The sequence below is a fragment of the Mesorhizobium sp. M0088 genome, from assembly GCF_040322895.1.
Lineage (GTDB): Bacteria > Pseudomonadota > Alphaproteobacteria > Rhizobiales > Rhizobiaceae > Mesorhizobium.
The window spans coordinates 115,344-173,014 of the sequence record NZ_JAMYUI010000011.1 but is presented as its reverse complement, the minus strand read 5'-3'; the positions used below and the strand labels follow the sequence as shown (position 1 = coordinate 173,014).

The 57,671-nt window shown below is 60.9% G+C and carries 50 protein-coding genes (1 of these 50 only partly in view); 26 read left to right on the top strand and 24 right to left on the bottom strand.

The annotated features are described in order from the left end of the window. Both mscL and NKJ67_RS15410 read left to right on the top strand, forming a co-directional pair. Nucleotides 1-91, top strand: partial view of a large conductance mechanosensitive channel protein MscL gene (gene mscL, locus NKJ67_RS15415; RefSeq protein WP_027038576.1) — the final stretch only. The gene continues 332 nt to the left of window position 1, outside the view; the window shows 91 of its 423 coding nt (coding positions 333-423); its start codon lies beyond the left edge, outside the window; its stop codon occupies nucleotides 89-91. 110 nt (nucleotides 92-201) lie between these two features. Then, nucleotides 202-1,368 carry a pyridoxal phosphate-dependent aminotransferase gene (locus tag NKJ67_RS15410; RefSeq protein WP_352581852.1) on the top strand — a complete coding sequence of 389 codons (1,167 nt, stop codon included), beginning with the start codon at nucleotides 202-204 and terminating at the stop codon, nucleotides 1,366-1,368. 335 nt (nucleotides 1,369-1,703) lie between these two features. Here the strand turns inward: NKJ67_RS15410 and hemA are convergent, their stop codons facing one another. Continuing rightward, the gene (gene hemA, locus NKJ67_RS15405; RefSeq protein ID WP_352581878.1) at nucleotides 1,704-2,981 is read right to left on the bottom strand and encodes a 5-aminolevulinate synthase; all 1,278 of its coding nucleotides are present in this window, start codon (nucleotides 2,979-2,981) and stop codon (nucleotides 1,704-1,706) included. A gap of 268 nt (nucleotides 2,982-3,249) precedes the next feature. On the opposite strand from hemA, the gene galE reads away from it, so the two are divergent. The 3 genes from galE to NKJ67_RS15390 all read left to right on the top strand — a co-directional run bounded on the left by galE (nucleotide 3,250) and on the right by NKJ67_RS15390 (nucleotide 7,430). Then, complete coding sequence (gene galE / locus NKJ67_RS15400) at nucleotides 3,250-4,245, top strand: UDP-glucose 4-epimerase GalE (RefSeq protein ID WP_127270794.1); 996 nt, start codon at nucleotides 3,250-3,252, stop codon at nucleotides 4,243-4,245. Nucleotides 4,246-4,350: 105 nt separating this feature from the next. Continuing rightward, entirely contained in the window at nucleotides 4,351-5,601 is a 1,251-nt protein-coding gene (locus NKJ67_RS15395) for a D-amino acid dehydrogenase (RefSeq protein ID WP_352581851.1), read from the top strand. A 2-nt stretch (nucleotides 5,602-5,603) separates the two neighbouring features. Then, nucleotides 5,604-7,430 (top strand): alanine racemase, encoded by a 1,827-nt coding sequence (locus NKJ67_RS15390; RefSeq protein WP_127271726.1) that lies wholly within the window; start codon nucleotides 5,604-5,606, stop codon nucleotides 7,428-7,430. On the opposite strand, the gene NKJ67_RS15385 is transcribed toward NKJ67_RS15390, so the two are convergent. The 7 genes from NKJ67_RS15385 to NKJ67_RS15355 all read right to left on the bottom strand — a co-directional run bounded on the left by NKJ67_RS15385 (nucleotide 7,431) and on the right by NKJ67_RS15355 (nucleotide 14,570). Beyond that, nucleotides 7,431-8,807, bottom strand: coding sequence for an FGGY-family carbohydrate kinase (locus NKJ67_RS15385; protein WP_352581850.1), 1,377 nt, complete (start codon nucleotides 8,805-8,807; stop codon nucleotides 7,431-7,433). Further along, nucleotides 8,804-9,121, bottom strand: a complete 318-nt coding sequence (rhaM, locus tag NKJ67_RS15380; protein WP_352581849.1) for an L-rhamnose mutarotase — start codon at nucleotides 9,119-9,121, stop codon at nucleotides 8,804-8,806. The genes NKJ67_RS15385 and rhaM overlap by 4 nt, the downstream gene beginning before the upstream one ends. Further along, entirely contained in the window at nucleotides 9,121-10,116 is a 996-nt protein-coding gene (locus tag NKJ67_RS15375) for an ABC transporter permease (RefSeq protein WP_352581848.1), read from the bottom strand. Before NKJ67_RS15375 ends, rhaM begins: the two co-directional genes overlap by 1 nt. Continuing rightward, nucleotides 10,113-11,087, bottom strand: a complete 975-nt coding sequence (locus NKJ67_RS15370) for an ABC transporter permease (RefSeq protein WP_352581847.1) — start codon at nucleotides 11,085-11,087, stop codon at nucleotides 10,113-10,115. Before NKJ67_RS15370 ends, NKJ67_RS15375 begins: the two co-directional genes overlap by 4 nt. Beyond that, a complete protein-coding gene (locus tag NKJ67_RS15365) occupies nucleotides 11,084-12,625 on the bottom strand; it encodes a sugar ABC transporter ATP-binding protein (protein ID WP_352581846.1) in 1,542 nt (513 codons plus the stop codon). Before NKJ67_RS15365 ends, NKJ67_RS15370 begins: the two co-directional genes overlap by 4 nt. An 84-nt stretch (nucleotides 12,626-12,709) precedes the next feature. Then, on the bottom strand, nucleotides 12,710-13,705 hold the full coding sequence (rhaS, locus tag NKJ67_RS15360) for a rhamnose ABC transporter substrate-binding protein (protein WP_352581845.1): 996 nt from the start codon (nucleotides 13,703-13,705) through the stop codon (nucleotides 12,710-12,712). A 55-nt stretch (nucleotides 13,706-13,760) separates the two neighbouring features. Beyond that, nucleotides 13,761-14,570 (bottom strand): DeoR/GlpR family DNA-binding transcription regulator, encoded by an 810-nt coding sequence (locus tag NKJ67_RS15355; RefSeq protein WP_023813909.1) that lies wholly within the window; start codon nucleotides 14,568-14,570, stop codon nucleotides 13,761-13,763. Nucleotides 14,571-14,754: 184 nt separating this feature from the next. Between NKJ67_RS15355 and NKJ67_RS15350 the strand changes: the two genes are divergently transcribed. From NKJ67_RS15350 to ggt, 3 genes are all read left to right on the top strand, one after another. After that, the gene (locus NKJ67_RS15350; RefSeq protein WP_352581844.1) at nucleotides 14,755-16,857 is read left to right on the top strand and encodes a bifunctional rhamnulose-1-phosphate aldolase/short-chain dehydrogenase; all 2,103 of its coding nucleotides are present in this window, start codon (nucleotides 14,755-14,757) and stop codon (nucleotides 16,855-16,857) included. Nucleotides 16,858-16,954: 97 nt separating this feature from the next. Then, the gene (gene rhaI, locus NKJ67_RS15345; RefSeq protein WP_352581843.1) at nucleotides 16,955-18,247 is read left to right on the top strand and encodes an L-rhamnose catabolism isomerase; all 1,293 of its coding nucleotides are present in this window, start codon (nucleotides 16,955-16,957) and stop codon (nucleotides 18,245-18,247) included. Nucleotides 18,248-18,487: 240 nt separating this feature from the next. Continuing rightward, the gene (gene ggt / locus NKJ67_RS15340) at nucleotides 18,488-20,227 is read left to right on the top strand and encodes a gamma-glutamyltransferase (protein ID WP_352581842.1); all 1,740 of its coding nucleotides are present in this window, start codon (nucleotides 18,488-18,490) and stop codon (nucleotides 20,225-20,227) included. 86 nt (nucleotides 20,228-20,313) lie between these two features. Here the strand turns inward: ggt and NKJ67_RS15335 are convergent, their stop codons facing one another. Both NKJ67_RS15335 and NKJ67_RS15330 read right to left on the bottom strand, forming a co-directional pair. Continuing rightward, nucleotides 20,314-20,661, bottom strand: a complete 348-nt coding sequence (locus NKJ67_RS15335; protein WP_032808338.1) for a hypothetical protein — start codon at nucleotides 20,659-20,661, stop codon at nucleotides 20,314-20,316. Nucleotides 20,662-21,094: 433 nt separating this feature from the next. Then, nucleotides 21,095-23,200 (bottom strand): TonB-dependent siderophore receptor, encoded by a 2,106-nt coding sequence (locus tag NKJ67_RS15330; RefSeq protein WP_352581841.1) that lies wholly within the window; start codon nucleotides 23,198-23,200, stop codon nucleotides 21,095-21,097. Between the two features lie 400 nt (nucleotides 23,201-23,600). Here NKJ67_RS15330 and NKJ67_RS15325 point away from each other — a divergent pair, with 400 nt between their 5' ends. From NKJ67_RS15325 to NKJ67_RS15315, 3 genes are read left to right on the top strand one after another with little or no spacing between them, the layout of a single operon-like run. Beyond that, the gene (locus tag NKJ67_RS15325; RefSeq protein ID WP_352581840.1) at nucleotides 23,601-24,398 is read left to right on the top strand and encodes an ABC transporter substrate-binding protein; all 798 of its coding nucleotides are present in this window, start codon (nucleotides 23,601-23,603) and stop codon (nucleotides 24,396-24,398) included. Continuing rightward, the gene (gene fhuB, locus NKJ67_RS15320; RefSeq protein ID WP_352581839.1) at nucleotides 24,391-26,442 is read left to right on the top strand and encodes a Fe(3+)-hydroxamate ABC transporter permease FhuB; all 2,052 of its coding nucleotides are present in this window, start codon (nucleotides 24,391-24,393) and stop codon (nucleotides 26,440-26,442) included. Before NKJ67_RS15325 ends, fhuB begins: the two co-directional genes overlap by 8 nt. 24 nt (nucleotides 26,443-26,466) lie before the next feature. Next, entirely contained in the window at nucleotides 26,467-27,381 is a 915-nt protein-coding gene (locus NKJ67_RS15315) for an alpha/beta hydrolase (RefSeq protein ID WP_352581838.1), read from the top strand. 37 nt (nucleotides 27,382-27,418) lie between these two features. On the opposite strand, the gene NKJ67_RS15310 is transcribed toward NKJ67_RS15315, so the two are convergent. The 4 genes from NKJ67_RS15310 to NKJ67_RS15295 form a co-directional block, all read right to left on the bottom strand. Beyond that, a complete protein-coding gene (locus NKJ67_RS15310; protein WP_352581837.1) occupies nucleotides 27,419-28,633 on the bottom strand; it encodes a hypothetical protein in 1,215 nt (404 codons plus the stop codon). 311 nt (nucleotides 28,634-28,944) lie between these two features. Beyond that, nucleotides 28,945-29,274 carry a hypothetical protein gene (locus tag NKJ67_RS15305; protein WP_352581836.1) on the bottom strand — a complete coding sequence of 110 codons (330 nt, stop codon included), beginning with the start codon at nucleotides 29,272-29,274 and terminating at the stop codon, nucleotides 28,945-28,947. A 386-nt stretch (nucleotides 29,275-29,660) separates the two neighbouring features. Continuing rightward, on the bottom strand, nucleotides 29,661-30,020 hold the full coding sequence (locus NKJ67_RS15300; RefSeq protein ID WP_352581835.1) for a hypothetical protein: 360 nt from the start codon (nucleotides 30,018-30,020) through the stop codon (nucleotides 29,661-29,663). 350 nt (nucleotides 30,021-30,370) lie between these two features. Continuing rightward, nucleotides 30,371-30,811, bottom strand: coding sequence for a hypothetical protein (locus NKJ67_RS15295; RefSeq protein ID WP_352581834.1), 441 nt, complete (start codon nucleotides 30,809-30,811; stop codon nucleotides 30,371-30,373). A 531-nt stretch (nucleotides 30,812-31,342) separates the two neighbouring features. Here NKJ67_RS15295 and NKJ67_RS15290 point away from each other — a divergent pair. The 4 genes from NKJ67_RS15290 (at nucleotide 31,343) to NKJ67_RS15275 (ending at nucleotide 37,413) form a co-directional block, all read left to right on the top strand. Continuing rightward, nucleotides 31,343-32,296 carry a hypothetical protein gene (locus tag NKJ67_RS15290; RefSeq protein WP_352581833.1) on the top strand — a complete coding sequence of 318 codons (954 nt, stop codon included), beginning with the start codon at nucleotides 31,343-31,345 and terminating at the stop codon, nucleotides 32,294-32,296. A 693-nt stretch (nucleotides 32,297-32,989) separates the two neighbouring features. Next, on the top strand, nucleotides 32,990-33,565 hold the full coding sequence (locus NKJ67_RS15285) for a hypothetical protein (protein WP_352581832.1): 576 nt from the start codon (nucleotides 32,990-32,992) through the stop codon (nucleotides 33,563-33,565). A 576-nt stretch (nucleotides 33,566-34,141) separates the two neighbouring features. Beyond that, nucleotides 34,142-37,078 (top strand): hypothetical protein, encoded by a 2,937-nt coding sequence (locus NKJ67_RS15280; RefSeq protein WP_352581831.1) that lies wholly within the window; start codon nucleotides 34,142-34,144, stop codon nucleotides 37,076-37,078. 89 nt (nucleotides 37,079-37,167) lie between these two features. Beyond that, the gene (locus NKJ67_RS15275; RefSeq protein ID WP_352581830.1) at nucleotides 37,168-37,413 is read left to right on the top strand and encodes a hypothetical protein; all 246 of its coding nucleotides are present in this window, start codon (nucleotides 37,168-37,170) and stop codon (nucleotides 37,411-37,413) included. A 176-nt stretch (nucleotides 37,414-37,589) separates the two neighbouring features. On the opposite strand, the gene NKJ67_RS15270 is transcribed toward NKJ67_RS15275, so the two are convergent. The 4 genes from NKJ67_RS15270 to NKJ67_RS15255 form a co-directional block, all read right to left on the bottom strand. Then, complete coding sequence (locus NKJ67_RS15270; RefSeq protein ID WP_352581829.1) at nucleotides 37,590-38,279, bottom strand: AbiU2 domain-containing protein; 690 nt, start codon at nucleotides 38,277-38,279, stop codon at nucleotides 37,590-37,592. 12 nt (nucleotides 38,280-38,291) lie between these two features. Next, the gene (locus tag NKJ67_RS15265; protein ID WP_352581828.1) at nucleotides 38,292-38,582 is read right to left on the bottom strand and encodes a hypothetical protein; all 291 of its coding nucleotides are present in this window, start codon (nucleotides 38,580-38,582) and stop codon (nucleotides 38,292-38,294) included. 92 nt (nucleotides 38,583-38,674) lie between these two features. Next, a complete protein-coding gene (locus tag NKJ67_RS15260; protein ID WP_352581827.1) occupies nucleotides 38,675-38,869 on the bottom strand; it encodes a hypothetical protein in 195 nt (64 codons plus the stop codon). Nucleotides 38,870-39,278: 409 nt separating this feature from the next. After that, complete coding sequence (locus NKJ67_RS15255) at nucleotides 39,279-39,554, bottom strand: transcriptional regulator (protein WP_352581826.1); 276 nt, start codon at nucleotides 39,552-39,554, stop codon at nucleotides 39,279-39,281. An 83-nt stretch (nucleotides 39,555-39,637) separates the two neighbouring features. Here NKJ67_RS15255 and NKJ67_RS15250 point away from each other — a divergent pair, with 83 nt between their 5' ends. The 6 genes from NKJ67_RS15250 to NKJ67_RS15225 all read left to right on the top strand — a co-directional run bounded on the left by NKJ67_RS15250 (nucleotide 39,638) and on the right by NKJ67_RS15225 (nucleotide 44,324). Further along, nucleotides 39,638-40,105: a hypothetical protein gene (locus NKJ67_RS15250; protein WP_352581825.1), complete on the top strand. Its 468-nt coding sequence runs from the start codon at nucleotides 39,638-39,640 to the stop codon at nucleotides 40,103-40,105. 145 nt (nucleotides 40,106-40,250) lie between these two features. Then, the gene (locus NKJ67_RS15245) at nucleotides 40,251-40,712 is read left to right on the top strand and encodes a hypothetical protein (RefSeq protein ID WP_352581824.1); all 462 of its coding nucleotides are present in this window, start codon (nucleotides 40,251-40,253) and stop codon (nucleotides 40,710-40,712) included. Continuing rightward, nucleotides 40,705-40,956, top strand: coding sequence for a hypothetical protein (locus NKJ67_RS15240; RefSeq protein WP_352581823.1), 252 nt, complete (start codon nucleotides 40,705-40,707; stop codon nucleotides 40,954-40,956). The genes NKJ67_RS15245 and NKJ67_RS15240 overlap by 8 nt, the downstream gene beginning before the upstream one ends. After that, nucleotides 40,953-42,875, top strand: a complete 1,923-nt coding sequence (locus tag NKJ67_RS15235; protein ID WP_352581822.1) for a prohead protease/major capsid protein fusion protein — start codon at nucleotides 40,953-40,955, stop codon at nucleotides 42,873-42,875. The genes NKJ67_RS15240 and NKJ67_RS15235 overlap by 4 nt, the downstream gene beginning before the upstream one ends. 136 nt (nucleotides 42,876-43,011) lie before the next feature. Further along, complete coding sequence (locus NKJ67_RS15230) at nucleotides 43,012-43,248, top strand: hypothetical protein (RefSeq protein ID WP_352581821.1); 237 nt, start codon at nucleotides 43,012-43,014, stop codon at nucleotides 43,246-43,248. Next, nucleotides 43,248-44,324: a tyrosine-type recombinase/integrase gene (locus NKJ67_RS15225; protein WP_352581820.1), complete on the top strand. Its 1,077-nt coding sequence runs from the start codon at nucleotides 43,248-43,250 to the stop codon at nucleotides 44,322-44,324. The genes NKJ67_RS15230 and NKJ67_RS15225 overlap by 1 nt, the downstream gene beginning before the upstream one ends. A 410-nt stretch (nucleotides 44,325-44,734) precedes the next feature. Here NKJ67_RS15225 and NKJ67_RS15220 read toward each other — a convergent pair whose 3' ends face one another. The 3 genes from NKJ67_RS15220 to NKJ67_RS15210 all read right to left on the bottom strand — a co-directional run bounded on the left by NKJ67_RS15220 (nucleotide 44,735) and on the right by NKJ67_RS15210 (nucleotide 46,484). Continuing rightward, nucleotides 44,735-45,328 (bottom strand): GIY-YIG nuclease family protein, encoded by a 594-nt coding sequence (locus tag NKJ67_RS15220; protein ID WP_352441447.1) that lies wholly within the window; start codon nucleotides 45,326-45,328, stop codon nucleotides 44,735-44,737. Between the two features lie 129 nt (nucleotides 45,329-45,457). After that, nucleotides 45,458-45,613 carry a hypothetical protein gene (locus tag NKJ67_RS15215; protein WP_352581819.1) on the bottom strand — a complete coding sequence of 52 codons (156 nt, stop codon included), beginning with the start codon at nucleotides 45,611-45,613 and terminating at the stop codon, nucleotides 45,458-45,460. Then, nucleotides 45,603-46,484 carry a hypothetical protein gene (locus NKJ67_RS15210; protein ID WP_352581818.1) on the bottom strand — a complete coding sequence of 294 codons (882 nt, stop codon included), beginning with the start codon at nucleotides 46,482-46,484 and terminating at the stop codon, nucleotides 45,603-45,605. Before NKJ67_RS15210 ends, NKJ67_RS15215 begins: the two co-directional genes overlap by 11 nt. A gap of 237 nt (nucleotides 46,485-46,721) precedes the next feature. Here NKJ67_RS15210 and NKJ67_RS15205 point away from each other — a divergent pair, with 237 nt between their 5' ends. The 5 genes from NKJ67_RS15205 to NKJ67_RS15185 all read left to right on the top strand — a co-directional run bounded on the left by NKJ67_RS15205 (nucleotide 46,722) and on the right by NKJ67_RS15185 (nucleotide 52,823). Next, nucleotides 46,722-47,381 carry a KTSC domain-containing protein gene (locus NKJ67_RS15205; protein WP_352581877.1) on the top strand — a complete coding sequence of 220 codons (660 nt, stop codon included), beginning with the start codon at nucleotides 46,722-46,724 and terminating at the stop codon, nucleotides 47,379-47,381. 52 nt (nucleotides 47,382-47,433) lie between these two features. Beyond that, nucleotides 47,434-47,823, top strand: a complete 390-nt coding sequence (locus NKJ67_RS15200; protein WP_352581817.1) for an FCD domain-containing protein — start codon at nucleotides 47,434-47,436, stop codon at nucleotides 47,821-47,823. Between the two features lie 156 nt (nucleotides 47,824-47,979). After that, the gene (locus NKJ67_RS15195; protein ID WP_352581816.1) at nucleotides 47,980-49,008 is read left to right on the top strand and encodes a hypothetical protein; all 1,029 of its coding nucleotides are present in this window, start codon (nucleotides 47,980-47,982) and stop codon (nucleotides 49,006-49,008) included. Between the two features lie 747 nt (nucleotides 49,009-49,755). Continuing rightward, the gene (locus NKJ67_RS15190) at nucleotides 49,756-52,290 is read left to right on the top strand and encodes a P-loop NTPase fold protein (protein WP_352581815.1); all 2,535 of its coding nucleotides are present in this window, start codon (nucleotides 49,756-49,758) and stop codon (nucleotides 52,288-52,290) included. A gap of 302 nt (nucleotides 52,291-52,592) precedes the next feature. Then, a complete protein-coding gene (locus NKJ67_RS15185) occupies nucleotides 52,593-52,823 on the top strand; it encodes a hypothetical protein (protein ID WP_023736267.1) in 231 nt (76 codons plus the stop codon). A 284-nt stretch (nucleotides 52,824-53,107) separates the two neighbouring features. Here NKJ67_RS15185 and NKJ67_RS15180 read toward each other — a convergent pair whose 3' ends face one another. The 3 genes from NKJ67_RS15180 to NKJ67_RS15170 form a co-directional block, all read right to left on the bottom strand. Continuing rightward, a complete protein-coding gene (locus NKJ67_RS15180) occupies nucleotides 53,108-54,421 on the bottom strand; it encodes an HlyD family type I secretion periplasmic adaptor subunit (protein ID WP_352441440.1) in 1,314 nt (437 codons plus the stop codon). After that, the gene (locus NKJ67_RS15175; RefSeq protein ID WP_352581876.1) at nucleotides 54,396-56,171 is read right to left on the bottom strand and encodes a type I secretion system permease/ATPase; all 1,776 of its coding nucleotides are present in this window, start codon (nucleotides 56,169-56,171) and stop codon (nucleotides 54,396-54,398) included. The genes NKJ67_RS15180 and NKJ67_RS15175 overlap by 26 nt, the downstream gene beginning before the upstream one ends. 369 nt (nucleotides 56,172-56,540) lie before the next feature. After that, complete coding sequence (locus tag NKJ67_RS15170; protein ID WP_023766920.1) at nucleotides 56,541-57,341, bottom strand: calcium-binding protein; 801 nt, start codon at nucleotides 57,339-57,341, stop codon at nucleotides 56,541-56,543. Nucleotides 57,342-57,671: the final 330 nt, after the last annotated feature.

Genomic DNA, 57,671 nt, shown 5'->3' with positions numbered 1-57,671 from the left:
TGAGCGCGAGAAACCCGCTGCACCGGCCGCTCCGCCGCCCGCCGACGTCGCGCTGCTCACTGAAATTCGCGATCTGCTCGCCAGGCGCTGACCACGGGCGGCATTTGCTGGACCAAAACCCCGGTCGTTCACGGCCGGGGTTTTCTGTTTTCGCATCTGGTAAGGACCGCTGACGAAAACGCAGACCAAACGGATCCGCCCATGACCCTGATCGACAGCTTGCGCACCGAGGCCCGTGCGGCACCCGAAAGCGGCATTGTCGCCGTCGTCAATTACGGCCGCCTGCGCGAAGGCATGATTCCGCTCTGGGCCGGCGAGGGCGACCTTCCGACGCCAGCCTTCATCACCGATGCCGCGTCGAAGGCGCTGGCCGGTGGCGAGACATTCTACACCTGGCAAAGGGGCATCCCCGATCTCAGGCAGGCGCTCTCCCGCTACTATGCCAGGCATTTCGGCAAGACCTTCCCGGAGGAAGAATTCATCGTCACCGGCTCCGGCATGCATGCCATCCAGCTGGCGCTCGACGCGCTCGCCGGTGCCGGCGACGAGGTTGTCTATCTGTCGCCGGCCTGGCCGAATTTCGATGCCGCGGCAGCGATAGCGGGAGCCATTCCAGTCGCGGTCACGCTCGATCATTCCGGCAATGGCTGGTCCTGCGACGTCGAGAAGCTCGCGGCTTCGATCACGCCGCGCACAAAGGCGCTGTTCATCAACACGCCGTCGAATCCGACCGGCTGGACCGCCGATCATGAGACCTTGCAGGCCATCCTCGATCTGGCGCGCGCGAAAAACCTTTGGATCATCGCGGACGAGATCTATTCTCTGTTCCACTATGGCCACGGCCGCGCGCCGTCCTTCCTCGACATCGCGTCGGCGGAAGACCGCATCCTCTATGTCAACTCCTTCTCCAAGAACTGGGCGATGACCGGCTGGCGCGTCGGCTGGATCAAGACGCATCCGAGCTTGCAGCAGGTGTTCGAGAACCTGATCCAGTATTCGAACTCCGGCGTCGCCCAGTTCATGCAGCGCGGCGCGGCCGCCGCCCTTGACGAGGGCGATGCCTTCGTTGCCGAACAGGTGGAGCGGGCGCGCAAGGCGCGCGACCTTGTCTGCGGCATTCTCGGCGCCACCGGCCGCGCCCGGTTCACGGTGCCGCAGGGCGCGTTCTATCTGTTTTTCACTGTCGACGGCATCACCGATTCACGCACCGCTGCCTTCGACATTGTCGACAAGGCCAATGTCGGCCTGGCGCCAGGCACCGCTTTCGGCCCCGGCGGCGAGGCGTTTTTGCGGTTGTGTTTCCACCGCCGCCTCGATCAGGTCGAGGAAGCGGCACACCGGCTGGCGAAGTGGATGAAGGCAGTTTGAGGATTGGGCTGGACAGGAAAGCCGCGCGTTTGAAGATTCTGGACCGCCTCACTCTTCGGCCGCAGTAACGGCATGGATCCTAGGGTCTGCGCCGCGTCGCTTCGCTCCTTGCTCCGCCCTAGGATGACGAAGAGAAAGATGCCTCGGCCAACCTCGAAGGTTGGCCATTGCTACGATGCCAGACTCCAACTCTGTGACTAGCCAGAAGCCCCCACGCTTCGTCATCCTAGGGCGTAGCAGTCGCGAAGCGACGTCGCGGAGACCCTAGGATCCATGCCGTGACGTCGGAGCGTCGCGGCGTTGGAAGCAATCGACAGGCGCAACCAGCAACGGCTTCAGCCGCCTGACTTGGGGACCAGCAGGGGAATGATGCGGTCGCTTTTGGCCACCGAAGGCCGCCCGGCGGAGCCATAGGGGATGCCGAGCGCATCCCAGGTCTCGACCAGCGCATCCTGCAATTCGGCGATCAGTGCATCGGAATGGAACGGCGTCGGCGTGATGCGCAGCCGCTCGGTGCCGCGCGGCACGGTCGGGTAGTTGATCGGCTGGATGTAGATGCCGTGCACGCCGAGCAGGCGGTCGCTGGCCATCTTGCAGGCCTCGGGATCGCCGACCAGAAGCGGCACGATGTGGGTCGGCGAGTCCATCACCGGAAGGCCGGCGGCCGACAGGATCTGCTTGGTTCGGCTCGCCTGCTGCTGCTGGGCGTCGCGCTCGGCCTGCGAGCGCTTGAGATGGCGGATCGACGCGGTCGCGGCAGCCGCGATCGCCGGCGGCAGTGCCGTGGTGAAGATGAAGCCCGGCGCATAGGAACGCACGGCGTCGATCACGGCGCTGGTGCCGGTGATGTAGCCGCCCAGCGTGCCGAACGCCTTGGCCAGCGTGCCTTCGATGATGTCGATGCGGTCGGCCAGGCCTTCGCGCTCGGTGATGCCGCCGCCGCGCGGCCCGTACATGCCGACGGCATGGACCTCGTCGATATAGGTCATGGCGTTGTAGCGCTCGGCGAGCTCGACGATCTCTCTGATCGGCGCGATGTCGCCATCCATCGAATAGACGCTTTCGAAGACGATCAGCTTGGCGCGTTCGCGCCCCGCCGTCTGCAAAAGGCTTTCCACATGCGCCACGTCGTTGTGGCGGAAGATCTTCTTCTCGGCGCCGGAACGCCGCACGCCTTCGATCATCGAGGCGTGGTTCAATTCGTCCGAGATGATCAGGCAGTTGGGCAAAAGCTTCGCTATGGTCGAGATCGAGGCCTCGTTGGAGACGAAACCGGAGGTGAAGACCAGTGCCGCTTCCTTGTCGTGCAGGTCGGCAAGCTCCACCTCGAGTTCGACCAGCGGGTTCGAGGTGCCGGAAATGTTGCGGGTGCCGCCGGCGCCCGAACCCATCTTGCCGGCGGTATTCTGGAACGCGGCGATGACGTCGGGATGCTGGCCCATGCCGAGATAGTCGTTGGAGCACCAGACGGTGATTTCCTCGGCGCGGCCATTGGAACGCCAGATGGCGCGCGGGAACTTGCCCGCGATCCGCTCCAGGTCGGCGAAAACGCGGTAGCGACGCTCGGCATGGAGCTGGTCGATCGCTTCCTCGAAGAACCGCTGATAGTTCATATAGGCTTCCCAATTTTTGCGCGGGATCATAATCATTGGCCTGTTGGTCGTCCACCTGGCCTTTTTGGTCAAAATGCCACGCCCCGGACCTGTTCCTAACGATCACGGATCGTGGCCTATTCCCTTGATGTGGATCAACTTTGTTTCAGGACGATGCCACTAGCCGGCGATGCCGGTTACCACGGGTTTCAATGGTCATGCGGCGGGCTTTCCAGTAGAGCGGGGGTTGAGACAGTTTCCGATAAATCTTGGATAAGCGAGGACGCGGATGACGGTTTTGGTTACAGGCGGCGCCGGTTACATCGGCAGCCATATGGTCTGGGAGTTGCTTGATGCCGGCGAGGGCGTGGTCGTCCTCGATCGCCTTTCCACCGGTTTCGAATGGGCGGTGGCGCCCGAGGCAAGGCTGGTCGTCGGCGACGTTGCCGACCGGGAATTGGTCGGCTCGGTCATCAGGGAGAACAAGGTCGACGCGATCATTCACTTCGCCGGCTCGATCGTGGTTCCGGAATCGGTCGCCGACCCGCTCAGTTACTACGAGAACAACACCTCGAAGACGCGCACGCTGATCGAAACCGCGGTGCGCGAAGGCGTGCCCAATTTCATCTTTTCATCGACCGCCGCCGTCTATGGCGGAGCCGGCCTGGAGCCGGTGCGCGAGGACGCCCGCCTGTCGCCGGAATCGCCCTATGGCCTGTCCAAGCTGATGAGTGAGTGGATGCTGCGCGACGCGTCGATCGCGCATGGCCTGCGCTATACGGCGCTGCGCTACTTCAACGTCGCCGGCGCCGACCCGAAGGGCCGCACCGGCCAGTCGACGCCGGGCGCAACCCATCTGATCAAGGTCGCCTGCGAGACGGCACTTGGCAAGCGGCCGTTCATGCAGGTGTTCGGCACCGATTATCCGACGCCGGACGGCACCTGCATGCGCGACTACATCCATGTCAGCGACCTGGCGGCGGCGCATCGCCTGGCCTTGCAGCGGCTGCGTGCCGGGGGACAAAGCCTCGTCGCCAATTGCGGCTACAGCCATGGCTACTCGGTGCTCGAGGTCATCGACAGCGTGCGCCGCGCCTTTGGCCGTGATTTCGAGGTGAAGATGGGCGATCGCCGTCCCGGCGACGCCGCGGCGGTGGTCGCCAATTCGGATCTCGCCCGCGCCGAGCTCGGCTGGACCCCGCAACGCGACGATCTCGACCAGATCGTCGCCGACGCGCTCGCCTGGGAACGCATCCTGACCGGCAAGAACTCCGCGCGCGGCTGAGCCGGGTTCTCCCAAGGGCTCGCAAGGCGGGCAGCGAAGCGCTATTGAAGACGTTCGCGGCAAGGTGCGGAGGCGCCGCGCCGCGAGGAGCTCTTGGGGGATGGCATGAAAATAACGGTGCTCGGGGCCGGTGTCGTCGGTACGGCGGCCGCCTATTATCTGGCCAGCGACGGCCATGAGGTGACAGTGATCGAGCGCCATCCGGCGGCGGCACAAGGCACCAGCCAGTCCAATGCCGGCCTGGTGTCACCGGGTGACGCCACCGCCTGGGCCTCGCCGGCGGCTTTGAAGACTTTCCTGCGCGGGCTCTACAACCATGATCTCGGCATCAAGGTCAGGCTGCGCCTCGATCCCTATTTCCTCGCCTGGAGCCTGCGTTTCCTGCGCCAGTGCACGGTGGCGCGCCTGCGCGCCAACACCGACATCAAGCTCAGGCTCGCGCTCTATTCGCGTGACTGCATCAATGCGCTTTCGGAAGCGACCGGCATCCACTACGACGAACGCAAGAAGGGCATTCTCTACTTCTTCCGCTCGCAAAAGAGCCTCGACACCGGCACCGACAATTACCGTTATCTTGCCAGGCACGGCCTGCCGATCGAAATCGTCGGCCGCGACCGGCTGGTCGAGCTGGAACCAGGCCTTGCCGGCGTCAAGGACAAGATTGCCGGAGGCGTCTATTCACCAACCGACCAGACCGGAGATTCCAAGCACTTTGTCGACAGGCTGGCCGCCTATGCTGCCGAGAAGCTCGGCGTCAAATTCCTGTTCGGCACGACAGTCGAAGGCCTCGACATCGAGGGCGATCATGTGCGCGCGGTGATGACGTCGGCCGGCCCGGTCGCCGGCGATGCCGTGGTCATCTCGATGGGACCGGAGAGCGGCCTGCTCGGGCGCCGTTACGGCATCGACCTGCCTGTCTATCCGGTAAAGGGCTATACCGCGACGATTCCCCTGGAGGACGAAAGCAAGGGACCGACCATGGGCGGCGCCGACGAGGACCGGCTGATCGGCTATTCCAGGCTGGGCAACCGCTTGCGAATGTCCTCGACGGCCGAATTCACCGGCTTCGATCGAACTTTCAAGCCCGCCGATTTCAAGACGATCATCAGCACCGGCAAGGATCTTTTTCCGGGTGCCTTCGACGAGAAGAAGGCTGTGTTCTGGGCCGGTCTGCGGCCGATGATGCCGAACTCGGTGCCGGTCATCGGCCAGGCGCGCTACAAGAATCTCTATCTCGACACCGGCCACGGCCATGTCGGCTGGACCATGGCCTGCGGCTCGGGGAAATTCCTTGCCGACCTCGTCGCCGGCCGCAAGCCGGAGATCGACCCGCAGGGGCTGGTCTACGGGGGGTAGCCGTGTCGGGACCGCAAGTCGCTATCGACCTTGGCCGCATCGAGCGCAATGCGCGCACGATCGTCGAGCGTTGCGCGCTGTCGGGCATAAAAGTGTTCGGCGTCACCAAGGGCACTTGCGGCATGCCGCAAGTGGCGCGCGCCATGTTGCGCGGCGGTGTCGCCGGCATCGCCGAATCGCGTTTCGAGAACATCCGCCGGCTGCGCGACAGCGGCATCAACGCGCCGATCATGCTGTTGCGCAGCCCGCCGATGGCGCGTGTCGAGGAGGTGGTGCGCACCGTCGACATCAGTCTGCAGTCGGAACTCGCCACCATCCGCGAGATATCGCGCATCGCCGAGCGCATGGGCCGCATCCACGACATCATGCTGATGATCGATCTCGGAGATCTGCGCGAAGGCATCTGGCCGAACGACTTGATCCCGACCGTCGAGCAGATACTGCAGTTCAAGGGCGTTCGCATTGCCGGCATCGGCACCAATCTCGGCTGCTTCGGCGCCATCATGCCGACGCCGGAAAATCTCGGCCAGCTCGTTGCCCACGCCTACAAGACCGAGCGCCTGTCCGGCAGAAGCCTCGACGTGATCTCCGGCGGCGCCTCGTCGTCGCTGCCGCTGCTGCTCGAAGGCAGGTTGCCGGCCGGCATCAACAACCTGCGGGTCGGCGAGGCGATCCTGCAGGGTGGTGTCGAGACCTTCCGCGACACGCCGTGGGCGGAGCTCGAACCCGATGCCTGCCGGCTGACAAGCGACATCATCGAGGTCAAGCTCAAGCCGTCACGGCCGATCGGCCAATCGGGTTACGACGCCTTCGGCAACCAGCCGGTCTTCCCCGACGAAGGCGACAGGCTGCGCGCCATCGCCAATATCGGCCGTGAGGATGTGCTGGTCGAGGGACTGACGCCGATCGCCAGGGGGATAAGGGTGCTCGGCGCCTCCAGCGATCATCTGCTTTTGGATGTCGCCGATGCCGACCCGAGGCCCTCCGTCGGCGACCGCGTCGCCTTCCGCATGAGCTATGGCGCCATGCTTTTGGCGATGACCTCGGAATATGTCGAGAAGGCCCCGATGCACGACGTCGAGGATTTTTCCGGCCGTAAGATGGTGCAGATCACGGCCGGGCAGGGGGCCGCCGGCATCCTGGCCCGGGAAAGCACCGGCGCCCGGCTGGAAGCGATGAACTTCGACGTGGTGGAACTCGCCGATGTCGAGCGGCCGCCATCGGGGCTGGTCCGGCTGATTGCCGGCGTCGATCGTCGCATCGCCCACAAGGCGCTGACCGCGACGGCGCGCGCGACGCATTCTTTCGGCCTGATCTGGATCGATTCCATCGCCGCCCTGATGCCAGAGGACGAGGAGGGCATCGACCTGCCGGAATGTTCGGTCCTGGCGCGATCGCTCGGGCTCGATCACAAGGCCGGCGCGCTGCAGCCGCAGCTGTCGCCGGAAAATGTCGTCATCGTCGGCCTGCGCCACGCCGATCCGGCCGAGGCGCGGGTGCTGAAGGATTCGCGCGTGTCGGCCTTCACCATGACCGACATCGACGCCATGGGGATGCGCGACCTGATGCATGAAGCGATCCGCATCGCCACCTCAGGCACGCAAGGCTTTCATGTCAGCTATTCGCCGACCGCAACCGAATTCGCCGGCTGGGCTGCGGGCTCCGGCGGGCTGACCGTGCGCGAAACGCACCAGGCGATGGAGGCGATCGCGCTCTCCGGTGGCTTGCTGTCGATGGATGTTTCGGGCCTGACGGCGGATCTGGAGCCGCGGATCGGCACCGACGCGGTCAACTTCGTCATGTCGGCTTTCGGCAAACGGATTCTCTGATCAGCCCTGCACGTCCACTGCCGAGCGCCATGCGCTGACATAGTCGACCCAGGCCGGGTCTACAGGCGGTTCTATTCTTTCGCCCTTGCCGTGCGTCGCCGGCTGATCGGATGCCAGCAGCGCCGCGCCGATGCTGGTGCCGGTGGCGGCCTCGGACCCAACCACGGCGCGCGCCGTGGCTGCCGCCAGCATGCCGACAAAGAGCCGGTTGCGGGCAAAGGGGCCTTCGACCGTGGTCGGGCCGTCCGCGCCGATCAGCTCGAGACAGGTTGCCGTCATCAATGCCAGGTAGAACGAGATGGCGGCAAAGTGCTGGCCGCTGTTCAGGCCGTCGGCGTTGACCCATGCCGCGGCATGGTGCGGGAACGGCCCCGAGCCTTGCTGGGTCGACGGCAGCAGTAGCATTTTTCGCGCCAGCACGGCGCCGACATCATCCTCGGTCCACTGCTCCGGCTGATCCTTTGTCAGCACGGAGAACTCGCGGCCGCCCATGAAGCGCGCCGAGGGAACGGGATCGCCGAGTGCGTTGACATTGACCAGCGTGTCGCGCGCTGCATCCAGCGCAATCTGTTTGCCGCCGACCCCCATCGACACCACCCAGGTGCCGGTCGAGACGACGGAGAAAGGCGGTTTGTCGGAGAGAAGATGCGGCAGAAGCGAGGCGTTGGAATCATGCAGGCCGCAGAACACCGGCGTTTGCGGATCGAGTCCGGTTCGCATCGCAACGATGGGCAGGATCGGGCCGAGGCGGTCGCTGGCCGGCCGCACCGGCGCCATCAGCCCGCGCCATTCCAGCCTGTCGACCAATGATGAAAAATCCGCCGTCCAAGGGTTCCACAGATCGGTGTGGCAGCCGAGCGAAGTCACCTCGTTGGCGGCGACACCGGTCAGGCGCAACGCCCAGTATTGCGGATACATCAGCATCGCGGCGGCCCTGGCGAATTCCGCCGGGAAGCTTTTCTGCTGCCAGAAGAATTGTGCTCCGAGATTGAGGCCGAGCGGCAGGCGCGGCGTGCCGGTCTCGGCGAAAGGGGGGCGGATCGCGTCATAATCCGGTGCCAGTCTATCAGGGCCATCGAACTCATAGTCGAGCACAGGCAGCACCAGTTCACCCGCCGCGTCGACCAGCACGCCGGTCGCGCCATGGGTGGTGATCGAAATGGCGTCGATGCGCTGTTCGTGGTTGAGGCCGGCAAGGCTTTCGAGGATGAATGCCCACAAGGCCTCGACATCGTGGTGCGGGTAGGGCGCCTGTCGCACCGGCGCATTGGACATGCGGCGCAGCGCCACCTCGCTCAACGTCGCGGGGTCGACCAGCGCCACCTTGGCGTTGGTCTTGCCGATGTCGATGACGGCGATGTGGCGCATCGCACTCATGCCATGTGGAACATTGTTTCCAACGGCACGGCCACCGGCTCGTTGTCCGGCCTGGTTTCCATGATGTCGGCCATTTCAACCCACCAGCGCTGCATCACCGGATATCCGGGCAATTCGTCCATGCCGTGGTCGTCACGCCGCCACAGAACACCGAACAGGATATTGGTCTCCTCGTCGAGATGGATGGAATAATCGGAGACGCCGGCCTGCTTCAGCAGCGCGACCAGTGACGGCCAGATCTCGTCGTGGCGCTTCTTGTACTCGGCCTTCATGCCGGGCTTCAGCTTCATTTTGAACGCGTATTTCTGCGGCATCAGCGCCCTCCGCGCAATCGCCGCCAGACGATCGGCAAGGCGATGACGATGATCAGCAGCAGACCTATAAAGATCGACATGACGATGCCGGGCACATTGAGCAGGCCGAGCCCGAAGGTCACCAGTCCCATGATGAAGGCTGCGAGCACGACCCCAACAATGCTGCCGGCGCCACCGAGGATACTGACGCCGCCGAGCACCACCATGGTGATGACTTCCAGCTCGTAGCCCTGCGCGATCGATGGCCGCGTCGAGCCGAGCCGCGAGGTGATCAGCACCGAGGCGATGCCCGACATCAGCCCGGTCAGGCAAAACAGGATGAACTTGGTGCGGCCGACGCGCACGCCGGAAAACTGCGCAGCTATCGGATTGTTGCCGATGGCGAAGACGCGTCGGCCGAAACTCGTACGGTGCAGCAGGAACCAGTAGACGACGGCCGCAATGAGGAAGAGCACCAGCTCGAACGACACCACCCACCAGACATAGCCCTGGCCGAAGAAGGCGAAGCTTGAGGGATAGCCCTTGTAGGCCTGGTCGCCGAGGATGATGAAGGCGATGCCGCGAAACAGGCTCATCGTGCCGATGGTGACGACGATCGACGGCAGGCCGAGCCTTGTCACCAGCAGACCGTTGAAGGCGCCGCAGCCGAGCCCGACGACGATGCCGATCGCTACCAGCACCGGCGTGCCGGCGCCGGCCTGCACCGCCATGCCCATCATCGTCGACGCCAGCGCAATGATGGCGGCCACCGACAGATCGATCTCGCCCGAAATGATCAGCAGCGCCATGGCGAAGGCGATCAGGCCTTTCTCTGTGAAATTGAAGGTGAGATCGGACAGCGAATACGGGTCGAGGAAATAGGGCGAGGCGAAGCTGTTGATGGCGAAGATGGCGACGACCACCACGACCAGCAGCGCTTCCCAGGAAAAGATCGCCGAACGAAGCGGCTTGTCGAGCCGGTCGGGAATGTGGCGCGGAGCAGGGATGTCGGTCACGCCTCCACCTTTCTGAGGATAATGCGGCCTTGCTGGCGTTCGCCGCGCGCGTTGAGCACGACGGCCAGGATGATGGCGCTGCCCGAAATCGCCATCTGCCAGAAGGGCGAGATGTTGATGACCGGCAGGGCGTTGGAGATGATGCCCAGGAACAGTGCGCCGAGCACCGCGCCGCCGACCGAGCCGATGCCGCCGGCGATCGAGATGCCGCCGATGACGCAGGCGGCGATGATGTTGAGCTCATAGCCATTGGCGACCTCGACCGACGCGATCACATAGCGCGAGATCCAGAGATAACCTGACAGGCCGCCGATCATGCCGGAGATGCAGAAGACGATGAACTTGGTGCGGCCGACATCGATGCCGGCATAGACGGAAGCCGTCGGGTTTACGCCGATGGCATAGATCGAGCGGCCGAGCGCGGTGCGCGTCATCAAGACGAAGAACAGCGCAATGATCAGGATGGCGATCCACGACAGCACCGGAATGCCGAGGAAGGCGGCGCGCTGAAAGCCGATGAAGTCCGGGCTCATCTTGTCGGCATTGACCCAGGCGCCACCGGACAGGACGAAGGTCGCGCCACGATAGATGGTCAGCGTGCCCAGCGTCACCACGATCGAGGGGATGTTCAGGCGCCACACCAGCAGGCCGTTGATGGCGCCGAGCACAAGGCCGACCAGCAGTGCGACGACGATCAGCAGCGGGATTGGGATCGCCGGATGTGCTGCGTTCAGCATCGCCACCACCATGCCGGTGAAGCAGAGATTGGACGCCATCGACAGATCGATCGACCGGGTCAGGATGACCACCATCTGGCCGAGCGCCAGGATCATCAGGATCGAGGTGTCGTTGAACACCTGACGCAGATTGCCGGGGTCGGCAAAGGCCGGGAAGCGCGTCGAAATCAGGCCGATCAGCACGACGATGGCCGCCAACAGCCAGATTTCACGGTATTTCAGGAAAGCCTTCATGCCGCGATCCCCGCTGCCGTCCGAACCAGCGTCTCGGCGTCCAGCCCCTTGTTGTCGTAGACCGCCGCGACAAGCCCCTCGCGCATGACCACGACCCGGTCGGACATGCCGAGGATTTCGGGCAGTTCGGAGGACACCATGATCACCGACAGGCCCTGCGCCACCAACTCGGCCATGAAGCCGTGCACGGCGGCCTTCGAGCCGATGTCGATGCCCTTGGTCGGCTCGTCCAGGATGATCACCCTGGGCGACGTCGCCAGCCATTTGGCGATGACGATCTTCTGCTGGTTGCCGCCCGACAGCGTGCCGACGTCCTGGCTGAGCGAGGAGGCCCTGAGGTCGAGCCGCTCGGTGTAGGAGCGGGCCAGATCGAACTCCTCCGACATCCGCAGCAGGCCGGACTTCGATGTGCGCTTGAGTGAAGGCAGCGAGACGTTCTGGAAGATCGGCAGGCCGATCACCACGCCTTGTTTGCCGCGTTCTTCGGGCACGTAGACGATCCCGGCATCGATCGAATCCGCCGCCGATTTCGGCGCGAGCGTCTTGCCTTCCAGCGTGATCGTGCCGGCTGATGTGCGGGTGATGCCCGATATCGCCTGCATCACCTCGCTGCGGCCGGCGCCGACCAGGCCGTAGAAGCCGAGGATCTCGCCCTTGTGCAGTTCGAAGCCGATGTCGTTGAATTCGGTCGGATGCGACAGGCCGGAAACGGAGAGCACCGGCGCGCCTATCTCGGCCTTGCGCTGCGGGAAGATGTGATCGACCGCGCGGCCGACCATCAGGCGCACGATCTGGCTCTGGCCGGCATCCTTGATCAGGCCTTCGCCGACCATCTCGCCATCCCGGAACACCGTGTAGCGGTCGGCGATACGGTAGATCTCGTCGAACTTGTGGCTGATGAACAGGATCGCCTTTCCGTCGCTCTTGAGGAACTCGATCAGCAAAAAGAGCTCCTCGATCTCCTTCATCGAAAGCGCGGCGGTCGGCTCGTCCATGATGACGATCTGCGCGTCGATCGACATGGCGCGCGCAACGGCGACCAGATGCTTGTTGGCGATGCCGAGGTCCTTCAGGCGCGCATCGGCGTCGATGTGGCCGGCATGCATGGTGTCAAGCACTTCGCGCGCGTTCTTGCGCATCGTGCGCCAGTCGATGGTGCGCAATCGCGTGCGCGGCGCATGGCCGAGAAAGATGTTTTCTGCGACCGACAAATCGTCGAACAGCACGGTTTCCTGGTGGATGGCGGTGACGCCGTGCCCGAAGGCGGCATGCGCGCTCGGCATGGTGACGGCCTGGCCGTCGATGCTGATCGTACCCTCATCGGGCTGGTAGATGCCGGTCATGATCTTGACCAGCGTCGACTTGCCGGCGCCGTTTTCGCCGATCAGCGCCGTCACCTGCCCGGGGTAGAGAGACAGGCTGACATTGTGCAGCGCGCGCACGCCGGGAAAGCTCTTGGAGATGCCGGACAGCGTCAGGCGTGGAGCCGGGGCCGGAGGCCGCTCCTTCACCGCGCCGTGTTGGGCTGTCGTGTCCATAATCGTATCAAGCCCTGAAACAAGGTTCGTTTAAAGTCGCGGCGGGACGTGAGCCCCGCCGCGTCAGCTCGAGAGGACTCCAGATCAATAGATCTTGGAGAACTTTTCGATGTTCGACTTGTCGAACTGGAAGGGCGGAGCCATCGCAGCCGAGTTGGTGTCGTCGAGCGTGACCTTGCCGACGCGGCCGATCGACAGCGTGGCGCCGGGCTTCGCCTCTTCCTTCTTCACCGCCAGATCATGGGCGAGGTAGACGGCCGAGTAGCCGAGGTCGATCGGGTTCCACAGCGCAACCGCCTGGCTGGAACCGTTGTCGATGAACTTCTTGAACTCCGACGGCAGCGCGAGGCCGGTGACATTGACCTTGCCGATCAGGTTCTCGTCGGTGACGACCTGGGCGGCGGCGACGACGCCGACGGTGGTCGGCGCGATGATCGCCTTGAGGTTCGGATAGGACTTCAACAGGCCCTTGGCTTCGTCGGTGCTCTTGGCCGAATCGTCATCGCCATAGACGGTGGCGACGAGTTTGATCTTGGGGAACTTCTCCGGCAGGATTTTCTTGGCCGCGTCGATCCAGGCGTTCTGGTTGGTGGCGGTCGAGGAGGCCGACAGGATGGCGACCTCGCCGCCTTCCGGCAGGTGGTCGGCGGCAAGCTTGATGATGGTCTCACCGATCAGGCCGGTATCGGACGGGTTGAGGTGAAGCTGGCGGCCTTCCTTGGCGACGCCCGAATCCCACGAGATGACGGTGACGCCGCGTTCCATGGCCTTCTTCAGCACCGGCACCAAGGCGTCGGCGTCATTGGCCGAAATGGCGATGGCGTTGACCTTCTGCGCGATCAGCGAATTGACCACTTCGATCTGCGCTTCGGCGGTCGCCTTGGTCGGGCCGGTGTAGATGATGTCGACATCGCCGAGTTCCTTGGCCGCCTCTTCGGCGCCCTTGTTGGCGGCATCGAAGAAGCCGTTGCCGAGCGATTTCACCACCAGTGCGATCTTGACGTTTTCGGCATAGGCAGCATTCACGAACATGGCGGCTGAGAATGCAGCCGTCACCATCAATTTCTTCAAGAAGCTCATCGAATTTCCTCCCTTGAGCGTTGCATTCCATCGTCGCTGCGAGCGCGAGTTGGCCTCAGGCCTGCAGTGAAGATTCTTCCTTGTTGGTCGCGGATGTGCGGGCGACGATCAGCGTCACCCCCGCGGTCTCCAGCATCTTGGCTTCGCGATCCTCGATGCCGTCATCGGTGATGACGGTGGCGATGCGCGACAGGCCGCACAGGATCAGGCTGGAGCGTTTGCGGAATTTCGAGGAATCGACCAGCACCACCAACTCGTCGGCCTGGTCGATCAGTTTCTGCTCCGCCTGGATCAAAAGCGGATCGCCCTCCATCAGGCCGAGCGGCCCCAGACCCTGCGCGCCCATGAACATGCGGCGCGCATAGAAATTGCGCGTCACGTCATTGTCGAAGGGCGACAGGATGATGTTCTGCTCGCGATAAATGGTGCCGCCCGACAGCATCACCGTGTTCTTGGAGTGCTTGAGCAGGTGCTCGGCGATCGGGAACGAATTGGTGAAGATCGGCATGCGGCGGCCGGTCAGGAAATGCACCATCTGGAAGGTGGTGGTGCCGCCATTGATGATGATCGGTTCGCCGTCCTTGCACAGCTCGACGGCCTCACGCGCAATCGCCCGCTTCTGCGAGGCGTTGATCGTTTCGTTGACGGAGAAGGGCCGGCCGGCCAGCCCGATGAACTGCGGCGGCGAGATTGCCTCGGCGCCGCCACGCACACGGCGCAGGCGCTTTTGAACATGGAGAGCCGCGATATCGCGCCGGATCGTCGCCTCGGAGGACTCCGTCAGGTCGACCATCTCCTGCACCGTCACAACAGGCTTTTCCTGGACGGCGGACAGAATGATCCTGTGGCGCTCTTTTTCGTGCATGGTTCCTCCCTGCCTGAGCATCTAGGCACCCAAAACGCGCAGTGTCAATCATTTCCGATCATATAATTTCATTGTGCAGTGCAATATGATCGATATTGATCGTTTGTGATTGACAAGCCGGCTGCTTCCGTGGAAATTCGGACCAAATGGCCGCGCCTTTTGCGTGCCTTCGGGAGGATTTCTTATGCTCGACAAGCGCACCGGCGCGCGCCTCGCCAATCTGTGGGACGAGGCCAAGGCTCACGCGATGAGCGGGCCGGAACTTCTGGTCTACCGCTCGAACACGCTCGGTTCCGACAAGCGCGTCACCAATTATGGCGGCGGCAACACGTCGTCGAAGATCTGGCAGAAGGATCCGCTCACCGGCGAGGATGTCGAAGTGCTGTGGGTCAAGGGATCAGGCGGCGACAGCGCCTCGATCAAGCTGGACGGCTTTGCCACGCTCTACATGGACAAGCTGCGCGCGCTCAAAGGTCTCTATCGCGGCGTCGAGCACGAAGATGAAATGGTCGGCTTCCTGCCGCACTGCACCTTCAACCTCAATCCACGCGCGGCCTCTATCGACACGCCGTTGCACGCCTACGTGCCGAAGCCTTTTGTCGACCACATGCATCCCGATGCCATCATCGCCATTGCCGCCGCGAAGGATTCGAAGGCGCTGACGAAAGAAATCTTCGGCGACGCCATCGGCTGGTTGCCGTGGAAGCGTCCCGGGTTCGAGCTTGGCCTGTGGCTGGAGAAATTCTGCCTCGAACACCCCGATTCCAAGGGTGTCATCCTGGAAAGCCACGGCCTGTTCACCTGGGGCGACACCCCCAGGGAATGCTACGAGACGACGATCTCGGTGATCAACCAGGCAATCGAATGGTTCGAGCGCCGCTCCGAAGGTGTCGCTATCTTCGGCGGTGAAGTGGTCAAGGCACTCGACGCCACCGAGCGCCGTGCCATCGCGGCCAAACTGATGCCGAGGATTCGGGGCCTGATCTCGGAGAAGAGCCACAAAACAGGCCATTTCGACGATTCCGCCGCCGTGCTCGAATTCGTCAATTCCAGGGATCTGCGCCCGCTGGCGGCACTCGGCACCTCGTGCCCCGACCATTTCCTGCGCACCAAGATCCGCCCGCTGGTCATCGAATTCGATCCGGCCAAGCCCGATGTCGATGCGGTGATTGCGCGGCTTGCCGACGACATCGCAGCCTATCGCGTCGGCTACCAGGCCTACTACGACAGCTGCAAGCATCCGGACTCGCCCGCCATCCGCGATCCCAATGCCGTCGTCTACCTGATGCCCGGCGTCGGCATGTTCACCTTCGCCGGCGACAAGGCGACGGCGCGCATTTCTGGCGAATTCTATGTCAACGCCATCAACGTCATGCGCGGCGCCTCCACCGTCTCGTCCTATGTCGGCCTGCCTGCACAGGAAGCCTTCGACATCGAATACTGGCTGCTCGAGGACCTGAAGCTGCAGCGTATGCCGAAGGCGAAGTCGCTTGCCGGCCAGATCGCGCTGGTCACGGGTGGCGCCGGCGGCATCGGCCGCGCCACGGCCAACCGGCTGCTGCGCGAAGGCGCCTGCGTGGTGCTGGCCGACATCGACGAGACAGCGCTGGCCAGCGCCAATGACGAACTGGCCAAGGTCTATGGCAAGGATTTCGTCCGCCCGGTGCTGATCAACGTCACCTTGGAGGACCAGGTTATCTCCGGCTTTGCCGAGACAGCGGTCGAGTTCGGCGGCATCGACATTCTGGTGTCGAATGCTGGCCTCGCCTCCTCGGCGCCGATCGAGGAGACGACGCTGGCGCTGTGGAACAAGAACATGGACATCCTGTCGACCGGCTATTTCCTGGTCTCGCGGGAAGCGTTCCGGCTGTTCCGCGCGCAGAAGATTGGTGGCAACGTCGTCTTCGTCGCCTCCAAGAACGGCCTTGCCGCATCACCCAACGCCGCCGCCTATTGCACCGCCAAGGCCGCCGAGATCCATCTCGCCCGCTGCTTGGCGCTTGAGGGCGCGGAGGCGCAGATCAGGGTCAATGTCGTCAACCCGGACGCGGTGCTGCGCGGCTCGAAGATCTGGACCGGGGAGTGGAAGGAACAGCGCGCCGCCGCCTACAAGATGTCGACCGACGATCTGGAGGAGCATTATCGCTCGCGTTCGATGCTGAAGCGCTCGGTCTTCCCGGAAGATATCGCCGAAGCGATCTATTTCCTGGCGTCCGACATGTCGGCCAAGTCGACCGGCAACATCATCAATGTCGACGCGGGCAACGCCCAGAGCTTTACGCGCTAGCCGCTTCGCCCTTCTCCCCGTCACTATACGGGGAGAAGGTGCCGGCAGGCGGATGAGGGGCAGCGCTGCCCGAACATATTGTGGGAGGAATCAGCACTTGTCCGAATCCATCATCTCCGCCGACCTCGTCGACAAGGACAACGGCGCGCGCAAGCCCAACCTCGAGCGCGACTACGCCTCGCTCGGCGAGCGGCTCGACCGTCGCGGCATCGCCATCGACGCTATCAGAGACAAGGTCGAGAAATTCGCGGTGGCGATCCCGTCCTGGGGCGTCGGCACCGGCGGCACGCGCTTTGCCCGCTTTCCCGGCGCCGGCGAGCCGCGCGATATCTTCGACAAGATCGAGGACTGCGCCGTCATCCAGCAATTGACGCAAGCGACGCCGACCGTCTCCCTGCACATTCCGTGGGACAAGGCCGACCCGAACCGGCTGAAGCAGGCGGCTTCGCGCTTTGGCCTCGGCTTCGACGCCATGAACTCCAACACTTTTTCCGACGTGAAGGACCAGGCGCTTTCCTACAAATTCGGCTCGCTGTCGCATGCCGATGCCGGCACGCGCCGGCAAGCGGTCGAGCACAATCTCGAATGTATCGAGATCGGCAAGACGCTCGGCTCCAAGGCCCTGACGGTGTGGATCGGCGACGGTTCGAACTTCCCGGGCCAGGTCAATTTCGCCAAGGCGTTCGAGCGCTATCTCGACGCCATGAAAGAGGTTTACGCCGGACTGCCCGCCGGCTGGAAGCTGTTCAGCGAGCACAAGATGTACGAGCCGGCCTTCTATTCCACCGTCGTGCAGGACTGGGGCACCAACTACATGATCGCCAGGGAATTGGGCGACAAGGCGTTCTGTCTCGTCGACCTCGGCCACCATGCCCCCAACGTCAACATCGAGATGATCGTCTCGCGGCTGATCCAATTCAAGAAGCTCGGCGGCTTCCATTTCAACGATTCGAAATATGGCGACGATGATCTCGATGCCGGTTCGATCGACCCCTACCGGCTGTTCCTCGTCTTCAACGAACTGGTCGATGCCGAACTGTCCGGCACCGAAGGCTTCGATCCGGCGCACATGCTCGACCAGAGTCACAACGTCACCGATCCGATCGAAAGCCTGATGCTGTCGGCGGTCGAGGTGCAGCGCGCCTATGCGCAGGCGCTGCTCGTCGATCGCAAGGCGCTGGAAGGTTTTCAGGACAGTAATGACGCGCTGATGGCGACGCAGACGCTGAAAGCCGCTTACCGAACCGATGTCGAGCCGATCCTGGCCATGGCGCGGCTGAAGACTGGCGGCGCCATCGATCCGGTTGCCGCCTATCGGGCAGCGGGTTACCGCGCCAAGGTCGCGGCGGAACGCCCGGCGGTCGCCGGCGGTTCGGGCGGGATTGTCTGAGGCCGAGCCGGCCCCTCATCCGGCCGCTTTGCGGCCACCTTCTCCCCGCAGGGGAGAAGAGACTGGCGTCAGCGCTGACAACCTCCTATCCCCTAGGGGAGAGGTCGGATTGCCGCGAATTGCCCTTCGCAATTCGGTTGGCAATCCGGGTGAGGGGGCTCTTTCTCGTGCTCCCTTAATTGTTAGTGGACTCGATCAGTCCAACACGGTCTTCTAGGCGTCCCCGCCCGGAGAACCGCCATGCCTCTCAACCGTCGGACACTGATCGCCGCCAGTCTTTCCATCACCTTCGCCCTCGCGCCGTTGACGGGCGTCTTCGCCGCATCGCCGGCGCCAGCCAAGGGCGAGCACGGCATGGTGGTGACGGCCCAGCATCTGGCGTCCGAAGTCGGCATTGGCGTTTTGAAGAAGGGCGGCAATGCTGTCGATGCGGCGGTTGCCGTCGGCTATGCGCTCGCCGTCGTCTACCCCAATGCCGGCAATATCGGCGGCGGCGGCTTCATGACCATCCGCTTCAAGGATGGCAAGTCAACCTTCCTCGATTTTCGCGAGCGGGCGCCGCTGGCGGCGACAAAAACCATGTATCTCGACAAGGACGGCAACCCGGTGAAGGGGGCCAGTCTCGACGGCTATCTTGCGGTCGGCGTGCCGGGTTCGGTGGCCGGTCTGGAGATGGCCCGTGAAAAATACGGCAAATTGTCCCGCCAGGATCTGATGGCGCCGGCAATCGGCTACGCCAAGGACGGGTTCATCCTCAACCAGGGCGACGCCGCCTCGTTTGCCGGCAGTGCCGACAGGCTGGCGAAGGACCCCGCGGCCGCGGCGATATTCCTGAAACCCGACGGCAAGCCCTATGGCATCGGCGAGCGGCTGGTTCAGCCCGACCTCGCCGCCTCGCTCGTCGCCATTTCCGAAGAGGGTACGGATGCCTTCTACAAAGGCGCCATCGCCGATGCCATCGTCAAGGCGAGCGGCGCCAAGGGCGGCATTCTCGCCAAACCGGATTTCGAGCAATATGCGGTGCGCGAACTCAAGCCCGTGACCTGCACCTATCGCGGCTATGAGATCACCTCCTCGCCGCCGCCCAGCTCCGGCGGCGTCATCATCTGCGAAATCCTCAACGTTCTGGAGGGCTATCCCTTGTCCTATCTCGGTGCCGGTTCGGCCGAGACGGTCCATGTCATGGTCGAGGCGATGCGCTACGCCTATGTCGACCGCAATTCCGCGCTCGGCGATCCCGATTTCGTCGACAATCCGGTCTCGAAATTGCTTGATAAGGCCTATGCCAAGGATATCCGCGACAAGATCGACCCGTTCCGGGCCGGCGTGTCGCAGGATCTGATGCCGAAGGGCTTTGGCGAGAGCAAGGAGACGACGCATTATTCGATCATCGACGATGAAGGCAATGCGGTCGCGGTCACCTACACGCTGAATGGCTCCTTTGGAGCCGGCGTCGTCGCCGACGGCACCGGCATCCTGCTCAACAACGAAATGGACGATTTCACCCAGAAACCCGGCGTGCCCAATCTCTACGGCCTGGTCCAGGGCGAGGCCAACGCCATCCAGCCGAAGAAGACGCCGCTGTCGTCGATGAGCCCGACCGTGGTCGCCAAGGACGGCAAACCGTTCATGGTCATCGGCAGCCCGGGTGGCTCGCGCATCATCACGATCACGCTGGAAGCGATCGTCAATGTCATCGACCACGGCATGAACATCCAGGAGGCGATCGACGCGCCTCGCATCCACCATCAATGGCTGCCCGACAAGGTTTATGTCGAGCCGTTCGGCCTGTCGCCGGACACAGAAAAGCTGCTGGCCGGCATGGGATATCACCTCGATCTCGCTGACCAGACCTGGGGGCAGGCGGCCGGCATCCTGGTCGGCGGCAAGAGCCTGGCGGAAATCGAGAAGGGCGGCGGCGCGCGCTACAACGGCGCCATCGACAGCCGCGCGGCCTCTGGCGAGGCGCTCGGATACTGATAGCTCGGAGGAAAAACCTGGTGCAGCGTGGCGATTCGGGTTGATCGCCCGCTGCTCAAGTGGATCGGCTCACACCGATTTGGCCGTCACAAGACCAGCGTGAGAGTGGACGCAACCAGCATCAAGGCGGCAATGCCGACGAACAGCGCATAGATACGCGGCCGGTCGAGCAGCAGCGCGTTTCCGGATATCCAGGCGGACGTGGCGCCGCCAAGCGCGAAGAGGAAGCCGTTGCGGTGCCCGAAGACCATCGATGCGGCCATCAGCCCGCCAATGATCAGCGCACCGAACACGATGATCACGGCAACGGCATATCTCTCGAAATCATTGCCGCTTCCCATGCTCGGGCCGATTGCGTTCAAGGTTGGCAGATCGTCCGGATCGAAAGGGTTCGTCGACCCGTATTCGTCTTGACCGGCAGGCTCTCGCATCATTCATTCTCCGTATAGCGGCAACAAACCATCAAGCCTTGCCGAGCGCAACCCGATCGCACTCCCTTCAATGCGTTTGGTACGGTCTTCTACACCTTCTGGCGACGACCGCCGCCGGTTTTTTGATTCGTTGCCTTTTTCAGGCAATCCAATCCAGAGCGCGCCGCCCGGAGGCGGTCGTGGGACCATCCATCCTGGAATGCATTCGTGGAGGAAAAATGATGCGGGACGTGGATTGCGCTTCGCGGGCAGCGATTTTCGGCGAGCGGACGTCGCACGCCCACCGTGACGGTGCGAATCGTCTTGCCGCCATCCGGACGGAGGACAGGGCCGCGTCGAATCGCGGCTCTGGACGCGCGTCATCACAGGTTCGTGCGGCGCGCTTCAGATCCCGCATGCCAGATCACTGCCAGCCGAGGCAGCCGAGCGGCATGCATCAGAACTTCATGCTGAGGCTGCCCTTGATGACGCGGCCTTCGCCATAGATGCAGCTGAGGTCGGCATTGCTGCCGGCCTCATAGCAGGTCGAATAGTAGGTCTTGTCGAACAGGTTGGAGACATTGAGCGCTGCCTGCCAGCCATTCTTCTTGTAGCGCAGCGCCGCGTCGACCAGCGTGTGGCCGGGCACGTTAACCGTGTTCGTATTGTCACCGAAGCTGGCGCCGATATAGCGCACGCCGGCGCCGACGCTCAGGCCCTCGAGCACGCCGCTGCCAACCTCATAATTGGCCCACAGCGATGCCTGGTGTTCCGGCACCCTGGCCGGGCGGTTACCGACGACGGCGGCGGCATCGCTGGTTATCTCCGCGTCGAGATAGGTGTAGGCCGCCGTCATGCTGAGGCCGGAAGCCAGATCTGCGTTGGCCTCGATCTCCAGGCCGCGATGGCGGACTTCTCCGGTCTGGACCTGGTAGACGGGATTGGCTGCTGCCGTCGGCACATTGGTCTTGCGCAGGTCGAACAGCGAAGCGGTGATGAAGCCGGGGAAGAAGGTCGGCTCGTATTTCAAGCCGACTTCATACTGCTTGCCCAACGAGGGCAGCAGCGCGTCTCCGGACTGGGTCGGGCCGATGTTGGTGGTGAAGGATTCGGCATAGCTGGCGTAGGGCGTCAGGCCGTTGTCGAAGAGATAGCCGATGCCGATATTGCCGGTGAAGGCATGGTCCTTCTGATCGTAGCTGCCTGCACCGTCGAGTCGGTTGAAATTGGTGTGGTCGATCCAGGCCTGCCGGCCGCCGATTGTCAGGACCCAGTGGTCGGCGATCTTGGACTGGTTTTGTGCATAGAGGCCGACCTGGCCGATCGTCTCCACGCGATCCGTAATGATGAGGCTCGGCGGCGTGACAGGGATCGAGTAGTCCGGGTTCTGGGTGTCCAGCGGCGGACCCGCCCCGTAGCCGTTGCGCCCGTCGACCGATTGTCTGCTGTAATCCAGACCGAACAGCAGCTTGTTTTCGACCACGCCGAAGTCAGCCTTGTACTCGGCCTGGTTGTCGACGTTGAACAGCCTTGCCGTCTCATCCACGGTGAACAGCGTGCGCTGCACCGTATGTTCGTCTGCGCCGATGTATGGGCCGCCAAGCCACTCGCCAAAATAGAGCTGCCGGTAGTCGGTTTCCTGCTGCGAGTAGCGCAGGTTTTGCCGCACCGTCCAATGGTCGTCGAACTCATGGCTGAACTGGTAGCCGATCGAACCATGGTTGGCATCGAAGCGGTCGAAGTCAGGCGAGCCGGTGAAGAAATTGCGCGGCAGATTGCCATACTGCGCCGGCAGAAACTGATTCGTCGTCAGCCTGTCCCACTGGTAGTTGGCCAGGACGGTCAGCGAGGTCTGCGCATCCGGCTGCCACTTGAGCGCCGGCGCGACGAAGATGCGGTCGTTGCGGGAATAGTCGGTTTCGAGCGCGCCGTTGCGAACCAGGCCGGTCAGCCGGTAGGACCACACGCCGGCATCGTCGATCGGGCCGCTTATATCCAGCCCGGCCTCGACGGTGTTGAAGCTGCCATAGCTGAGGAAGCCGTCATAGATCGGCTTGTCAGTCGGCCGCTTGGTGACGGCATTGACCATGCCGCCAGCCTCGTTCTCGCCGTAGAGCACCGAGGATGGCCCCTTCAAGACTTCGATTCGCTCCAGCCCGTAGGGCTCGATCTTGAAGCCTGAGAAATCGATCACTTTCTGCGGCAGCCCGTCGCGATAGATCGCCGACGTGCAGAGGTCGAACCCACGAATCAGGCATTGGTCGAAGCGATCGTCGACGCCCCATGGCGAGATGGTGACGCCGGCGAGATAGGACAAGGCGTCCTCAAGCTGCCCCGGCTGGCGATCGTCGAGCTGCTTACGGGTCACCACCGAAATCGAGCGCGGAATTTCCTTCAGCGGCGTGTCGGTTTTCGAGCCGGTGGTGGTGTTTTTGGCGATGTAGCCGTCATCCGGTCCGACCGGGCTGTCGCTCTGTCCCTCGACATTGATCGGGTTGAGCTCGGTCGCGGCTTCCTGCGCAAGGACCTGGGTGCAAAGCAGGGTCGAAAGCGATGCGACCACGAGGCTCCGGGTCCGGCTTCGCCGCCGCGCCGCACGATATGCACTCAACCCCATCTTGATACCCTCACTGCCCGCAATGCGCGCAGGACCGGTCCGCCTTGCGCCAATTTAAATTTGTTGACTCGGTTAGTCATCTTCAATGTTGACTATGGAAGTCATGTTTCATAGTCAACCGACCATCGGCTGCCGGCAGCCAGATTTTGAATGCGTCGTTTTGGAGAAAACCCGTGCCTGAAATCCACGCCCAGCCGGCTTTCCGCACAGGCGCTGCGCGATGATGGCAGCCCTTGAATCCCACAGGGCCGACCGTCTCCGCGGTCGGATCACCCGGCGCGGCGCGCTGGGACTTTTCGTTCTGCCCTTTGCCGCAATTGCATCGCCATCTGCCACGGCGAAACCGTTGCGCATCGTCTGCCTGGATGACGGCCTGGCCGAGACCTTGCTCATGCTCGGTGTCAGCCCGGTTGCCATTGCCGGTCGCGACATCTGGGAGACCTGGGTGGTCGAACCGCCGCTGCCGCCTGAGATCGCCGATGTCGGAACGCTGCTCGAACCCAATCTCGAATTGCTGCAGCAACTCAGGCCCGACATCATCCTGTCCATGCCGTATCTCGACGGCATCAAGCCGCTGCTCGAACGCGTGGCGCCGGTGACGACGATCGGGCTCTATACCGAGGCCGGGCAGCCCTATCAGCGCGCGCTCGAGGCGACGCGCCAGCTTGCCGGGCTTGTCGGCAATGAAAGCGAAGGCGAGGCGCTGATCGCGGCGACAGATGCGTATTTTTCGGAAGTTCGCCGGCAACTGGCGCCGCTTTCGGCGCGGCCGATCTATGTCGTCAGCTTCATGGACCCGCGCAATGTGCGCGTCTACGGCAAGAAGAGTCTGTTTCAGGAGGTGTTCGATCGCATCGGGCTCGCCAACGCCTGGACGGCCGAGACCAATTATTGGGGGTTTTCGACCATTGGTATCGACGGGCTGGCGACATCCAGCGACGCTCGCCTCGCCTATCTCGAACCCTTGCCCGAGGGCGCCGGCGGCACGCTGACCGAAAGTCCGGTCTGGAACGCCATGCCTTTCGTGCGCAACCGCTCGATCATGCGTCTTCCCGCCGTCCATATGTTCGGCGCCCTTCCGTCCGCCACCCGTTTTGCTCGGGTCCTGGCGTCGGCGATAACCGGGGAGGCCGCCCGTGGCTGAGGATGCTGCGGCCATTGCCCAAGGGGGGAAGCCTGCGTCGGCCGGCCGGGCCTCCGCGTGGAGCTTTTTCAGCAATCAGCCGGTAGGCGCGATCCTGCTTTGCGTGGTGCTGCTCGCGGCAGCGTCAGCGGCAACCGTCTCAAACCTCACCGTGCAGCTACCATCGGCGCTCTGGCTCCAATCGCTCGCCGCCCCCGACATCGCCGACATGCGGCAGGTGCTCGTCCACTATGCCTTCCTGCCCAGGCTTGCCGTCAGCCTCTTGTGCGGTGCGGCGCTCGGGCTTGCCGGAACCGTCCTGCAGCAGGTTCTGCGCAACCCGCTTGCCTCGCCCGAAACGGTCGGCGTCTCGGCCGGTGCCTATCTGGCGCTGGCGCTGACGACGCTTCTGTCGCCGTCGCTGCTTGCCTTCGGGCGCGAATGGGTGGCGCTGGCTGGCGCATTCGTCGCCCTTGCCGCCGTTTTCGCTCTGTCCTGGCACAAAGGCCTGTCACCGCTTTCGGTCGTGCTGGCGGGGCTTGTCGTCAGCCTTTATGCCGGCGCCATCGGTGCCGCTCTCATTGTGCTGCGGCATGAATGGCTGGCCAGCCTGTTCATCTGGGGCGCCGGTTCGCTCGGCCAGCAGGACTGGTCGACGACGCTGTGGCTGTTGCCGCGCATCGGCACTGCTGCGCTTGCGATCTTCCTCATGGTGCGGCCACTGACCTTGCTTGGCCTCGACGATGAAGGCGCGCGCAGCCTTGGCGTGCCGCTCGGCGCCTATCGCTTCGCCGGACTGGCTGCCGCCGTCGCGCTGATTGCGTTTGTCGTTGCCGCTGTCGGCGTCATCGGTTTCGTCGGCCTGGCCGCGGCGACGCTCGCGCGGATCGGCGGTGCCCGGCGGCTGGGCCAGCAACTGGTGATGGCGCCGCTGATCGGCGGGGCGCTGTTGTGGGCTGCCGACCAGGCCGTGCAGATCGCCACCGGGCCGCAAGGCGACCTGCTGCCGACCGGAGCGATTACAGCACTTCTCGGCGCGCCGCTGCTTCTCTGGCTGCTGCCGCGCCTTGCTCTTGGCTCGGAAGCCCCGACCTTGATGGCCGCGCGCCTGCCGCGCGCAAGCCGGCCCGGCCTTATGCTGGCGGCGATCGGCCTGGCTCTGCTTCTGCTGCTCGGGCTGGCCCTGCTCTATGGACCGGGCCCGCATGGCTGGACCTTCGCCTTCGGCGACGAGCTGCAGCCTTTGCTGTCGTGGCGGTGGCCCCGCGTGCTTGCCGCGCTGAGCGCCGGGGCGATGCTGGCGCTTGCCGGGCTGATGATGCAGCGGCTGACCGGCAATCCGATGGCCAGCCCCGAAGTGCTTGGCATCAGCGCCGGTGCTGCGCTCGGCATGATGGTGGCGCTGTTTGCGCTCTCGGATGCCGGACGCCCGGTTCAGACGGCGGCGGCAACCATCGGCGCCTTCGCCGCTTTGCTGGTGACGCTGGCGATCGGCCGCCGTGCCGCCTATGCGCCGGAGCGGCTGCTGCTCGCCGGCGTTGCTCTGACGGCCTTGTTCGACGCGCTGATCCTGGTGCTCACCGCCACCGGCGATCCGCGTGCCATGCTGCTGCTCAACTGGCTGACCGGTTCGACCTATGGCGTCGATGTCGGTGACGCCTTGCTCACCGGTGGCATCGCCGTCTGCCTCTTCGCGCTCGCGCCTTTCTTCATGCGTTGGCTCGACATCCTGCCGCTTGGCCCCGCCGCTGTGCAGGGCCTTGGCATTGACCTGAAGAGGACGCGGCTTCTCGTGCTGCTGGTGGTCGCGGCACTCACCGCAGCCTCGACGCTGATCGTCGGTCCGCTGACCTTCATCGGCCTGATGGCGCCGCACCTTGCCCGTCGCCTTGGCCTCTCCCGTGCGCTGCCGCAGGCCGTTGGCGCGGTGCTCGCCGGCGCGCTGATCATGGTCGCCGCCGACTGGGTCGGCCGCACCGCCATCTTCCCGCGCCAGATCCCGGCCGGTCTCGTCGCCACACTGATCGGCGGCCCGGTGCTGATGTGGCTGCTGCGCCGCCGCTGACCTTTAGCCCTTGTGGAGATATCGATGTCCAAGTCGATGCCAGCCTTGATCGCCGACACCACGGTCCACGATCTTGTCCCGGCGCAGGGCGGCGCCCCCTGGCGGATATTCCTGCATGTGCCGTCCGGGCCGGTGCCCGAGGCCGGCTGGCCTGTGCTCTACATGACCGACGGCAACGCCGTCATCGGCACGGCGGTCGACGCCATGCGCGCGCAGGCCTTCTATCCAACGGGCACCAATGTCGGCTGGGGCGTCATCGTCGCCATCGGCTATCCCGTCGACGGCGCCTACGACCCGCTGCGCCGCTCATGGGATCTCGGCCCGCCGCCGGGCAAGACCTATCCGCCCTTCTACGAGGGCACGCCCGAAGTCCGGACGGGTGGGGCAGCGGAATTCCTTGCCTTCATCGAAGACGAGTTGAAGCCGTGGGTCGCCAGTCGGATCACGGTCGACGCTAGCCGCCAGGCGCTTTACGGCCATTCTTTCGGTGGTCTGTTTGCGCTCTATGCCCTGTTCACGCGGCCGTCTGCCTTCCAGACCTGGATCGCGGCGAGCCCCGCCATCTATTGGGAAGAGCGTGCCATCGACCGCTTTCTCGAAACCTTCGAGGCCGCCATCCCCGCTGGTTTGGCGGCGACCGTGATCCTGTCGGCCGGCGAGTACGAGACCGAGAAGCTGGCGCCGTTCCAGATTGGCGCCGAGGACGAGGAAAAGCGCCTGCAGCAGAAGAAGATAACACGCACCGACGAATTCGCGCGGGCAATGGCGCAGCGGCTTGATGCTCTCTCGGGCGTGCGTGCGCGCTTCGAACTGCACGCCGGCGAGAACCACATGTCGATCCTGCCGGTCACGGTCAATCGCGCGGTTCAGGCAGCGTTTGCAGTGAAAAAAAGGTGCCAACTCCCGAACTCGACTGAACGCGAAAACCTCGCGGGGTAGGGGTAGTAGCGATGGCTGCTATCTTTTGCACCCCGAGTCATCTCCGGGTAGCGTCCCTTTGCTTTCTTCCATTGCGCCTGTCCACGCCCCGCTCGCTGGGATTCAAAAGACGAGCGCGGGGGCTTCGAACAAGCCACACTGCTGCCTCTTTTTCTTTCCGGTTGTTCCTGAACTCAAGCCCGTGACCAAACACGCAGCTAACAGCATTCGCAACTGCCGATGCAAAGCCAATCATGGACGGATCGCCACGTTGATCGGGATTCCAGCCGTTGTTTCGAGAAATCTCATAGATATTGGAGGGAAAGCGCCAAGGGATTAGAAAAGCCTCAGAGGCCATCTCTAGAACTCCTTCAGAGCCGGATTCCGGTTTTGCGGGAAGGTCGGGAAATGGCATTCCAATCCCTAGGCAGAATGCTCCCCGGGCCAAGAAGGTAGTCATGTCAGCAATCGAATTCAGACCATACTGTGATTTGTACATCTCAATCAGCTTAGCGGACTCGGGTGTAATTTTTGACCAATAGTCGTGCAAAGTCGCCGGCACTTTAGGATTTGAGGTCCTCGACATTTCCATCAGATATAAGAGAAAGCCTATACGAAGCTTCCCATGGCCATCGTCAAACCGGACGGCGCAACGTCGCGTGAGTCGAGGTGTGCGTAACATTGTCTTCGTCAGATATGTAAGCTTTTCAACACCTTCGATGCATAGAACCAATGACCGAATTACGTCAGAATGGGGCACCGACCGAGACGCTGAGTTGAGGGATATCGCGAGGAAAGCAAAGTAGTCGCAGAACAGCTCAGATTTCTGTTGCTCGTTTATTTGATCCAAGGATCCAATTAGAAAACGCCCGCGGGTAGCTTGGCCATCGAATACGCCATCCTCGTTCAGCTTCACATCTATGGGGGGCCGAAAGAAGGACGCAAATTTCGGGCCGCTGCCGCTCTGGGAGGGCTCGAACATTGCATCGGCGTGATATGCGTCCGCGATCGTCTTAGCGAGAATGATGTCGTCATTCGGTTCAAGTGTCTGAAAATGGTGCCCTATTTCATGGCCTAAAACAAAGGAGTGCGCGAGATAATCGACTACTCTGCTAACTGACTTTAGACCGTCTGGGTAAAATGGTCGCCAGTACGGGTAAGGGGTCGTAATTGCCGAATTGTATGAGCGCCAGGCCTCCTCAATCCGCTCATGGATGCGTTTGGCGGCCTGTATCTCTCCCCAACTCGCGAGCAATTCTCCCGATCTGATCATAAACTCATTATAATGAAAAATAGGGTGTTCGATTTTTAGGTTCAGGTTTATGAACCAATTCAGCGAGTTTACCTGTTCGTGATCGAATACAATTATTCGTTGTTCGCCAGAAAGCCGAAATTAAGAAGAAAATTCGGTGGACGAAATTTCTAAAATGAAAAGGTCGCTTGTAAAATTCGGATATACGGCATCCATTAGTTTTAGAACGTGCGCGGTTCTTTCGAAATCTTCTTTTTTTATAGACAGAGAATCAATGCGATTGATGCGGCGGCGCAAGGATCGTTCAAGGCTGACTGAGATTTGACGGAGCTTCAATCTTTGCCACGCTTGTCGATAAAAGTGATAATTTCCTTGATGTCTGATACAGATATATTTTTGAACTTCATTTCGCCGATTTCAATCTCTCCACGCTTCGCAACCAGGTAACCCAGAACTCCGGTTATGATTGGCCCAACAGCACTAGTTAGTGGAACAAGCCATTCGGCCATTGCGCCTGCGTCAAATCTCTCAACCTCATCCGCTTGAGGTAACACGAAATCCGGAGGGATGCCCTCGGCAGCTCTGATCTCATCCCAATGGCCTGCAAAGGCTTTTGCTATGTGTTTCGGCACGCGGATTAGCACGCTGACGTCGTTTGCCACAAACCCTCCCAAAGCCATTGAATGGCGCCACGTAGAAAACATAAGTACATCGCCGCTGAAAATATTTGACCATCTTGCGTGCGGTTTCTTTCCAATCTAGCCGATCCAATAGCTCAGCGTACGACTAGCGACAAGGAGCAGGTTAACCACGCAAGCGAAGCCAATTACAAAGTGGCGATAACTTGGAGACAACAGGCATTTGCTAAATGGTGCCAACGGCGACTTCGGCCATGCCGCATCGCGTAGGTCTGGCTGCGGGCATGGCTGGTGTCAAATAATTCAACCATTGGCATGCCGATGTGAGCTCGGCGCCAGTGGAATCCAATCGGGAGGTTTGCTACCCCGCGATTTCTTATGCGGCGCGAGCAGGTCGGCGCCTCACGCCGTCATTCCTGTGAAGGGGAGGCGCTCAATCGGCGGTAGGAGACGCCGCCGAAGTTTGCCGTCACAAAATCCGGGACGGACATCTTGCGCTTGCTTCCGTCGCTGCAGGCGTAAACCGGCCAACCGGCATCGCTGCATTCGCTGGCAGCGCAGATGCGCGCCAGGCAGTTCCCGATAGTCAGCCGGAAGCCGCCCTTGCCGGCGAAGCCTTGCAACAGGCTGCCGTCCGCCGAGCGCCATGTCCGCGCACGGAATTCCGCCCGCAAAAGCAGTGGTTCGAGAGGGACCGCAAGGTTGGTTTCGCCGGCACGCCCTGCGAGCTGCAGACGGAAGCGCGCCATTGCAGTCGTGTATGCGGTCACAAGATCTGCTTGGCGAAAATAGGCGGTCGCCAGGCTGGAGCGGTCAAGCAGATGAGATATCCACTCGCCCGCCTCTACCGGCCTCACCAACGCAACAAAGGCAAGAAAGACGAAGCAAGCTCGTGACATTTTCCAGCAGCCATATCGATCTCGGCGTGCCGGCCCCCCGGTTGCCCTCCTATAACATCCCGCCAATCGGCGCCCGGCGCAAGCCGCTTGCTGAGGCAGTCCAGAAGGCCGCCGAGAAGGCGCCTGGAGCCAAGACGGTGACCCCGCATCGACGAACCTGTGCGAACGATGGCGAGGTGGAGGCGGCGTTTGCTGTCAAGACCTTCACCAGCCAGGGTTCCTTAGCCGATGCGAGCCGGCGGCAGCTCATACAGCGTGGCGCCGTTCTCCTGGCCGCGCTCGACATAGCCGATGACGCCAAACCATCTCGCGACATCCGGCCCCTGCAGCCAGCTGCGTGAGTGGATGGCGAGGTTGCCGGCGAGCGCCTGGATGTGCTTGATATGCCGCTTGCAAAAACGGACGGTCGAGGCCCGGAAGAAATCCTCCTGGGCGGCAAACAGCGTGTCGGCGGCGTCGCTGTTCTCATGCCAGGCGATGATCGCCATGGCCTTGTCCCCCTCGACAAGCGCGTGCGCCCGGCCTTCCTTCAAATTCATCATCAGATTGTCGTAGGCGATCTTGCTGTCCTTGCCAGCCGCCACGTATTCATCCGACATCCGCTTGGACAGACCGCGAAAGACATCCTCCAGATCCCCGAGCGTTGCTGCGCGTGCTCTCATTTCTCCTCCTGACGCCCCGGCAGGCAGTTTGCCCTAAGGTTGGGGGATCACCAAGCAAATCAAATCCGCTGGCGGGTCGATGAGCGCAAACTTGTTTCGGCCTATGATGTGTGTGGTGACGCGATGGAGTTGGGTTCTGCTAAGTCGACTTCGTGCAAGCGGACTGGACATCCCATCCGCTGCCAGATGCAGAAGGGCTTGCCTGCGATGGATATGGATTTCTACGCAAACGAGTATTGACTGTCTCTACGGCTGCCCATGCGCGGATAATGCGACTTCCCTCGCGAAAAAGTGACCGTCTGTACCAAGCAGATTAACCGATTGATTGTCAGCTGAAAAACGGTTCCCAGAGGCGGAGTGGATCCACCGACACGCGGGTTTTCAGCTCTTCCCAAAAGGGGGACATCAACCGAGGCGACGTTACCAATCTAACTATGTTCCTGTACTCTCTACGCCAACGTGCGCTCAGTCATATCGCTGCATCAGGGAGGATGATCTAAATGAACACTCATAGGCAAGTCGAGGGGCGTGATGAGTTCTGAAACTTCATCACCTTTTGCCGCAGCTCGCGAGGATTTTGATGATGTGATCCTAGCAGAGTACCTGCGGGGGAAGACGCAAGCCGAACTCGATGAAATGGCAGAGGCAGGACTTGGCGTCCGCAAGGAGAAGTTCAACGAGATCCTTGTGGCCGATGCAGAATTCTACCTTCTGTACCGCTGTGCGAACATCGCCGCTTCGTGGTTGAGCCTCTTGGCTGGTGCCCTTATCGAGGACTTCAATGAACTACCAAATGAGAGCAAGCCACTCGACGAGCAAGTGGCGGCACTGGCGTTCTTCTCCAGATTGGCGAACGATCTCTGGGCAATCATAGAGCTGTCGGAGATCGGGTTCGATTTGCAAGCCCGAGCGCTTACCAGGGGGTATCTTGAACACGTCGACGTGCTCATCTGCTGCATTCACGACAAGGAGGTAACTAAGCAATTTGTGAATGCTGTGGAACCTAAAGACGCGAACGCGTTCTGGCACAAGCACGTCAGCAAAAACAAGGCGAAGATCAAGGTGTCGAACCTGATTGCCAATGCGCTGGGTATGGAGAAAACATCTCTGGTCGATATGTTGCGAGAGGACGTGGAGTTCGCCGGTTCCTCACTGATTCACCCCACGATGTTGGCAGGTCTCTCAACTGCGTTTGGTGAAAAAGATGGTGACTATGACTCCTATCCGATCTTTCCGGCCCCTATCGCCGCGTCAGGCGGTATCTTTCGCGCAATCTTGAGCCATCTGCTGTGGTTGTGGTTCGCTATGGGAACACTACCCAAGACTGGATACGGTGAATGGCAAGCCATTCTTCAGAGCGATAGAATGCTGGATAATGTCGAAATTGACAAACGGTCCGCACTTTACCGCCGTACGATCGGTTTTCTTCTTGACCATCAACTCCTCATGAAAGTCGAAGAGGAAGATGTCACATTGAATGCGTGACTATTACCCGAACCGTGCGTTTTGAGTACCTTCGATTTTACCTCTAGTGCGCACCCCACATGGCTACCACTGCGACAATATACGAGACGACGAGCATTGCGTAGGCGATTTGCAGTAGGGTCATTTTTGTCATCCTTAAAATTGCGATGACCCTTCATGTATCGGACATTTTATGTCACCTGCGACAAATGTTTTGTCACGCATGACAAAAGTTTTCCGAATTCGGAAGAATCGCGGTGCGATCAGTGTACCCCCATACCGAAGAACGCGATGAGGTAGCCAACGAAGGCAATGAATGCGCCAGCGGAGAGGCAGAGATAGGCGATCTGGAGGAGGGTCATTTGGGTCATCCTTGATTCGAGAACGACCTACTAAATATTCCCAGATTTTCAGTCCCGCCACGGGAAAATTCTGTGATAATTCCCGCCACGGGAACCTGTGCATAACTGCCTTGGTGTTCCTCGCTCCGGCAGGGTTCTATGAAGGTGCGCCTAGGTGCGCGACCGCGGTCAGGAGACCCATTGACAGGGATCGTCGGGCGAAAGCCCGGAGTCTCGGGTCAAACTCAAAGGACGAACTGCCTTTAGGTGCAGCGTGGCATCTGCACGTCGCCGTCGTCATGGTGAGAGCCTAAGGCGAGCCTAAGCCATTTCGCACAAAATGACGAAAATCGAATAATCTAGCGATTTCAGCTTGAAAAAATGGTGCCCAGAGGCGGATTCGAACCACCGACACGCGGATTTTCAGTCAAACGTTGAAGATGGGAAATCAACGGCTTACGAAAAAAGACGCATCAAACCGGCGGCCGAAGATCAATCACTTAGCAGCACTTTGTCAAACCAGCCCGCTGGCAGTGCTGGCATAGACAGCCCACGCTCGCCGGCAGTCGGGGGGATGGGGGAAATCGATCTCCGGACAAGGCTTTCGCTCATCAGCGAAACTCGCCAGCTGTTCGGGCTGAATGCGGCGCGGCGGCTTTGGTCCGAGCTTGGCCTGCCGCCACCACCTGATAAAAATGGGCATCATCCGCACATCAGCGCCGTGACATCGTTTCTCCAGGTAGCCACCGAGGCCCATCAGCTGTCGGAGATCTCACTCAAAGAACTCTATGGACGTTATCTGATCTGGACTGAACAGGCGGGCTCGGCAGTCATCATCAGCCACATAGCCTTTGGCAAGTATCTGATGCGCAGCGGCTTGGTGAGCGTCCGCAAAAGCAACGGCTCGACGTTATACGGCGGCATCAGATGGAAGGTGCATCAGCAATGATGTCCAACCCTTTTCCCCACGTGGCAGCAACCGCATGGTCGGCCTGCATCTGCTCGTCCAGCACTGCCAACAGGCGCGATAGTGCCGATGTGTGGCGGCCCATCCTTCTGTCGGCACTGTCAAAAGCGTTTATGTTTCAAGATGTTGTGCAGGAAGTGCCGATAGTGCTGCATTTACGACCCTACGCATACGCGTATGGATTGAACACACTGACAAGGCGTTGCCTTCGTTCATATACGCGTCGCGTGGTTTTACTGCACTTGCTGCACTATCATTGTTCTATCGAAAGAAAGAGCAGGCGAAGCAACGACTTGCAATCTATCAAGCAAGTGCAGATCTCAAGAAACAGTGCAGATAAGGCACAAAACAGTGCCGATCCGCCTCAAACAAGCCGACTGACGCCAGAGAACGGCGCGGCAGCGCACCTAGCCCACCCCGTCACGGGTCCTTCCCGCCTCCAAACCCTATGCGGGGCGGCGGTAGCGCGAGGGTCTTCTAGTCAGACACACCGGAAAACTGGGTTAACGAAGTTAACGATGATGGTGAACGGTTTACCGTCCCAGGAAGGGAATTCCCATGGCAGAGCGTAACGCGATCAATGTCCTGATCCGCCTGCTTGGCGGCCAGGAGATGGAATCCGAGCTGAAGCAACTCGGCACGTCCGGCGAAACGGCACTCAAGAAAATCGACACCGCCGCGAAGAACGTGTCGCTGGCCAATGTTGGCGGCGCACTGCGCAACTTCGGCAGCGACCTGGTGTCGACCGTCGAGCGCGTTGCAATAGGCATCGCTGCCGTCCACGCGGCCGTCGCATCCGCCGCACCGTTCATCCTTCTCCTGGCCAAGTCCGGGGCTGATGCCGCCGAAGGCGCCGTCAAGAATGCGCAGGCGACAGGGCTGCAGGTCGATGCTTATCAGAAGCTGGTTTTCGCGGCCGGCGCGGCTGATGTCAGCCAGGAAAAATTCAACACGTCGATGGATAGCTTCAACAAGCAAATCGTCAAAGCCGCCGACGAGACGGTGAAAGGCGCCGGCAGGATCAGCACCGCGATCGGGCAGACTGGTCGCGATATCCAGCAGGGCGTCGGCTTCACCGTCGAGACCTTCAAGGATCTCAACGTCGAGGTGACACGCTTTGGCGACAAGGTGTCTGGCGCCACCGCCAAGGCGCAGAAGGGTGCCAAGGGCATCTCGACCGGCTTCGACGATCTCGGCATCAAGGTCAAGCGCGCCAATGGCACACTGAAAACCAACGAGCAGCTGCTGCTGGATGTGGCCAACGCCTTCCAGAAGATGCCGGACGGCGCGCGCAAATCGGCGATTTCACTTAAGCTGTTCGGAGAGGCAGGTGCCGAGCTGATCCCGTTCCTTAACCAGGGCTCCGCCGGCATCAAGGAATTTGAAGACAGGGCGGCCGATCTCGGCATTGTCTTCAGTCCCGACCAGATAAAAGCGGCGCAGGCGTTCAACGATTCGCTCGGCGAGCTGCAAAAGACGTTTGGCGGAGTGCTTCGCCAAGTCGGTCTCATTTTCGCGCCTGCCTTCACGGCCGGCGCCAACGCCTTTCGCGACATCATCGTGCGCAACCGCGCCGCGGTGCTCGATTTCGTCAGGAGCGGCGTCCAGGTCGCGACCGTTTTCGTCAAGGATTTCTTCGCCACGCTGGCCGGCCGGGATGCCGATGTCACCAGCAACAAATGGCTGATCTCGTGGCGCGATGCCATCGTCGGTTTCGGATCCGATTTCGCTAGCGTCGCAACCGGTGTCGTGATCCCTGCCATGCAGAAAATGCGGGCCGCCGCCGACCTGACGATCGGTGCGATCAATGGCGTCTTCGGCACCAACGTCTCCACTGGCGAAGTGCTGATCGGCGCCGCGCTCATTCGCATGGTCGGCGGTTTCAGGCTGGTCTATTCGGCGGCAATCCTGGCCGCCGAAGGCATCGCTTTCCTTAGCCGTGCCGCGCTCGCCACACCGCTCGGGAGGGCTATGGCGATCATCGCGCTGGCAGCCGAGGGCATGATCGCGGTGTTCGATCGGGAGAAGGCTAAACAGCAAGGCTGGATCAATTCGACCGACGCGCACAAGACGGCGCTGGAGCAGCTGAAAGCGGCTGTCGATGCCGTCAAGGCCGGCGTGCCTGGCGCTGACGAGGCGCTGAAACAACTGGCCAAGACCAATCTCGCCGCAGCCGAGGCGGCACAACTGGCCGCAGAAGCGCGAGTAAAACAGCAGCAGGACGTACTCGATTCGCTCAAGAGCGGCGGTTTCGAAGCTCCACTGGGAGCCGACATCGAGACACAGACCGAGGCGCTGGTCCGCGCGAATATCGCACTTGCAGGGACCGAGCGCAGACTGCAGGAGGTTCGCGACACGATTGACGGCAAGGTCGTCGGCAACATCGAGGATCTGCGCACGGCGGCCGAAGGTGGCGCGGCCGGCGTCAAGGATCTCGGAACGGCTGCTGACGCCGCTGCCACCAAGGTTCAAAACCTCGACCACCAGATCACCGTCATCCGTGGCGGCGGCGCCGGCGGTATCACCAAGGAAGTCTTCGACGTTGTCGACGGCGTCGCGCATCGAGCCGATCAGTCCAAAGCAGCGCTCGACGGTGTCGCCGACAGTGCGGAGACGGCTGCTGACCGGCTCAAGAAAGTCTCGGGCGAGATCACCAATTCGGTTCAGGCGGTGCCTGACGCCATCAAGCCGGATGCCGCCGCGTCGGCCGTCGATGGCATTGTCGCCGACGTCGGCAAAATCGCGCCAGCTGCGCAGGACGCTGCTGGCGGTGTCAACGATGCACTGAGCACGATTGACGCCGGGTCGGCCTCGCAGGCGGCCGATGCCGTCGTCACCCCGTTCGAAAGCCTGCCTGGCAAGATCAGCGCGATCATGGGCGGCCTGCAGAGCCTAATACAGGGCGGGTTCTCCAATCTGGCCTCGATCGTCAACAGCCTCGCGGGGCAGATCAACGCAGCGATTGCTCGCATCCTGTCGGCACTTCGGGAAGCGGCTGCCGCCGCATCGGCGCTGCGGGCGCAGGCGGCTTCATCGTCGTCTTCGTCATCGTCGGGTGGCGGCTCTCATGGCGGCTTCGCCGGCGGCGGTGCCGTGCGCGGTCCTGGTGGTCCTAAGTCCGACAGCATTCTGGCGTGGCTATCGAATGGTGAGTATGTGTTCACGGCCGAGACCGTGAAGCGGATCGGTGTCGATGTCCTTGATGCTTGGAACTACGGCAAGGACATCTTCGCGGGCCTGCGCGGCTTCCGGTTCGGTGGCGCCGTCGACACCTTCAACCGCTCGCTGGCCATTCCACGCTATGCAGGCGGCGGTCTGGCGACGGCTGTTGCTGGCGGCAGTTCGCCGGAAGGCCGCACGCCATTGCATCTGCATTTCGATGGCGGAGAGGTGATCTCTGACGCAACGATCGGCGATATCGGCCTTCGCCGCCTTCAGACCGTATCGCTACGCGGCGCTCGCGTCAGCGCCGGCCGAGCTCCGAGGCGCAGATGACATTTCCAAATCCCGATCTTGGACCGTTTGACGGCGAAAACGAGGCATGGCGCCGGCACATAACGAAACAGTTTGCGCATCAGGTCACAATGCCCATGCTGGCGGCACGGGAATGCTCACCAGCGCAGGCGGCGACCGCCTTCATGCACGGTTTCATCAACTGTGCTGTCGAGGATGCAATGGAACGCGGCGATGGCGCGCAGCACATTATGCCCGATCTGATCGAGAAGATCCGGCCATGGATCGAAGGGCTGAAGAATGCGGAGGGAACCGCAATCTTCACGAACCGACCGCACTCACGCCTGACCGTGCTGCCGGGCGGCAAGAAAGAATGATCGCCTGGCTCGCGTTCGCGCTGGCTTTCGGCGTTGTGCTGGCGATGGCTTGGTGGCCTTGGTAGGGCGCTTGCCGGCAGCGCGTGTACACGCTGGCGCGCGGCCCGGCGCTGTGATGGTCGGCGAGGTCAGCGGCTAGTCCGTGAGCCTGTTCTGTGGCGCGCCGCCTAGGCGCGTCACAGATCGCGGGGATAGGCTTCGATGCTGCTGAAATCACCGGCCTTTAGCCGCTTGTGCCGCTCGCCTTGCACGGCCAATCCGTCATGCAGCGTGTAAAGCAGCCATGTGGCGTCAGGCAGTGGCGTAACGATATGATCGTATGCCGTCTCACTGTCCAGCAAACGAGAAGCGATGAGGTTCAGGACTTCGGCAAGAGACGTAAGCGCGGCATCGACCTTGAGCCGGGTCGCGGGCAGGAGCGCCCTGGCGTTCGGGTTGATCCGCATGTCGAGGTTATTGTGGCCGATCCGATTGTTGCGCCAGTCTCGGCAGAAGTCCTGCGCGGTCATCGCGAGATCGACCTTCGCCCTGACAGCATCGGCCAGCGCCGCGTCGGAAATGAGAGTGGCAAGCCGCCGAACCGTGAGCGTTTGCTTGCCGGCAATCTCCGGTTTGTCGGTAAGTCTTGCGATGGCGAGGATCACCTGGTCGAATATGCAATCCTGCGCGACGCGGATGAAGGTGCCACCTGCCTTATTTAGAAGATCGACGCGCGATTGCTTAATTCCGAACAGGATCTTGTACTGACCCCAGACGACGTAAATGTTGCAGAGTTCCTGCACAAGTTCGGCATATATCGCACCGAGATCCGGACCCATGACCTGCTCATAATCGGCTCGTGATTCGGCTGCTGTCCGAGTGCTCATAAGGCTTGGCCTTCATTCGAGGTTGTGACGTGCCTTGGCGAAAAAGAGGGAAATCGTGTTACGGAATTCCATTGCAACTGGATGCGCCTCTTTTTCGATCGGACCTTGGTCGGCACGCCCGCTGATCCGCTCGAACATGCCGGAAAGATAACGGTCGGGATCGTCAGATGCCCGCGCGAGATCGCGGACGACTTCCATCAGAATATATTGGTTCGCCTGGTTGATGGCTTGAGCTTGCCCGAGTGTGTCGCCTACCTGCTTCATTGTGCTCAGTAAAACTTGCAGATCGTCGTTATCCATCATCGCACTTGTCCCGTCGTTTGAAAGGCCGCTGGCAACGTTTGGCCCTCTGCGCCAATGCGTCTAGACGCGTCAGCGCAGAGGATGGTCTCAGCCTAGTGGCTGCGTCGGTCGGCTACCTGTCGGCTGCCGACGTGCTTGCGCTCTTTCAGCACCTCGTTGATTCGGGCAGGGTTCACATGGAACTCGGCCGCGATCTGATGCTGATACCAGCCCTGGCGGCGAAGCAGCCACACTTCGATGGCTGCATCGAAGTCGATCGACTGGGTAGGGTGCGGATTTTCGGTCAATGGGGTCTCCTTTATTTGACCTAAAGACGCCCCAAGGCTTGACCGACGCGGTTTGACGGGACAGTTTGTACCCGCTTGACATAAGCCGCCTCCTGCGCCTTGGGACAACCAATGCAGGATGTGAATTTCGAGAGGCCGTCGCCGGGAGGGAAACCGCGACGGCTTCTTTCCAAACACAAGTCAACATCAAGCATCGTAGCACCCTCGGCACCGCGTCAAGCACTGGGCTAAGCCATCAACGGCTTATTTGTTCCTGTTTTGATCCTATATTGGCGAAAAGCTAAACCTTTTCAATGACATGATGATGTTTTCCACAGATGTAACAATCTGTGAATCAAATGGCGTTGACTTTGGTTTTCATGGGAAAAACTGGGGATAAACCCCGGCGCAACCCCTTGATCGGGCAAGATCAGTGCGAATCGGTAGCCGATTGGTCCGGTTTCCTCAGCCGCACGCCTGGCCCTTCGCCATTCTCGGCAACGAAGATCACGCCGGCCGCTTCGAGCGCTCGACGGACGGCCGCCACGTTATTTGGCAGGCCTGCAGCTGCGCCGGCGCTGGCTTCCATCCGTCGCAATGTCGGAATGGAAACCGAAGATGATGCCGCAAGATCGGCCTGACCGATGCCGGCTAGTGCCCTGGCCGCTGCGATCTGTCGACCGGTGATTTGATTGCTTTCGCTCACTTTGATCGAAACCTATTGACATAAATATCAAATTGAGCGAAAGCTATCACGCTAATTTGTTTCGCTCAATAGGAGAATACAAAATGCCGAACGCATCCTTTGCGTCAGCCGCCGAAGGCTTGCCGTCCGCGACCACCGCTCGCGTCGGCCGGCGATCGTTCATCGCCGCTCTTTTCGCTACGGCTGCATTGCGGCCCGCAGCGATCGAAGCCGCCGGCGCCGTTGCCTCCGTAGCGATGAAATCGCGCCAGGAGAGGATCAAAGCGAGCATTGAGGATCTCAATGCTTTGCTCGCCGAGGAAACCGGCATGGCATGGTCGATCATCATGCTTGGCATGGAATATCAGACGATCAACGGCATGCCCGAAATGCCCATAATCGCCACTGACCCGACGAAATATCGGGGCCTTCATGATCCTGCCGGAATTGCCGGCCCGCCTCAGCAACACGGCAAGCCGCAATGCGGCACTTGGGTCGCCCGGCGCGAGGATGGCCCGAGCGAGGGCAGGGTGACCCGCATCCCGATCTTTGCCAGTGCCGCCAGTGCATGACCTGACATTCTCGCCGGCAAACTGAAAGCCGGGGATGGGGAAAATTTGGGCCTCAAGTTAGGCGCATCCTCTCATCCGTGCTTGACGGATACAGCGTGTTGCCATATTAGTTGAAAACGGTAACATGTTGTATCCAGAGGCGGTGATGAAACAATCGTTCACGATGGCGGAAGCTGCGGACATCCTCGGGCAGAACAAAGGCGTGCTCAAGATATGGCGGGCGCGCGACATCTGCCGCTACGGTGGCGACGGCACCCGCATGGCCTATTCGCAGGTCGAGATCATCAAGATGGCTGCCGCGCTGTCACTCAATGGGATCGGGATCGATCTCAAGCGAGCATTCGGGATCATGGAAGACGGCCAACTCGGATCGATCTTCACTGCAATCGTCGCCGGCCAGATCTGGCCGCACGACTTTTGGCTGTTCTACGTTTTCGATCCCGAGCGCAGGGGCGAGCCACGCGTTTGGGGTATTGCTCGCCGCGAGGAAGAAAAGGTGATGTTCGGGGATCCCGTTGATCACGCGATCCCTAGCGAGGCATTCCTACGTGTCAACATGTCAGCCATCGGCCGTCGCTGTCTGAAGGACATTCAGCATCATGGATAAGGTTCTGGACTATCTTCGGTCGCGCGAATTCATCGAACGCCTCACGGCGACCCGCCTGGCCGCCCGCGTGGCGACATCGAAAGGCAAGCCACTGCCTGACGCCGACCTGGCCGATGGTCTCGGGCTGCCTGGTGAGATCGCTCAGATGCTTTTCATCTTCATTGAGGCATGGGATCTGAGCGAGGCTGCAATCGCCGAGATCGCTACCCATGTTGCGCCGAAGGCAGGGGAGGCGAAACATTGACCAAGGTTCGCACCCGCAAGAAGACCGGCGATCGTCCGGTCGAGCATCTCGACATAAGGTTCGCGCCGGCGTCGGTTGACGCCAAATCGAGGACGTTCGAGGCGACTGTTGCGACCGAGACGCCGGTCAAGCGCTTCTTCGGCCGCGAGATCCTGCTTTGCAACGCGCGCGCCATCAATTCCGAGCGCCTCGCCGATCTCCCACTCCTCGATTCGCATCAGATCGTCGGCATCGATAACGCCCTCGGCCGGGCTGTAAGCCATCGCTTCGAAGGCGCGTCGCTGGTGATCAAATTCCGCATGGCGAACACGCCGCGCGGTGACGCCGCGATGGCGCAGATCGCGGCCGGCACCATCACCAAGGTTAGCGTCGGCTATTTCGTCGACGAAGAAACAGATTCAAGAGCGCCTGACGGGACGACCTTGGCGACGGTGACAAAGTGGACCCCTTTCGAGGTGTCGCTGGTCAGCGTGGCCGCCGACAACAACGCCAACATAAGAGGATTGTCCAACATGAAACGTCCGCGCAGAGTGTCTGCCCCGCCGCCGATCGTTATAGACCAGGATGACCTGATCGAAGACGGCGACGACCTTGAAAACGATAACACGCCGCCTTCGCAGGCGCGCCAGGTCGCGCCGCGTCCAGCCGCCATCGACACCATTTACCGCCAGGGCGTGCTCGCCGGCCTCGACAGCAGGGCGCTGGACGCTGACCTGGCAGACGCCAGGACGGTTGACCATGCCCGCACGATCGTAATGGACCGTCTCGCCGAACGGTCGAGCCAGAGCCGCACCATTCCTGCACGCGTCGACGAGCGGCAGTCGCGGGCCGAGGAAGCGGCACCCCGGATCGTCGAGGAGCTTACGATTCGCCTTGGCGGCAAACCGACCATCGAAGGCCAGAACGAATTCCGTGGCATGAGCCTGACGGCCATGGGGCGGACCCACATGGAACTCGCCGGCGTCGCGACGCGCGGCCTGACAGACCGCGAAATAGTCGAGCGCATGCTTTCGCCCGACCGATTCACCGGGCAGCGCAGCATGCATTCGACGTCTGACTTCCCGATGCTGATGAACACGGCCGCAAACGACGCGCTGATGCAACGCTTCGGCGCGCAGCTCACGCCGCTGAAGCAGTTTTCGAAGTCCGGCAATGCGCGCGATTTCAAGCCGATGTCCTATATCCGGCCGGGCGAGGCACCGCTGCTCGAAAAGGTCAATGAGGGCGGCGAAGTCAAGAGCGGAACCATGGGCGAGGAAAAGCAGGGTCTGCAGGTTGCCACATACGGCAAAATGTTCGCCCTGACGCGCCAGGCGCTGATCAACGATTCGCTGGGCGCCTTTGCCGATTTCATCGGTGCCTTCGGCATCTCGGCCGCGACCACGGAAGCCGACCTGTTCTATCAGCTACTTTCCGCCAACAGCTTCGGCGGCAAGAAACTGTCGGACGGCAAGAACTTCTTCCATGCCGACCACGGCAACCTCGCCGCCAGCGGTGCGGCCATCACGTCTTCGGCGGCATTGAGCGCCGCGCGCCAGGCGATGCGCACGCAGATGAACGTCAACGGCAGCTGGGTTGCTGGCACCGTGCCGGCGGTAATCCTTGTCGGCCCGGCACAGGAAACGAATGCGCAAACCATGGTGGCGCAGATCCAGGCGGCGACGATCGAAGACGTCAACGTCTTCGCCGGCAAGCTCCGGGTCGAGGTCGAAAACCGCTACGAGGGCAACGGCTGGTGGCTGCTGGCCGATCCAGCGAGCCGCCCGGCATTCATGCATGCCTATCTCGACGGCACCAACGGGCCGATGATCGAGACTAAGGCGGGATGGGAGATCCTCGGCACCGAATTCCGCTGCATCCTCGATTTCGGCTGCGGCGTCTACGATTACCGGGCCGCCTATCACAATCCTGGCCCGTAATCAGGTCTGCGGGGCGCTCTTGAGGGTCGTTCCGGTCAGGCCTTAAAGCGCTGTCTTCTGCCCCGCTGCGAGTAGGTCAAACTCGTTTTTCAAGGGAAGCGGCGTAGACCGGATGAATTTTGAAGGGTCGATGCACATGTCCATTTCGACGCTGAACATTAGGGTAACTCCGCGCAGGATGCTGCCTCTGCGTGACGCTGCCGAGTACACAGGTATCGCCGCCAAGCGCCTCGCCGGCGTCTGCCCCGTTACGCCGATCGAAATGCCGGATGGTTCGCGCCTCTATGATATGCGCGACCTCGATGCATGGATCGATGGCCTGAAATCCGGTGACGCAACCGGTGATGACGAGCTGATCGGGAAGCTCGGCTGATGGCGATCGTCCGCGTCAAAGGATTTGCCATCTGGCGCGACCGCAAGCCGCCCTACAAATGGCGCTGCCGGCATCGCAAGAGCGGCACGATGATCGACGTGACCAAGTTTCCGATCGGCACGCTATCGTTCCTCGCAGAATGCTCACGCATCGTCGCGCTCGGCGACAAGGGCGACGATCCGAGGCCCGGCACGCTCGGCCAGCTCATTGGCCGCTATCGCGGCAGCGTGTTTTTCACCGACCTGGCCGCTCGCACGCGCGCCGACTATCAGCGCTGTTTCGATTATCTGCAGCCGATCGCCGACACGATGCTCGATCGCTTCACGCCGCCGCTGGTGGTCAAGATCCGCGACAAGGCGGCCGCCAAGCATGGCCGCCGTTTTGGCAACTACGTCAAGACGGTGCTGGCGCTGACCTTCGCCTGGGGCGTCGAGCGCGGTTATCTGAAGATGAACCCGGCGATGAAGATCAAGGGCATCCGCCGGCCGCGCGGCATGGCCGACGCGAACCGCCCATGGTCGGACGCCGAGCGCGATGCCGTCGCCGCCGCGCTGCCGGCGCATATGCGGCTGCCGGTGGCGTTGATGATGTTCTGTGGCCTCGATCCGCAGGACGCGCTCAAGATCCCGCCTACGGCCGTCTCTGATGGCATGATCGACGCCAGGCGAGGTAAGACCGGCGAGGCGATGTGGTTCCCGCTGCCGGCGCCTGTCGTCGCCGCGCTGGCGGTGGCGCCCAAGCATGATGCGATCACGCTCTGCGCCAACAGCCGCGGCAAGCCCTGGACGCCGTCAGGCTTCCGGGCATCGTGGCGTCCGATACGGCAGGAACTGGAGATGTCCGGCGACGTGCAGCCAGGCCTGACGCTCAAAGGTCTGCGCCATACGGTCGCGACGATACTGGCCGAGATGGGATACGACGAGCGCACGATCGCCGATATGCTCGGCCAGAAGACGATCGAGATGGCGCGCCACTACTCCAAGCGCGCCAACAAGAGCCGGAAAATGTCGGCCGTGGTCACCAGTTTCGACGCCGAAGTGAACAGGCGGCGAACAAAAACTGTCAAACCCGCCTGAGAAAAACGTCAAACCGGATGGTATCAACACCATGACCAGCGCCGAAAAGAGCAGGAAAAACAAAAAGGTAGAATGGTGCCCAGAGGCGGAATCCAAGTGAAGAAAATCCCGTTTTCCTTTCAGAGACTTATACGAAGGCTAGTCGCATCTGCTACCAACAGAAATACCAACAAAATATTTCTGTGGATTGGTTCGGTTCCTGCTATTTCTCTCAATGGCTCGCACCTGCACCTTGTCTCTTCCGGTTCGGTCTAGATCCTTCTTGGGTTATTTATCATCATGCAGGGGGTCGAGTGAAGACCACGGCTGCCCAAGACCACTCAATGAGAACGGATGCCCGCTTGCGGCCCAAATGCGCCTGATGTCGGTCGTTCATTCGCTGTGCAAATGGTCCCAAAAGCCGCCGTCGGTTAAGCTAACCCGCTACGTCGCGCCTTACTTGCACGCCCTACTTTCAAGCGCTCTTCGTACTCCTTCCAAGCCATATAGTCTTCCTCGTTGTCAAAATCGGGCTGTGAGAAATCGGTGAGTTCATCGCAGCTTAAACAGTGAAACATCTGCGATGCGTCCTGAAAGTGCATGCCGCACAAGCAGCCACAAAACGGGCAGCACTCTTCAAGCTCGAGGTTGCTCCAGTCCCAGACGCCGAGATATTCAGGTACGCCGTCACGATCGTGACCGACGACTTCAAAGGCATCTGCATTCTTTTCGACGAAACCCTTGATGCCCGCGCGTTTCAGATCCTCGAGAATGTCGGCGGGTTGAAGGTAGAACCACTCTCTGGCGCTACTCCCTCCATGCCGGCCAATGTTATGCGCTGCATATTTCTCGTGGAGCCGCCTTTCCGTTTCGGCCTCATTCTCCGCTTCGATCCACCCCACTACCTTTAGCGGGCGCGAGTTGCCGGTCTGTAAGGCACCTCGACGACCTCTAAGGTTCGTCGCGCGACCGATCTTCATCCGCCAATCGGCGTTATTCTCCTCGAGGATGAAATAAATGGGCATCGCTAATCGCCTCCCATGTCAAACAAGCTACGCGGCTCTTACGCACTCACATGTCAGACGTTAAGGTAGAATTTTCGTGCGCCCCGAAAATCGGCGGGGTATGCCCATCCTCTATCCGGCCGCCGCGCTTCACCATTCAATAGGCCGGACTACACGCTGCCGCTTCGAGTAGCCCTCCGGAGCTGGCACGACCAGCCCGGCGATCCGTTCCGGCTCTTCGCTCAATTGCGTGTGGCCCATCCCGTGCAGAAGCCCGAAGACAAGCCCGTAGAGGTCATCCGCCACGCCCCGTCCCCTTCAGGATAACGCGCACGAATGCAAACATCCGCGTAAACAGGTAATCGACATGATCCGGAGAGATCAGCACCTCCTGCGTCGTCTCGGAATGACGAATGCGGAAGCTGTTCCCGATCGTCGTCAGCTCGGCAGCCTCCCGGCCAAGAGCGTTCCGGAACCCAGAGTCCTGAGTGGCGACGCGGTCCAGCAGCGCATCGGCCTGGGCGCGCTTATTGGCGCCGGGTTCCAGCGTCTTCAGCCGTTCAAAAGCATCCCACAGCTTCTCCAGCGCGTCCTGCCGGTCCTCGGGCTTTGGCGAGAGAAACCGTTGCCGAGCGGCTTCGAGCAGCCGGTCGGTTTCCGCATCGCCCGTCTGAAACATCGCCCAACCGAGCGCATTGGCGATCGGCTGGGGGAGGAGGCGGCGAGCCTGCCCGATCGGTGTTAGCTCATAAGCGACCGCGTTGCGACGAAACAGGAGATTCACGTCCGCCACAAATCGCGTGAGGCCAGCATCGCGGTTCCAGCTCAAGTGATGGTGGCCGAAGTAGGAGTGATAACTGCCCTTGATCGGTTCGCCCACGGCGCTGGCGCAAAACTCGAGCAGATCGAGGATCACCGGCGTATCGGGCACTTCGTTTGCGGAGAGCGGCCACAGAATCCACGGCACCTCGGCGCCCAGCACCCGGCTGAAGGCCTGAGCATCACATCCGTACGGACCGTTGCCGTCGGGACACTGTTCCGGAAAGCGCAGGCCAAACGAGCCGTCGCCGATCCTCGTCTGGATCAAGCTGTAAAGGCCAGCCCACAGACGCGCATCAATAGCGTAAATGGTTGCGGGACGTGCTCCGTATTCCCGATCGGTAAAATAGGTCGACACCCTTTCCCCCATCATCGCTTCTCAGCACGGTTCTCCTCCTGGCAATGTCTGCGCATCGCTTGATCGGCGTCTCGAAGGCTCCGCGTGGTCCAGCAGCAGGCCGCTCCCCACCTCAGGAGGAAATTGCGAGGCGGTATTGTTAATTAACAGCAGTTGGAGTCAGCAGATCATTACGCTCTGCTCTCGATCTACAAAGGATGCGCATGTTTCACAAGCGGACAGGAAGCGCGGCGCGTGATGAAAGGCTTCAGCTTTGAATTCCAACCGGCCACCCGTAGAGAAACAGCGGCGTTGAGCATTAACGGGCCTGCCCGAACGGCTGATTTTCCCCAAAGGCTGTCGTCGATAGATCGATGGGGTCGCCTGCCGACGGGCATCTATCGGCTGGGCACGTCCTATAACCGGACAGTCCACTTGCGGCCCCAATCATACCGCCCCCACGGCCAGGGCATGGCATGCTGGACGGAAAGTCACTCTCGTTTGCCTCCAGCCGATTGCGATGTTGCCACTGTTTGGCTCTCGGTTCGGTGCTCGTGCAAATTTGCAGCGGCTATTTTCGCTCTGTTTCCTGACGGACGTCGTCGACCACCACGACTGATTGGTCAGTTCTCGTGCGCAACCAACCCCTCCGCCGCTCGTTGGTTCGTTGCTTTGCGAGAATCTCCCCTTGGCCGTTCAATGCCGTCGACCTCGATACGCAAGTTCGACTATGACCGTAACAACAGGGTACTCTCGGTTTGGTTTGTCGCCAGCGGGAAGCACTACGAGTTCTCGGACGTACCGCCTGAGATCTTTACCGCGTTCAAATCTGCCTTCGCCAAAGGCCGTTATTTCAACGAGCACATCCGCAATCACTTCCGGCACCGCTTAGTCGGACCTGCGAGTTTCAAGGATTAGGGGCTTCTCGCCGCTGCGCGAGGCGCTAAATCGCCTGCAGGCCGAGCGGCTGGTGACGGCGGAATCGCTGCGCGGTTTTCGCGTGGTGCCACTCTCTCTCGACGAGTTGCGCGATGCTATGTCGGTGCGCATGATGGTCGAGACGCAGGCGCTGCGCGCTGCGATCCGCAATGACGACGATGCCTGGGCGACGGGGATCGTCTCGTCGCTCTACGCCCTCAACGTCCAGGCTGGACGCACCGGACCTGAGGCTGACATCTGGACTCTCGAGGCGAGGCATTACGCGTTCCACCGCGCCCTGTTGGCGGCGTGCAAATTGCCGTGGACGTTGGAATTCGCTTCGACCGCCTCCACGCGGCGACGGAGCGCTACCGCATCCCGATCCTTTTGGCCGCCTCGCACCCGGCCGGCCGCGACGTGCAAGCCGAACACAGCGCCCTAAGAAGAACTGGCTTAATCTTCTCGACGTGATTTCAAACCCCAGCGCATCCAGCACAAACTGTATCGATCGGAGCAAAGGCGGCGCCGCCTTTATCCAGTGATGGCTTACCGTGGTTGCCGCCTCTGGCGCATCTGCAAACGGATGAAGGGGCGTGTGGTGAGCAATACGGTGTCCTCTCGATCGACTGACAATGCAGACCTCGATAGGCTCGAAGGCGAGGCCCGTTTGGCCGCAGCTAGAGCCAAGTTGCTCACGGCGGAACATGTAACGCAGGATGGCAACAAAAAGACATGGTGGAAGGATGGGCAACTCAACCTGTTAATCATTGGTGGTATCGTGACGATCATGGGCAATCTCGGGGTTGCCGCCTACAACGGTTATGAAACGCGCTCTGAAGATAGATTGAAGGCCGTTAACGATCTCGACTTGCAGCGTGAAAGGGCAAAGTCAGACCTGCTGTTAAGTGCCATGCGGACCAACGATTCGAAGGCGGCGCAACAGAACAACCTGTTTTTTATTGATTCTGGACTTATTGCAGACCCGGGCGACAAATTGAAAAAAGCAGTCACGAAGTACTTTCCGGTTTTGCCTGCCCCCAGCGGTGCTGTGCCATCCTTCCTCGACCCTTCTGACTACGCGCAAGCCTTCTGGCAGGTTTCCCTAGACGCCAGCCAGATGTCCATGATCGACAACGAAGCCAACAAGATCACGGCCGGGCGCCAGACATTCGAAACCGTAGCCAAAGCAACCCATGCCCCTTGGTACGTCGTGGGCGTTGTATGGATGTTGGAGACCGGAGGCGATTTCAGCACTCACCTTCACAACGGCGATCCGCTCACGGCCCAAACAGTTCATGTCCCCGCCGGACGACCGCTCCAGGGGCAGCCTCCGTTTACGTGGCAGGCAAGCGCGATCGACGCGATCAAGCTTTACAAATTGGACAACGCTGACACGCTCGACCTAGGCGACATGCTAGATCGGCTCGAGGGATACAATGGCTATGGCTACCGTCGCCATCAGGTGTCGTCGCCGTTCCTTTGGGCTTTCACGAGTGGCTACGCTGGTGGATCGTACGTGGCAGACGGCGTCTTTGCGTCAGATGTGAAATGGGCAAGACCGGGAGCCGTTGCCTTGCTGCGCCGTCTCCAGGATCGCAGAGCGATTAACTTGAAGGGGACAAACTAGACTGGCTAGCTGCTTCGCGCCGCTTATCCACACCGACATCAGCTTCGCGAGACAGTGTATTGGGCCTGTTGTCCTATTTGCATAGGGGCTGATTGAAATTGGCGGGTGGGATTACCGGCGTATGCGTGTTGTAGAGCCGGACTGACGAGATGGAATAAGAAGCAAGGATGACGACCGGCCAGATTTGCATCGATGGAAACCACTCCCGTGGTGCTCATCAATCACCTTGCATGTTGCGCTGACATTGGGCCGCGCGGCCGACCTGTTTCAGGACAACGCCTGACGAGCAGGTATCGGTCTAGCCATCTTTCAGAATTTCGCCCCGATGGGACCTCTATGGTACCGAGGATCATCAGAAACGCAGATGCGGCACCCGATCGAAGTAGCAAGCCGAATATTACCCGAAAAAGCCTAAGCGAACGCGGATACCATGCTTTAAGAAAGTTTGACTTGTGCATGACCCGTCGCTGTCAAATCGAGCAATTGCTGTTATCAGAGTGTAGGCTAGGAAGATCGCGATCGGGGGAGGCGATGCCAACTGTAATTGTACCCGGCGCCAGCACTGAGGTTCGAACTCGGGTAGAGTCCCTCTTGGCCTCCCTCTTTGAGCAGGCATTAGGAATTGAGAGTCTAATCCTCAGCCCGATATGCGCCCACGTCCTGCTCGAATGCGCGAGGTATTTGCCGGAGAAGGTCAGAGAACGCGAAATACTTTCCACGTCGACTGTATTTTTGACAACCCTCCTTATGGCCCGCAGGCTTGCCACTACTGTTTCTGACGATGCCGAACGGTTGAGCGACGAGTTCGATCAATTACGCCGTTGGGGCGAGCTCGTTCGGGGGGGCTTCTCCAGTCGCCTCGACGCCGCGGCCGAGAGTTTCTTTCAAAAAATCCCTGTACCGGACATTGAGTTGTTCAGGGGGATCGCGCCGGCAACTAGCCTCGTGGGCGTCCGCCTTGGTCCCGGGTTGACACATGTCTTCCAGGCCTGCGGCAGCAAGCGAGAAGTAAGGCTAACGGATATCGTCCTGCGAAGTCTCGATGACCCGGAAGCTCGCCTGCCGACGCGTATCGAAGAATGGCAGTTGGGTGCCCTGGTGAGGGGGATGAAGGGAGTCGCGAAGACTAAGGCGGGGCGCATCCCAAGGATGGTCAGGGAGGCAGATGACAAAGAGTTGTCGCTTTTCGTTCAAGATTACGCAGAAGCTCTGGCAACAATCCTGCGCAGCGCTGAGGACGAATTCACTTTTGCCCTCTTTGGGCCATGGGGCAGCGGAAAGACCACGCTCACGCGGCTGCTGAAGCCTTTGCTAGAATCCCCGGAAGACTTCGTCACACAGACTGGAGCACCCCAACAACCGTTTGCTAAGCTGCGCTACGAGGTCGTAGGCCACAATGCCTGGAAGTACCGTCAGGCGCCTGAAGCATGGGTGTACCTCTACAAGAGCCTCGTCGAGCGTGCGGGGGCCAGCCTGCGCAGTTTCGATAGGATGGCTCTGGCGGCCAGAGCGTCCCATTTTCTCTATGGGCCATGGCCGCTCGTCGGCGCGCTGATGTCGCTCGCCCTATTGGCGATCCCTCTCAGCGCAACTTTGCAACTCGCAGCTGTACTGGGAGCCCTGATCGGGACAGGCGCGCTCGCTCACATGGCCGTAATCGCTCCCAAGGTGCAAACCAAGGTCAGAGCCATTTTCGCGAAGAACGCCAGGCTGAGCACTGGGCCGGAGCGGCTCGGTATGCTGGCACTGGTCGGGGAGGACGTGAAAGCGTTGCTGTCGGCTTGGACGAAGAAACCGCCCGACGTTCCGTCGGAGGGTGACGGAAGGAGCGAGTTTCCATCGACCAACGGGCAGAGGCGGTCCGTGCGGACCACGCTGGTGTTCCCCCTACTGATATTGGCAGCCGTGGCAATTGGCTGGGCCTACGGTCTGTGCACATCGCCCCAGCCCCGAGAGGGTGGCTTTCTCATCCGGAGCCTTGAGGCGATCGCCCAAATCCTCGACGGCGGCGTTGGCGAAGGATTGCATAATGAAACCGTGGGGCCCAAAAGCGCGCACAACCAGAAATCCGAAGAGCGTGCGGCAACCAATCCGGAAAACTGGATACTCTTGGCCTGGATTGGACTTGTCTTGGTCACCATCCTGGGCCCCTGGTGGATTTCCGCGCCCGGACCAGACCGTGTGCTGTTGATCGTCGACGACCTAGACCGATGCAGCCCAGACGACATGCTGACTGTAATTGAGAACATGAAATTGTTGGTCGACGACCCGGTTCTCAGGAACAGATTGCAAGTGCTGATGCTGGTCGACGAACGGGTTCTGGCGTTTGCTATTGCCAAGCACTACACGGACATGATCGACGAACGCGCCGCCGACATTGTCGGAGCTAGTGCCGCTAACGCCAGGCTGATTGCGAAGCAAGAGATCGTTGCCGAGCAGAACGAAAAGCTGTTTGCCTGCCACGTCCGCTTCCCGGCGCTGAGTGATCGCGACGTAGCGGCCTTAGCCGTGAAGCTTTCCTCGCGCGAGCTTGAGGAAAGCGAAGAGCAGGAAAAGCAGGACGCGGAAGGGCGGCGAATTGACGAGCTGCAAAGGGCGGAAAGGGTTCTGCAAAATGCGGTAGCCGCCAAAGCCAGTGCGAAGTCGACCATCGAACTTGTGCGTGAAGGGCAGAAACGACCATTTGTCGATATCGATGCACCATCCTCAAAGCCGGTGCCAAAGCACTTGCGGGATATGGGATTGGCGGATGCCTTCTTTCCCCCATCGGAGCAAGAAAAGACCGTCAGGATGCGACAGAACGCAGCGGCCGAGGAGTTTAACCGCAAGCTCGAAGCCCTGTCGGCTGAAGAGCGACTTGCCCAGAACCCAGACGTGATCAAGCGCTACGATCAGACCGTCGCGATGGAGGAGCAGGCCCGAGCGGACCTGGAACGGGTTCGGAAACGATCGGCTCAGGCCGAAACCATTCAGGCAGACGCGCCGACGTTTCCCTTCAACGAGGGCGATGTCCGCTTCACAAAGGATGAGGTCGGCGAGCTGGGGCAACTTGTGCCAGGCTACTTCCGAGCGATCAACAGGCGCCCGTCACCACGTGCTATCCGCAACCTGCTCTTCAAGATCCAGCTCTTCCGTTTGTTGCTGCAGGTCCGCACGCCGAATCTGCCATTGGAAAGTCTCTCGATTGTTAGCATCTTGGACGCGTTCAAGCAGGCGGCGCAGATCGAGCCGACGGCAACGCAAGACGAAGAGACCGTCTCGATCGCGAGCCAGGTAATCTAATGCGACAATACCGCAGATCCCGTGCTCGCGGCCGTGCCTCCCGCCACTAACGACCCATCAGCCGAACCGGACGGCTTGCGCTTCCGTGCCCGTGCTGCGGCGGACGCATGATCATCATCGCGATGTTCGAACGGGGAGGCAGTTGCTCAGACCGCCACACCATTTTGTGATGCGATCTTTCAAAGAACGGCAAGTTGAAGCGCCATAGCCGACGCCTCCCGCGAGATTCTGACCTTCCTATGCATTGCACCCACAGGTGAAGAGACCGTCGAGATGGATCTTTCGTTCAGAAGAAAACTGCCATGCGAACCACCGAACGTGATCGACCGCCTTCCGGCTGGTTTGTGGTCGACGTGATGCGCCGCGAAGCCCGGAAGTGGGACTGGACGGCGCTTATGACCGATACGCATCCTGATGACGATCTAGAAGCTCGGATCTTTGCGAAGCAGTGCTGGGTCCGCATTCCCGGCAAGCACCGAAACCGAGATGAGGCTTGGGATATGTTCGAGGCGATGTCAGCCACGCGGCACTGACTGACTTTCATTCCGCAGAAGAGAAACGAACAGCCCGCTGCCGCTGGTGGCGGTGTTTCATGTCGCCTTTCATGTCGCGCACCATTAAAAACCGTTGAAAACCAAGGATACTCAGTTGCAACATGAAACGCGGACATTTCTGCATTTGAGGATACGTTAAGATGCTAAATTCACTACAGAAAGAAGTTGTGACCAGAGGCAAATGAGGAAATATGTCTGTGCCTTCAGGTGTTACCACTCTCAAAGAAACCAAGAAATACAACAATATATTTCTGTGGCTTATTTCATTCCTCCCGGAATGTCCGACTGATTTGGTCCGACAGCGGCTTCACAAAATAGGAAAGCGCCGTACGCTCGCCCGTCTGGACCATCGCTTCGGCCGGCATGCCGGGCACGAGCGTCAGGTCCTTGAGCTTCGTCAGTTCCGCATGCGGAACCGATAGACGCACCAGGTAATACGAAATGCCGTTTTTTTCGTCCGTCGCCAGATCGGCTGCGATCCGGCTGACATATCCGTTCAATTCCGGCGTGGTTCTCAGATTGAAGGCTGACATCCGCAGCACGGCCTTGTGACCAAGCTGGATTTGGTCGATGTCCTTCGGGGTGATCCGTACTTCCAGCGCAAGATCGTCGCCTTTCGGCACGATTAGCATGATCGGATCGGCGGGCGTAATCACTCCGCCGACCGTATGAACTGCGAGTTGTTGAATGGTGCCTGACTGCGGCGCGACGATATCGATCCGTCGCAGTTCCTGTTCAGCCGCCACCTTGCGCTCACCATACTCCCCGATCTGCGCCTGAACCTCTCTGAGCTCCTGGCCGACTTCGGTCTTGAAATCCTGATCGATCTGCGGGATCTGCAGGCGCGTTTCGGCTATGCGGGCTGCTGTCTGTGCCTGATGTGCGATCTTCTCACCGCGTTCACCACCGAAAGTGGCAACCTGGATCTTCAGGCTGTTCAACCGTTGGTCCGAGACAATGCCTTGGTCGCGCAGCCCACTCAGAACAGCAATTTCCTTTAGGAGAACCTCGATCCTTTTTTCACAGGCAATTTCCTGCGCCTCGAATCCTTCGATCTCGTGGTGATATTGAGTAATGTGTTCCGCCAGTTGCGCCTGCTTTCCGTCGCGGGATTGTCTGCGGAATTCGAACAGCAGCGTCTCGCTATGTATTGCCGAAGCTACGTCCGGAACATCTCTTCGGGCGAGCAGCCAGTCCGGGAAGGCGATCTCCGCGAGATCGTCACGTTCAGCATCGAGTCTTGCCTGGTAGGCGGCGAGCTCATCGAGCCGCTTGGTGACTATGGCGAGATTGGCGCGCGTCTGGGTGGCATCGAGCCGCATGAGGATGTCGCCGGCTTTCACTTTATCGCCTTCGCGCACCAGGATTTCTCCCACCACCCCGCCGGTCGGGTGCTGCACCTTCTTGACATAGGAATCGACGACAAAGTGTCCGGACGCGACAACCGCACCGGAGAGATTCGTGAAGGCCGCCCAGGCTCCGGCTCCTCCCACAAAGATTACGCTCGCCAGAAGGCCCGCCACCAGGTGGCGGCGAATGGAGCTGGAAACGTCATTGTTCTGATGAATGCCGGACACCGGGATCCTCCATGTCAGCGCGCTCTCCCACGTGATCCTGTGTAGACTCGATGGCGTTGACGCCAGCGCCTCGTGCCATCGCTGTCCCCTTCAGGACTTTGGAAAGCGCTTCATCACGCGCACCGAATGCTCGCTGCCGTCCACCTTCCATCACCAACACCAAATCCACGGCGCGGATGGCGCTGGGCCGATGGGCGACGACAACCGCAATGCCCTTGCGCTCGCGCACGGAGGCGATCGCCTTAATGACCGCAGCCTCGCCTTCCGAATCGAGATTGGCATTGGGTTCATCCAGCACAACAAGGAAAGGGTCTCGATAAAGAGCACGGGCAAGACCGATACGCTGGCGCTGCCCGGCGGAAAGTGCCGATCCGGCGTCACCGATCCGAGTTTCGTAGCCGTGCTCAAATCGGAGGATCAGTTCGTGCGTGCCCGCTGCTTTCGCCGCGGCGACAATAGCCTCAGGGTCAGGATTATCTTCAAAACGAGCGATGTTTTCGGCAATGGTGCCGTCGAACAGTTCAACACCTTGCGGCAGATAGCCGATATGACGGCCTAGTGCTTCCCGGTCCCATTGATCGAGGCTTGCGCTGTCGATGCGAACTTTTCCGGCGACCGGCGCCCATGCGCCGACGATGGCGCGCGAGAGTGTCGACTTGCCCGAGCCCGATGCACCGATGATCCCGAGTGCGCTTCCCGCCTGAATGGCAAACGCAAGGCCGGTCACGGTCGGCTTCCTTGCGCCGGGCGGAACGATTGTCACGCCTTCGAGGCGCAGTTCGCGTTCAGGTGCAGGCATTGGCATAACGGCAGCGGATTCAGGAACCTTTTCCAGGAGTTCCTCCAGCCGCGCCCAACCCTGGCGCGCCATGAGGAAAGGTTTCCAGCTTGAAATGGCCAGATCGACCGGAGCCAGCGCGCGCCCCATCATGATCGAACTGGCAATCATAACCCCGGCCGTAGCCTCCTGTCTGATGACAAGGTACGCGCCGACGGCAAGAATGGCCGATTGCAGCAGCACGCGCAGCGATTTTGAAATGGCACCCAGCCCACCTGCCACGTCCCCAGCTTTCCGGTTGGCGGCCAGAAACTTGGCATTGGCCTTTTGCCATCGGGCAGCGATCCGCTTTCCAAGACCGAGAGCTTGCACGACCTCGGCATTGCAACGCGCTGCTTGCAGCAGACCATTGCGTGCCATGTTGTGGGAAACGGTATCGCTTATCGGCCGTTGCGAGAGAGTGTTGGCAAGGAGTGTCAGAGATGTGAGGCCGACCGCCCCGATAAGTGCCGTCATGCCGATCCAGAAATGAAGGAGGAAGCAAATGCCAAGATAAAGCAGCATCCATGGCAGATCGAAGAACGCTGTCGGACCGTTTCCACCTAAGAAGCCGCGAACATTGTCGAGATCGCGAAGCGGCTGTAAGCCGTCGCCCGGCATGCGCGTTGAAAGCGGAAGGCGAACGATCGCATTGTGAACGCGTCCGGAAAACTCTCCATCGAAACGCTCGCCAATCCGCAGCAGCACGCGGGCGCGCAAAATGTCGAGCAAGCATTGGAACGCATAAAGCCCCGCAGCAAGCACGACGAGCCCCACCAGCGTCGATACGCTGCCACTTGCCAGAACGCGGTCATAGACTTGAAGCATGAACAGCGGCGAGATCAGCGCAAGCACGTTGACCACGCCGCTGATCAACAGAATTCCCCAAATAGCGGAAGTCAGAGGGAAAGGTCTCAAAGCTGAATCCTTCAAGGAATGGTTACTCACGTAGGTATCCGTGAGGATCTGGCGACCCAGCTCCCTATATTGCTCCCCGAGCGGCAACCGACTCGCTGATTCAGGATCAGTGCTCCCGCCGAATATGTTTGGTTTGGCATCTAATGGAGCGGGTCAACAACAACACCGTCCGGCTGAAGGTTTGGAAGGGATTCATCGTGGCCGGCCGCAAGGGCCCGAACAGACGCCTTCAGGGAGATTTCGGTGTACGACCAGCGCGACGTGCAGGGCTTCGTCAAGCTGTACACGCTGCGACTGCTCCCGGCGCCCCGGCCCATCGCAAGTAGCGGAGACGGAAAGCGCCCGCCCAGGGGGCGGGGCGCTGTTCCGTATCGTTTTTCTGGATCAAACGAAGGTGAAGTCCGACGCGGTCAGGCCTAGGTCGGCCACGGTGACCACACCGCCCAGGTGGGCGAACTCGTGCGCGCTGCCGTCGGCGGTGACATAGGCCAGAGTTGCGACTCTGTCGGTGTAGCTGCTTTGGTAGACAATGATGTCGCCGGCGTGCTCGCCGGAGATCGCACTCGCTGCCTCATTAGCAGAGTTGAAAGATTCGCCAGTGATTACCACGACATGTTCGCCGTTCGCACCCGAGGCCGCGCCACTGTAGAAGCTGCTCACCGGGTAGCCGGACTGTATGCTGGCGTTGTTGACGAAGTTCGCGCCAAAACCGTCGTTGTAGAGGCCCACCGCATCGAAGGCGAACTTGTCCTCCGCCGGGTTGAAATCGGTGATAGTGGTAATGTCCGGCTTCGACCCGACACTCGGATCGACCCCAGGCACCGGATTGTGGAACTGGAACACGAACGTGTCATTGTCGGTGCCCCCGGTCAACGTATCCTGGCCGTCACCCACGTAGAGGACATCCTGGCCGGGACCGCCGCTGAGCCTGTCATTGTCCTCACCGGAGACGCGCGCGTTGAAGCGGCCGTTGTCGCCGGAGAGATCGTCCCAGCCATCTCCGCCGAAGATGCGGTCGTTACCCTCGCCGCCAAGGGCTCGGTCACTGCCCGGGCCAGCCGAGATCTCGTCGTTGCCGCCACGACCGTCAATCCAGTCACCGCCCTGGAAACCCTCCATCCAATCTTCACCCTTGGTGCCGAGGAGTGTTTCGGCATCCGGGCTACCCTCGATAATGTTTGCCATCGAAAAATACTCCTAATGATGCACCCTGCCTGACGCGTTCATATTGCTCATCGGGTAATTAGAGAAATCGATTGCTTGGATAGACACACATTTACGAAATGGATGCATTCACGTTCACTTCGCCCTTCCGCTGAGCAGTAGCGGGCTCGCAGGCGGCGGGGACGCGCCCAGACGATCGACCCGAACATTCACACTCAAGCGGACGAGGAAAACTTGGTAACCGGCCGCCCTGGTTGGGCCCAAACCTCTCTCTGTTTGCTCGACGCCGGCATACCCGCACCGTAAGCGCTGGACGTGGACAAGTTCCGGTGGCGGCGGGTACGGCGCGGC

Bases quoted from the DNA above. Each gene is read 5' to 3' on its own strand.
- NKJ67_RS15410 (WP_352581852.1), top strand. From the start codon at position 202: ATGACCCTGATCGACAGCTTGCGCACCGAGGCCCGTGCGGCACCCGAA.
- hemA (WP_352581878.1), bottom strand. From the start codon at position 2,981: ATGAACTATCAGCGGTTCTTCGAGGAAGCGATCGACCAGCTCCATGCC.
- galE (WP_127270794.1), top strand. From the start codon at position 3,250: ATGACGGTTTTGGTTACAGGCGGCGCCGGTTACATCGGCAGCCATATG.
- NKJ67_RS15395 (WP_352581851.1), top strand. From the start codon at position 4,351: ATGAAAATAACGGTGCTCGGGGCCGGTGTCGTCGGTACGGCGGCCGCC.
- NKJ67_RS15385 (WP_352581850.1), bottom strand. From the start codon at position 8,807: ATGAGTGCGATGCGCCACATCGCCGTCATCGACATCGGCAAGACCAAC.
- rhaM (WP_352581849.1), bottom strand. From the start codon at position 9,121: ATGCCGCAGAAATACGCGTTCAAAATGAAGCTGAAGCCCGGCATGAAG.
- NKJ67_RS15370 (WP_352581847.1), bottom strand. From the start codon at position 11,087: ATGAAGGCTTTCCTGAAATACCGTGAAATCTGGCTGTTGGCGGCCATC.
- NKJ67_RS15365 (WP_352581846.1), bottom strand. From the start codon at position 12,625: ATGGACACGACAGCCCAACACGGCGCGGTGAAGGAGCGGCCTCCGGCC.
- rhaS (WP_352581845.1), bottom strand. From the start codon at position 13,705: ATGAGCTTCTTGAAGAAATTGATGGTGACGGCTGCATTCTCAGCCGCC.
- NKJ67_RS15355 (WP_023813909.1), bottom strand. From the start codon at position 14,570: ATGCACGAAAAAGAGCGCCACAGGATCATTCTGTCCGCCGTCCAGGAA.
- NKJ67_RS15350 (WP_352581844.1), top strand. From the start codon at position 14,755: ATGCTCGACAAGCGCACCGGCGCGCGCCTCGCCAATCTGTGGGACGAG.
- ggt (WP_352581842.1), top strand. From the start codon at position 18,488: ATGCCTCTCAACCGTCGGACACTGATCGCCGCCAGTCTTTCCATCACC.
- NKJ67_RS15335 (WP_032808338.1), bottom strand. From the start codon at position 20,661: ATGATGCGAGAGCCTGCCGGTCAAGACGAATACGGGTCGACGAACCCT.
- NKJ67_RS15315 (WP_352581838.1), top strand. From the start codon at position 26,467: ATGTCCAAGTCGATGCCAGCCTTGATCGCCGACACCACGGTCCACGAT.
- NKJ67_RS15310 (WP_352581837.1), bottom strand. From the start codon at position 28,633: ATGATCAGATCGGGAGAATTGCTCGCGAGTTGGGGAGAGATACAGGCC.
- NKJ67_RS15295 (WP_352581834.1), bottom strand. From the start codon at position 30,811: ATGAGAGCACGCGCAGCAACGCTCGGGGATCTGGAGGATGTCTTTCGC.
- NKJ67_RS15290 (WP_352581833.1), top strand. From the start codon at position 31,343: ATGAGTTCTGAAACTTCATCACCTTTTGCCGCAGCTCGCGAGGATTTT.
- NKJ67_RS15280 (WP_352581831.1), top strand. From the start codon at position 34,142: ATGGCAGAGCGTAACGCGATCAATGTCCTGATCCGCCTGCTTGGCGGC.
- NKJ67_RS15275 (WP_352581830.1), top strand. From the start codon at position 37,168: ATGCCCATGCTGGCGGCACGGGAATGCTCACCAGCGCAGGCGGCGACC.
- NKJ67_RS15270 (WP_352581829.1), bottom strand. From the start codon at position 38,279: ATGAGCACTCGGACAGCAGCCGAATCACGAGCCGATTATGAGCAGGTC.
- NKJ67_RS15265 (WP_352581828.1), bottom strand. From the start codon at position 38,582: ATGATGGATAACGACGATCTGCAAGTTTTACTGAGCACAATGAAGCAG.
- NKJ67_RS15250 (WP_352581825.1), top strand. From the start codon at position 39,638: ATGCCGAACGCATCCTTTGCGTCAGCCGCCGAAGGCTTGCCGTCCGCG.
- NKJ67_RS15245 (WP_352581824.1), top strand. From the start codon at position 40,251: ATGAAACAATCGTTCACGATGGCGGAAGCTGCGGACATCCTCGGGCAG.
- NKJ67_RS15240 (WP_352581823.1), top strand. From the start codon at position 40,705: ATGGATAAGGTTCTGGACTATCTTCGGTCGCGCGAATTCATCGAACGC.
- NKJ67_RS15230 (WP_352581821.1), top strand. From the start codon at position 43,012: ATGTCCATTTCGACGCTGAACATTAGGGTAACTCCGCGCAGGATGCTG.
- NKJ67_RS15225 (WP_352581820.1), top strand. From the start codon at position 43,248: ATGGCGATCGTCCGCGTCAAAGGATTTGCCATCTGGCGCGACCGCAAG.
- NKJ67_RS15220 (WP_352441447.1), bottom strand. From the start codon at position 45,328: ATGCCCATTTATTTCATCCTCGAGGAGAATAACGCCGATTGGCGGATG.
- NKJ67_RS15205 (WP_352581877.1), top strand. From the start codon at position 46,722: ATGAAAGGCTTCAGCTTTGAATTCCAACCGGCCACCCGTAGAGAAACA.
- NKJ67_RS15190 (WP_352581815.1), top strand. From the start codon at position 49,756: ATGGCCCGCAGGCTTGCCACTACTGTTTCTGACGATGCCGAACGGTTG.
- NKJ67_RS15185 (WP_023736267.1), top strand. From the start codon at position 52,593: ATGCGAACCACCGAACGTGATCGACCGCCTTCCGGCTGGTTTGTGGTC.
- NKJ67_RS15170 (WP_023766920.1), bottom strand. From the start codon at position 57,341: ATGGCAAACATTATCGAGGGTAGCCCGGATGCCGAAACACTCCTCGGC.